Source organism: Psychrobacillus sp. FSL H8-0487 (genome assembly GCF_038008385.1).
Classification (GTDB): Bacteria; Bacillota; Bacilli; order Bacillales_A; family Planococcaceae; genus Psychrobacillus; species Psychrobacillus psychrotolerans.
Map to the genome: position 1 here is coordinate 519,044 of NZ_JBBOZA010000001.1, position 57,671 is coordinate 576,714.

Below are 57,671 nucleotides of genomic sequence, written 5' to 3' on the forward strand. Positions count from 1 at the left end.
AAAGTGAAAAGAGGGAATAAAATGAAATTAACTAACTTTATTAATGGCAATTGGCAAGACTCCGAGGGTGCAGATTATACACCAGTGGTAAATCCTGCAAATGGTGAACAGCTATCAGAGGTGAGGCTATCTACGGAAGAAGATGTAAATCTTGCGGTAGAAGCCGCAGTAAAAGCACAAAAAAAATGGGCACTCGTTCCTGCACCTAAACGTGCAGATTATTTATATGAAATTGGTAGGATAATGAAAGAAAAGAAAGAGCACCTTGCTCAAGTGTTAACAAAAGAAATGGGAAAAGTAATTGAAGAGGGACGCGGAGAAGTTCAGGAAGGCATTGATATGGCGTTTTACATGGCAGGAGAAGGGCGCCGATTATTTGGAGAAACAACCCCATCGGAATTGGCAGACAAGTTTGCGATGAGTGTCCGTTCACCTATTGGAGTAGTGGGGCTCATTACACCATGGAATTTTCCAGTGGCAATTGCTACGTGGAAATCCTTTCCCGCTATAGTGGCAGGAAATGCATTTATTTGGAAACCGGCAACGGAAACTCCGATGATGGCATATGAAATGGCTAAAATCTTTGAGGAAGCCGGACTTCCACATGGAGTGGCTAATGTCGTTTTTGGGTCAGGTTCTCAAGTTGGGACAGCTATGATCGAACATCCAGATGTAAAGGTTATCTCGTTTACTGGTTCTACAGAAACAGGGAGTAAGGTAGCCGAGCTTGGTGGTCGTCACTTAAAGAAAGTTTCTCTTGAAATGGGTGGAAAGAATGCAGTAATCGTCATGGAGGATGCAGACCTACCATTAGCAGTGGAAGGTATTTTATGGAGTGCCTTTGGAACAGCGGGACAAAGATGTACAGCATGTAGCCGAGTTATTGTGCATAAAGATGTAAAAGAAGACTTAGAAAAAATGCTCCTAGAACAAATGGAAAAACTAACGATTGGCGATGGACTAGATGAAACGGTGAAAATTGGTCCAGTTATTAATAAAAATGCTCTGAAAAAAATCCATTCCTATATAAAAATTGGACAAGATGAAGGGGCAACTCTCCTAACTGGAGGGGAAATATTAAGTGAGGGTATGCTGGCAAAAGGAAATTATTATGCCCCTACGTTATTTACAAACGTAAAGCCAAATATGCGAATAGCGCAGGAGGAGATCTTTGGTCCGGTTGTTTCCTTGATAGAAGTAGGTTCTCTAGAAGAAGCAATTGAAGTAAATAATGGAGTGAAATTTGGATTATCCAGCTCAATTTATTCGAATGATGTCAACAAAGTATTCCGTGCACAGCGTGATTTAGATACTGGAATTGTATATATTAACGCAGGTACAACAGGCGCAGAAATTCACCTGCCTTTTGGAGGAACAAAAGGGACTGGAAACGGACATCGCGATTCAGGGGTAGCAGCATTAGATGTGTATACAGAATGGAAGAGCATATATATCGACTACAGTGGGAAATTACAACGCGCACAAATAGACACAGAATAATAGGGGGAAAATTATATGATAGTTGCTGTATTAGGTGCAGGGTTAATGGGGAAAGAAGCAGCTCGTGATTTAGTGTTAAGCCCAAACGTGGATAAGGTTCTTTTATGTGATCTAGATGTAGGTCAAGCGAAGATGTTTAAGGAAAGATTGCAAAACTCCAAGATTGAAGTTTTAAGACTAGATGCTAACGAGGATGATAGCATACGCAAAATCATGAGAGAAGCGGATGTAATTATTAATGCATTATTTTATACATTTAACGAAAAAATAGCTCGGCTTGCTATAGAAGAGGGAATCCATTCTATTGATCTGGGAGGACATATTGGTGGAGCAACGGATCACGTATTAATGCTTCATGAAAAAGCTAAAACTAAGGGGATTACTCTAATTCCGGATTTAGGTGTTGCTCCTGGAATGATTAATATATTGGCTGGATACGGAGCTTCCAAACTTGATGAAGTGAATGCTATTCGTTTATATGTCGGTGGAATACCAGTTGAACCAGAGGGGATTTTTGGTTACAATATTGTTTTTTCATTGGAAGGGGTCTTTGATCATTACACAGATGCTTCACATGTCGTGAGAGAAGGGAAACTTCAGGAAATTCCTTCACTTTCAGAAGTAGAACCGATTACTTTTGAAGGATATCGTGAACTGGAGGCATTTCATACAGCAGGTGGGACTTCAACTCTACCTAAATCTTTTCCGAATGTGGATACACTTGAATACAAAACGATTCGATATAAAGGACATGCAGAAAAATTCAAACTGCTCGTAGACTTAGGGCTAACAAACAAAAATACAGTTGTTAATGTGAATGGCAATATGGTAAAGGCTCGAGATGTATTAAAGGAAGTCCTAACACCTCAGTTATTACTCGGGGATAAAGAGGATGCAGTATTGCTGCGGGTAATTGTAGAAGGTTTAAAAGATGGTATGCCTACAAGCTTCACTTACGAACTGGCGACCAAAAAAGACTCCCTTTCAGGTGAAACAGCAATGGCTAGAGCTACAGCAAATACGATTTCCATTGTTGCGCAAATGATTGGTAACAACGTCATCAAAAATCGTGGAGTATATCCACCTGAATTAATCGTTCCTGGCGAATTATATATAAGAGAGATGGCAGCAAGAGGCGTAGAAATAAAAGAATCTAGTACTAGAGGTGAGTAAAGATGAACTTTGACTTCTCAGAGGAACAAGTACTGTTGCGCAAAACAGTTCGGCAGTTTGTAGATCATGAAATAATTCCTCATATGGCAAAATGGGAATTAGACGGTGCATTTGATCCTGCCATTTGGAAAAGACTCGCAGACCTTGGATTGATGGGTGTTTGTATACCTGAAAAATATGGTGGCAGTGGAATGGATTATAATTCTCTTGCTATTGTTTGTGAGGAATTGGAGCGCGGAGATACGGCTTTTCGGACGGCAGTTTCAGTTCATACCGGTTTAAATTCCATGACCTTAATGCAATGGGCAACAGAAGAGCAGAAGATAAAATATTTGTTGCCACAAGCAAATGGTGAAAAAATTGGAGCGTTTGGTTTAACAGAACCAGGTGCAGGTTCAGATGTAGCTTCGATGTCTACAGTAGCAGTACTTGATGGTGACGACTATATATTAAATGGCCAAAAGACATGGATCTCCCTTTGTGATGTGGCTGATCATTTTATTGTTTTTGCTTATACCGATAAATCTAAAAAGCATCATGGTATTAGTGCGTTTATCGTGGAGCGTACACTGGACGGATTTTCATCTAAAGCGATTAAAGGTAAATATGGTATTAAGTCAGGAAATACAGGAGAGCTATTTTTTGATAATATGCGGGTGCCAAAAGAAAATCTTCTTGGGAAAGAGGGAGAAGGATTTAAGATTGCCATGTCAGCCCTAGATAATGGTCGATTCACAGTAGCAGCAGGAGCTGTTGGACTTTCAATAGCTTGTTTGGAAGCAAGTGTGAAGTATAGCAAAGAACGTCAAACGTTCGGAAAAGAGATTGGCAGACATCAGCTTGTTCAACAGATGATTGCTAAGATGGAGGCCGGACTTCAAATGAGTCGCCTTCTCGTATACCGTGTAGGCGAACTAAAAAACAAAGGTGTGCGCAACACAAGAGAAACATCTCTAGCAAAATGGCAGGCATGCGATTTTGCTAATAAGGCAGCAGATGATGCGGTGCAAATACATGGTGCATATGGATACTCCGATGAATATCCAGTAGCTCGATATTTGAGAAATTCTAAGGCTCCAGTTATTTATGAAGGAACGCGAGAGATTCATACAATTATGCAAGCAGAGTACGTCCTCGGTTACCGAGAAGACAAAACGCTAAGCAATATGCTGCCGAAGTGGCCATTTGACGAATAAAGCTTTAGTAGCAGCATGACCATAAACAAAAGCTCCCGAAGAATCTATTCGGCAGGAGTTTAACTTTAATATAACCCAGTACTTCTAACTAGCCCGCTAAGTGATAGGAGTTAATTTATTATATAATTTATAACACTAAGCGTGATTTTCGGGAGGAACAAGAATAATAATTGCCTCTATTTGCTACGGATGAATTTAAAAGTTATAATATGAATATATATTGATAAACTATATTAGAAAAATATTAAGTCTGAAAGTGGCTATTTTAGTCACTTTCTTTGTTTTTTTATAAAGTAAAGGTTTCATCAGTATTTGTTTTTTTATAGTTGGTTCTATAAGATTAGCTTAAATGGAAGAAAGAAGGTGTTCCTTATTGGATACAGATTATGAATTGGTAGTGGAGAGCTGTTTACTTGCAGGACGGTTAATGATGGAAAGTGGTGCTGAAACGTATCGAGCAGAAGATACGATGGACCGCATGGCTATTTCACAGGAACTTACGCAATCTCAAAGCTTTGTCACTCCAACAGGGATCATTTTTAGTGGGAATAAAAACCTTCCAACAAGATTAGTACGAATAAATGCTAGAACGACGGATTTAGGTAAAATCGCCTCCGTTAATAATGTATCTAGAAAATTAGCTTTTAGAGACATTACAATTGAAGAGGCATATAGTGAGCTTAAACAGATTGAAGATGAACATAAAACCTATCCATTTTGGATTCAAATAGTTGCAGCGGCAATTGCTTCAGGTGCATTTCTTTTATTATTTTCCGGAAAACTAATAGATGTACCTACTGCTTTACTTGCAGGAGGAATTGGTTATGCAATAGCAGATCGGTTAGAGATAAGGACGAGGGTTAAATTTTTTGCGGAATTTTTTGCGGCGTTTGTGGTTACTGTCATTGCAACCATTTCAGTTGCCACTGGTTTGGGGAGTGAAATAGATACCATCATTATTGGTTCTGTTATGCCCCTTGTTCCAGGTCTACTCATCACCAATGCAGTCCGCGATTTAATGGCTGGTAGTTTTGTGTCCGGTCTATCCAAGGGAGCAGAAGCTTTCCTCACAGCGTTTGCAATTGGAGCCGGAGTCGCGCTAGTACTATCACTGTAGGGAGGATTCAAATTGATATATGTAGTTCAAGGTATTTTAAGTTTTATCGCAGCTGCAGCGTTTGGAGTAGTATTTAACGCACCTAAGAAATCGCTGTTTTACTGTGGAGTAGTGGGCATGACCGGTTGGATTGTTTATATGTATGTGAACTCGTTAAATCAGGATCAGGTGAGTGCATCGTTTGCAGGAGCCTTTACCGTTGCATTCGTATCCCATATAATGTCCAAAAAATTTAAAATGCCGATGATTATTTTTAGTGTTGCAGGAATCATTCCATTAGTCCCTGGAGGCACGGCTTATAATGCCATGAGAAGTGTTGTGGAAAAAGATTATGCATTAGCTCTTGAATTTGCTTCTCTAGCTTTACTGATTTCAGGTTCGATTGCAATGGGCTTAGTATTTGCTGAAATTATTACACAGCTTTGGACGAAAGCAATTCTAAGATTAAAAACAAAACCGTGAGCAAAGAGACTTTGTCTTTGCCCGCGGTTTTTAAATTTTCAAGTCCGCGAGTATATCACCAATGAGCGCTGGTAATCGAAGAACGAAAGCGAGTAACCGAATGAATACAGCGAGTAAATGCTCAGCTACCGCAAGTAAGTTACCAAAAAAATAATGTAAAAAAGAGTCTGCCCTGGGGACAGACTCTTTAAATGTTTCCTATTTTATAGCATCTTTTCTACTTCTTCTGCGGAAATTGGCGGGCTAATGTAATAGCCTTGGACTGCGTCACAGCCGACTCGTTTAAGTAGAGCAAACTGTTCAGCACTTTCAACACCTTCCGCGACCACTTGAAGGTCTAATGATTGGCCAAATTGCACCAAACCTTGAACAAGCTTCTCGAGTTTTTCTTGTTTAGTTACAGAATTTATGAAAGATTTGTCAATCTTCAACTTCCCAATTGGTAACATTTGCAAGTATCGTAAAGAAGCATAGCCGGTCCCAAAGTCATCCAACACAAAGACGATTCCATCTTGCTGCAGCTTCTGTATTTGCTGAACAATTGCTTTTTCTGCCTCTGCTTCGAGTGCAAATTTTTCCGTAAACTCGATTTGGATAAGTTCTGGAGAACATTTGTACTTTTCAAGTACTTTTCGAATGGTCTTTACCATATTTTTATCTCTAAATTCGCGAATAGAAGAGTTAAAGCTCACTTTGATAGGCATTCCTTTTTGAGCCCAAATAGCAGCTTGCTCACAAGACTTTTCTAACATAAACTGACCAATCTCATTGATCAATCCTGTTTCCTCAGCGATAGGAATTAGTTCCTCTGGTGAGACCGTGCCCAATACACTATCTTCCCATCTAACTAATGCCTCTACAGAAGTTATTGCTCCAGTTTTGACATCTTGTTGAGGCAAGAACATGACATGTAAATCACGATGATTCAATGCTTCTAATAATCGTTTTTCAATTTGAACCTTACGAGAAAGTTTTGAATGGTCAGATTTGGAAAGAGTCGCAATCATACTGCCTCCCTCTAATTTAACCTTTTGAATTGTATTAGTAGTTGCTTTTAACAAATGGAGGTAAGATTGCTGATCTTCCGGATACCTTGTAATTGCTCCACTAACAGTAATCGGGATTATTTTGCTGTCTAAATAGATTGGATTTTGCTTTAAATAATTGGCAAATCCTTGTATATACCAGTCACTTAAAGGAGTAACTATTGCAAAATCATCTCTACCAGATCTTGCTATAATAGAATCTTCAAAGTAGATTTTTAATCGTTTAGTGAACTCATTCAACATTTTTGTTTCCGTTTGATCATTAAAAATTTCTTTTAACGTATAAAATTGATCAATGCCAATGAACACAAAAGAAAATGATTTTTTTTCATTAATATATTCATTTACTACTTCTTCTAGACGATGTCTGCTTAGCAAACCTGTTTCTGTATCTACATAAGCTATTTGTTCAAGTTTAGTCTGCATTAATTTTTTTTCTGTTATTTCATCTTCCAATAATAAAAAGTAAGGAGTATTATTTTGAGTATTGTGGACTGGAATAGCGAGTAAATTCACCCAAAAAGTAGTTCCGTCTTTTGTAATTTTCTCCACGGATCCTTGAAATACTTTTCCATCTCGAAGACGCGTAATTATTTGGTTCCCAATTGCCATATGTTCAGGGGTGTCCGGGAGTAACTGCCAAAATGATTTTCCGACAATTCGTTTAGGAGTCCAGGCACTCTTTTTCAAAAACTTATCATTCGCATGCATGATTAGTCCCTCGGGATCTATATAGACGATCATGTAGGAATTAGACAATCCTTTTTTTATGAGTTGAAGCTCATGAAAAGAAGATGCTTCCATGAGATCCTTTGTATCTGTTTTAATCTGAAATAATACATAGCGCGTGTCTTGCCATGAAAAAGACTTTGCTACGATGGAAGTTTTTATAGCTATTCTATCTTTTGAATATAGAACTACAGGACTAATCTCAAAGGGATCCTCTGTTTGTAAAATAGTTTCCCAATTTGCAGTTATGTGACCTTGTGTATAGTCTGTAAAAAATGGTACATCCATGTCTTGTAAATCATTAATAGAGTAACCTAATTGTTTTACTGCTTCTTGGCTACACCAGACGATCTTGCCTTTGTTGTCCGTCATAAAACTCGGTGTCGGCAAATGTTTAAAAAAGGTGTTGCCTAGGTCTAAAGATTCTTCCTTGAGAAACATATACAGGGCCTCCTTAAATAGTCTAATATTTTTTTTATTTCGTTTCTAAAAGTCATTAGTATAATACCATATATTCATTTATTTATAAACAGGTGGGTAAAAAGTACTTTCGAAAGTGGTGTGTTTAATTGATAAAAAATGATTTTACAAGGTCCAAAGGTATACTGCTTATAATTCTTGGGTCTATACTATGGGGCGCAACCGGACCCATGATGGAATGGATATTAAATAATACAAATCTGTCCGTTTCCTTTTTTTTGACGGTCCGCTTAATAACGGCTGGTTTATGCATACTATTTTTTCTCGCCATAACTGGTAAGAAAATATTTCTGATATGGACAGATATTAGTTGGCTTAAACAATTAGTTGTTTTCAGCGTGCTAGGAATGTTAGGTGTTCAATACACATTTGTTGCTGCAATTGAAGCAAGTAATGCATCAATCGCTACACTGCTTCAGTTTCTAGGACCTGTCTATATCATTTTATTTTTATCTTGGAAGAACAAAATATTTCCACCTAAATATCAGATTATAGGTATTATCGGCACGCTAATCGGTTTGTTTTTGTTGTTAACGAATGCAAATGTGAAGGTATTATTAATAAGTAAAGAAGCTTTACTTTGGGGCTTAGCTGTAGGTGTAGCTTTTTCCATTTATACCGTCTATCCCGCTCGATTAATGAAAGAGTGGGGAGTTCTTCTTATTGTAGGTTGGGGAATGTTAGTAGGAGGGGTAGTGCTAGCAGGAGTTACCCAAGTATGGAAATCAGATGAATGGACTCACCTTACTGTATTTCCTATAAACTTGATCGTCGTAATTATTATATTAATAGGAACCATTGCGTTTATCTTGTTTTTGTCGAGTATGAAATACATAACAGCAGTGGAAACAAGTATACTTTCTAGCATTGAGCCATTAACCGCGATGATTATATCGGTATTCTGGTTTGGACAAATACTTGGATCATGGCAATATATTGGAGTAATTATTATGCTTCTATTTGTCACCTGGCTCTCTATTGCAGGAGAAATTAAATGGATGCGTAAAAGTAAAGGATGACTTTCAAAATATTAAGTCATCTTTTTCTATGTCTTCAGAAGAGTTTATGGCATAATAGGTTTTACAAGAATTAATTCGAGTATCGAAGAATCTAGGGGTGTTTTAATTTTGAAGACAATTCTTTCTTATTTATCTCCATATAAAATATTGGTTATTGTCGCTTTAGTGTTGATGTTAGTAGAGCTTTCCGTAGAGCTTGTTCAACCATTGCTAATTGCTATTATTATTGATGATGGTATTTTGGCTGAGGACCAGCAAGCTATTATTCTTTGGGGAAGTATCATGCTCGGGATATCTTTTTTGGCATTCTTAGCAGGAATTATTAATACATATATCGCTTCTCATATTGTGCAAAGTTATGGGTTTGATATACGTCAGGCATTATTTAAAAAAGTGCAAGCCTTTACAATGGCTACTTTTTTAAAGTTTCCAACAGCTAGTTTAATCACACGTTTAACTACTGATGTGACAATTACACAAAATTTAATTTTTATGGGATTACGTATTATGCTTCGAGCGCCTTTACTAGTCGTGGGAAGTATTATTATGTCCTTTATAGTGAATCCATACTTGGCTATGTTCTTAGTAATAGGTGCTCCATTTTTAGTTGTATTCTTATACATAATGAGTAGGAATGGCTTGAAATTATTTAGTAAAGTTCAAAAAAGGGTAGACCAGGTCACAAGGAAAATACAAGAAAATTTACAGGCGGTACGTTTAATAAAAGCATATTTGCGTGGTAATTTTGAGTCAAGTCGTTTTGCATCTGTTGCAGATAACTTAAAAGTGGATAATGTTAAAGCATTCCGTATCATGGAGTTAATACTACCTGTATTGCTCTTTGTAATGAATGTCAGCTTATTGGCAGTATTATGGTTTGGAGCAAAAGAAATTCAAACGGGTGACGTGGAATTAGGGGAGCTAGTAGCTATTATTAACTATGCGATGCGTATGACAGGTGCCTTTTCTATGTTTGCTTTCATTATTATTTTCTTCTCTAGAGCAAAAGCATCATCGGAACGGATGGAGGAAGTGCTCAAGGTCGAGGAGGGCATTGAAATTATTAATGAAGACTCAGAAGGGACGCCTCCGGGAATAGGAGAAATTGAGTTTCAGCATGTGTCATTTCATTACCCAACGACAGATTTACCTGTATTAAAAGACGTCTCCTTTAAAGTGCAACCAGGATCCAAGCTTGCAATTATGGGAGCTACTGGTTCTGGAAAATCAACGCTTCTCAATTTAATCCCTAGGTTTTTCGATACAACAGAAGGAACTATATTAATAGACGGAATCGATGTTAAAGAATGGCCACTTAAAGAGTTAAGAAAGATAATTGGACTTGTTCCTCAACAATCTATTCTTTTTACGGGAAGTATAGAAGAAAATCTTGGTTGGGGAGATCAGGCGGCGACGGAAGAGTTGCTGAGAGAAGCAGCTAACCAAGCGCAAATTCATGAATCTATCGAACAATTCCCAGACCAATATAATACGAGAGTAGGGCAAAAGGGAGTCAATCTCTCTGGAGGTCAGAAACAGAGATTATCCATTGCACGTGCACTCGTAAGGAAACCAGAAATATTATTATTAGATGATAGTACAAGTGCATTAGATGTTTCAACAGAAAATGCGTTGTGGGAAGCTCTTGAAGAAGAAAATGCAACGATGCTTGTTATTACCCAGAAAATCCGAACTGCAAAGGGCGCAGATCATATTTTACTATTAGAAGAGGGCCAGGTATCTGCTTATGGAACTCATGATGAGTTGATGAAGGACTCCACTCTTTATAAAGCAATAGCGGAATCACAACAAGAGGGGGGCGAACATGATGAACTTCATTCGTAAACCTTTCGGCTATGAGCCTATTATTACTAAAGAAGATTTACAGAAAGACCATAAAAAGAAGGTGGATAAAGCTTCCGATTGGAAGGGTGTTTTAAAGGGGATTTGGAATTTAGTAGACGAACAACGTTTTCTATTAGTCATCGTTCTTCTGATGGTAGTTGTCAGCTCGGCATTAGCTTTAGTTGGACCATATCTAATCGGAGTAATTGTGGATGACCATATCTCCAAAAGTATATTTGTCGGTCTTTCCAAAATAATTGGAGTATTACTTTTCGTTTACTTGTTTTTCTCTATTGCTACTTATTTGCAAAGTTATTGGATGATCGGCATTTCTCAGCAAACAATATTTAGACTTCGTACAGGATTATTTGAACATTTACAGAAGCTCCCCGTGTCCTTTTTTGATAAACGCCAGCACGGCGAGTTAATGAGTCGTATGACAAATGATATTGAAAACGTTAGTCAAACTTTAAATTCGTCCTTTATCCAAGTATTTTCAAGTATTCTAACTTTGGTTGGGACAACAGTTGTCATGCTTTTATTGAGTCCGCTTATGACCTTAGTGACGCTTATCATTGTACCTTTTATGTATTTTGCAATGAGATGGATAACGAAGCGTACCTCAAAATTATTTAAGGAACAGCAAAAAGCAGTCGGTGAACTAAATGGAATGATTGAAGAAACAATTTCTGGTCAACGAATTGTAAAAGCCTTCTCACAAGAAGGAAGAATGCTCGAAGAGTTTGCTATTAAAAGTGAACGCTTAAAGAGAACTGGATTTTGGGCTTTAACTTACTCCGGTTTTATACCAAAAGTGATGAACTTATTGAATAATACAAGTTTTACACTAGTTGCTGCTGTAGGTGGGTTATTAGCCTATTATGGGCATGTGACAATAGGAGAGATTGTTATTTTTACGGAGTATTCAAGGCAGTTTACTCGTCCATTAAATGATTTAGCTAACCAATTCAATACGGTATTGTCTGCAATTGCAGGTGCGGAACGTGTTTTTGCTATTATGGATGAGCCAATTGAAGACGACGCTGCTCTAGACAATGCAGATTATGTATTGAAAGGAAATGTAACATTTGAAGATGTAACGTTTTATTACAACAAAGATGATGAGTCTCCGACTATTTCCAATGTATCTTTTCATGTGGATTCAGGGAAAACTGCCGCATTAGTTGGCGCAACAGGAGCTGGAAAAACGACCATTATGCAGCTGCTAGCGCGTTTTTATGAAGTAAATGGTGGACGCATATTAGTAGACGGGATTTCTATCGATGAGTTGCCTAGACATACTCTACGAAGTCAAACGGCATTTGTTTTACAGGATCCGTTTTTGTTCGAAATGACGGTAAGAGAAAATATTAGATATGGCAAATTAAATGCTACGGATGAAGAAGTGTTACACGCTGCTAAAGAAGCGAATGCACATGATTTCATCATGAAATTACCACATGGCTATGACACCATTTTATCAGCTGATGGTGGCGAAATTAGTCAAGGTCAAAAGCAGTTATTATCCATTGCACGAGCGCTAATTGCAGATCCAGCAATACTATTATTAGATGAAGCAACATCGAGTATAGATACTGTGACCGAGATGAAAATCCAAGAGGCACTTGAACGACTAATGGAGGGAAGAACGAGTTTTGTAATAGCCCATCGACTAAATACGATACGCCAAGCTGATTTAATATTCGTGATGGAAGCTGGAAAACTAATCGAGTCGGGTACACAAGATGAGTTGTTGCAAAAGAAAGGCAAATATTATAGTATGTTAACGAATTCAAAGACTTAAGGAGAAATAAATGAATATATCTATAATGACTGTGTCCTTTCCTTTAGACGAGGAGACAATGGAAGAAATAACGGAATTGTTAGTTGTGGCAGAAAACAATGATAAAGTGGATTATACCTCTCTACTAAATGTAGTAGAGCTATCCGACTTCTATATAAAGGGTTTTTGCATACTAGCCTATGAGGACGATAGCGATCGTTTGGTTGGCGTGTTAACGTCCATTGATCGAATAGCGACACTCGATTTTGAATGGAGTAGTGTTGTGCTACCTGGTGTTCGGAGATTAGGGATAGGCGAACGACTGGTAAGAGAATTGGGCAAAAATCTAGAAGTAAGAGCAGCTGTTTCAGATATCGCTTTAAATCCAGAAAGCTCGGAAGCAGGTAAGCAGCTACTGCATAAACTTGGATATGCTTTTGATTTTCAAGAGCGAACAATGGTAGCAGCTACGATGAGAAAAGTGGAAATAGAAAGTGAAGTCGAAGTATTAGAATACACCAAAGAAGAGTCAGAGGTCGTTGACGTATTAGTAAGTGCATTTGGCGACACGGAAGAAGAATCTAAAGTGTTAATTGCTTTTAATACTCAAACGCCAAATCGTCATTTGATGGTTGCTTACTTACAAGGTAAGGTAGTCGGAACAGTTACTGTAGTTGAGGAAGGCGAAAAGCTCTGGGTGACAGGGCTTGCTGTTCATGAAAATGCACGTAATAATGGTGTGGCAACATCCTTATTAAACTGGAGTAAAAACGAAGCTAATCGTATGGGGAAAACATCGGTCTATTTGGATGTAGAAACTGATAATACTCAGGCATTGTCTATTTATGAAAGAGCTGGATTTACGACAGTGAGTAATACTCATTTTTATACAAGAAGTTTGCTAAATTAGGCAATGTTAAAATAGGTTGATGATATAGAATAGAGAGGGCTTGGAGAACTGAACTGCCCCCTGTCAAATAGACAGTGGAAATAAATAAAAGACACTAGGCGGCTTTAGCTCTGTATTCTAAGGGACTAAGGCCGTTTAATCTTTTTTGTAATCTTTCCGTATTATAAAATTGAATATACTCATCAATAGCTTTCTTCAACTCTTCAAACGTACTGTACTTGTTTAAATGATACTTCTCACATTTCAGTGTTCCCCAAAATCCTTCCATTGGTCCATTATCAATGCACCGTCCTACTCTTGACATACTCTGTACTATTTCTGCTTTCTCTATTTTCCTTTTAAATGTAGAGGAAGTATATTGATATCCTCGGTCACTGTGAAGCAGTGGAGTTGCTCCTGCGCTAACTTCCAAAGCTAAATCAAGGGTTTTAAACACCAATGAATTATTATTGGAAGTACCTAGTACATAGCTCACAATAGATCCATCATATAAATCCAAAATCGCACTCAAATAAGCTTTCTGTGAGACTCCGTATTTCATTTCGGTCACATCAGTCAGCCATTTTTCATTTGGCTTCTCGGAGTTGAAATTCCTGTCCAACACGTTTTCAGCCACGTGCCGTGGTGTACTTGATTTATACTTCTTGCGCTTACATCGAATAACCGCCTGGATTCCGACAATCTTCATCAGTCGGTAAACACGCTTATGGTTAATAGACTTCGATAAGGTACGTCTCAGATTCATCGTTATGCGGCGATAACCATATATACCATCCACCTTATTATGTAGAAGTAATATCTCCTTAAGAATTTCCTCATTCAACTTCTCACTTTTCGAAGGGACGCGATCAAGCCACTTATAGTAGCCAGAACGTTGAATTTTCGAGATCTCACATAAAAGAACAATGGAAAATTTCTCTTTCTCATGAAGTTCTTGAATGGCTATATATTTATCGGTCAATCGAACTTGGCTTAAGGACGTCTCTTTCAACGCCTCCTTTCTAGTTCCTCTAACTTTTTTAAAAATGCAACTTCTGCACGAAGACGCTCATTTTCCTTCTCTAACTTCTTCATATCACGTTGGTACTTCTCATCGGGAGTTAATTCTAGCTCTGCCTTAGTCCGGCCGCGCCTGTCTTTAAGTCCGTCTTCTCCTTCTTTCTCAAACTTCTTTACCCATTGATACACCTGTTGATAGGAAACGTTGAACTGTTCCGACGCCTGATGATAATTTTTTCCATTCTGAAAACAGTACATAACTATTTCCAAACGTTCTTCAAGTGCAGTAGACCGACCTTTAATCATAGAGTTATTCATCCTTTTCATCTCTTTTAAACCTCTATGATCATTATAAATCTTTATCCACCTTCGTAACACTGAGCCACTGGAAATTTTGTACTTGCGTACAATCTCGGTTTGAGAATAGTTCCCGGAAAGACAGTCAAGCACCGCAGCCAGTTTCACTTCTTTAGAATACCTTTTCCATCCATTAGGATTATTAAGCCCGTCCATTCCATATGTTTGGAACTGGTAAATCCATTCTTTAATTGTTTCGTCAGAAACATTGTATTGACGACAGAAGTCTATACTTGAAGTTTTTCTATTCTCATAAGATACAATTACCTCATACTTTTGTTGTGCAGTAAAAGCACTTTTACCCATAAAAAAACCCCCAATAAAGGAAACAGATTTTTTATTATTTCATCTGTCTACCTTATTGGGAGCATATCAAACTTCCAAGCCCTTTTCTTGTGTTTACTAAGGCATGTCGTTAGAAATTATATTATTATTTTTGATACTAGGAGGAGAAAAACAAGTTTTTTCTTTTATTTTGGGAGATTTAGTTGCCATGAAACTCCGAAACGGTCATTTAGCCAACCAAACTTTTTACTAAAACCATAGTCACCTAAAGGCATGAGTGTTTGTCCACCTTCGTTGAGTGATTGATAAAGATCGTTCAGTTCCTCTTCCGTATCACATGTAACAAATATTGAAACTGAAGGAGTAAAAGAAAATTGATGTTTCACATGACTGTCAATACACATAAATTCTTGCTGTTTTAAAGTAAAGGTAGCCTGCATTACCGTTCCTTCTTTTCCAGATTCATTAGGTCCGTAACGAACAATACTTGTAATTTGAGAATCCTCGATAAGGCTTGTGTAATAATTCATCGCTTCTTCTGCATTGTCATCTTGAAACATTAAGAATGTCGCTAACTTTTCCATTTAATCTACTCCTTTTCATATCAATCCTCTAAAGTATAAATCAATTCTTATAAAAATATCCATAATCGATTAATTGACCTTTTTCTTAAACAGCGCCTTCAATTAAATGGAACAGAGAGGATAATCATTTCTTCAAGATAAGAGGTACAAATAGAGGAAAAGACTTTTGCTATATAGAATATACAAAATGAGGAGGGAAGATAATGTTCATCGTTAATGTTGAAGGGGCAATCTACCAAAATGATAAGTGGCTGTTAATAAGAAGGAGTGAAAAAGAAGAGCACGCAGGAGGGTTATTATCTCTTGTTGGAGGTAAGGTAGAGAAAGATGGGATATCTTCCAATATATTAGAAGAAACGCTAAAAAGAGAAATTTCAGAAGAAGTGGGTGTACAGGTTTCCAATCTTAGGTATGTTAATAGTACTTTATTTGTAACTGATACGGGTTTAACTGTCGTAGACATTGTTTTTCTTTGCGAGCATGAATCTGGCATACCTTATGCTAAATGCCTGGATGAGGTGAGTGAAGTTTATTGGGTATCGACACAGGAAATTTTAGATAATCCAGACTTGCCAGTTTATCTGAAAGCAAATATTAAATTGGCATATAAACTTCTCCATTCTTAGTGTATTAGCCAGGGAAGTACGTGGAGAGACTTAGACCTGGGTATGGAACCGTTCGAAGATAGAGGATATGAATTTATAAAAGAGTTAGCTAATACATATAGTAACAAACTAATAATGGATTGAGGTGAAAGGATGTTTTTAAGAAGAATTGAACTCCAAAGAGATAATATTTCATCTTATAATCAGTATCCATTTTCTATACCATCTATCAAAAACTTAGATCAACTAGATTTACACAACAAAGTTACTTTTTTCGTAGGAGAAAATGGATCGGGAAAATCTACTTTGTTAGAAGCTATAGCAGATAAATGTGAATTCAATACGGCTGGAGGAGGAAGAAATAACTTTTACGAGGTAGATGCATCAGAATCATCACTTGGAGATTATATAAGGCTCTCCTGGCTTCCGAAAGTTACCAATGGCTTTTTTCTTCGTGCGGAGTCATTTTATAATTTTGCCACTCATATAGATACACTGGGAACTGGTCCATACGGTGGAAAATCCTTACACCATCAATCTCATGGAGAGGCATTTTTCTCGCTTTTCTCTAATAGATTTAGAGGTAGAGGTATTTATTTGCTAGATGAGCCGGAAGCGGCTTTATCACCAGCACGTCAGCTAGCGTTTCTAAGAATTCTACATGACTTAGTACAAGAAGATGATAGCCAATTTATCATCGCCACACACTCACCTATTTTATTAGGTTACCCGGAAGCTGTTATTCTAAGTTTTGACAACGGGGAAATTACAGAAATAGAATATGAAGAAACGGACCATTTTCAACTGACGAAATACTTTTTACAAAATAGAGAAAAGTTTTTGAAAGACATTTTAGAAGAGGAATAAAAGCTGGTGATTTGTGCTTTCTTATACAAAAAACAAAGAGGTATAATAAAGTGAATATAGTACAAGGAGGTAGGCTCCATGAAAATTTATGCCCATCGAGGTTCTTCAGGTACGCATCCAGAAAACACAATCGCAGCTTTTAAAGCAGCTGCAAAACTACCAATACATGGTGTGGAGTTCGATGTTCATATGACGAAAGACCATGAATTGGTTGTAATACATGATGAAACCATCAATCGTACATCCAATGGAACAGGGTTTATCAAAGATATGACATTAGCTGAATTAAAGAAATTTGACTTTGGTTCTTGGTACTCCCACGAATTTAAAAAAGAAACAATCCCCACGCTAAGAGAAGTGCTATATGTATTTAAAGATACACATCATCATCTAAATATAGAGCTGAAATCTGACGTTTTTCCATATGAAGGTATGGAGCAGGCAGTGCTACAAATGTTAAAGGATTATCGATTAGAGGCTCGTGTCGTAATCTCCTCGTTCAACCATGAGATGGTTCGGAATGTTAAACAATTGGCTCCACCTATAGAAACGGCTGTACTCTTTATGGAAGTTATGATTGAACCGCACAAATATGCTGAAGTGGTAGGAGCAGATGCCTTACATGCATTTTTCCCGACAGTTCTTAGGGAAATGGGAGCAGAAGCCATTGCAAGTGGTAAAAAAGTTCGTGTTTTTACAGTCAATGATGAAAAATATGCAGATTTGTTAAAGCAAATTGGGGTAGATGCTATTTTCACGGACTACCCAGAGAAAATGTGGAAATACCTTCAATCATAAGAAAATGGACTACAAAAAATTGTAGTCCATTTTTTTGTGTAATTATTTACTTGCGCGACAGTATTGTATACTCGCGTTCATCTGCAGATTACTAGTGGACTGGGAAATGCATTTATTTATTAATCTGCACTGCTACGTTCTAAAAACTTCTGAGCAAATGAGTTCCAATTGTAAAAGAGTAAACTAAATAATTACTTTCTCATCAATAAATACATAAAGTAAGGAGCCCCTATTAAAGCAACGACTACTCCGGCTGGTATACCATTTGGTTCGATAACATTGCGACCGATAGTATCAGCAAATAGCAAGAGCCAACCGCCAATGAGGATAGAAATAGGGATGAATAATTGATGACGTGGTCCAACTAATGATTTGGCAATATGAGGGGCCATTAAGCCTACAAAAGCAATTCCTCCAGTTACAGACACTGCAGATGCTGCAAGAGCCACAGCGGCTAATAAAAGGGTAATACGCTCCTTCTCAATTGCAACACCTACGCCAATTGCTACAGGTTCATTTAAGTTGAGTAAGTTTAATTTATTTGCCTTATATAACGTAAACGGAATAAGTACGATTAGCCAAGGTAAAAGTGCCAAAATAAATGGCCAATCCGCACCCCAAATATTCCCTGCCATCCAATTAGCAATGAAGTCTACTTTTTGACGATCAGCTGAAGAGATAAAGACAATCATTAAGCCTGAAAGAGCCATAGAGAATCCAACACCAACTAAAATTAATCGAACTGGCTGTAGCCCTGTTCCTCGGTTATACGAAAGGATATATATAAAAATTGCAGTAATCAAAGCGCCAACAAATGCCACTAAAGGTAGTAAGTATACAAAAGAACCAGATTGAATCGGTATGAATAAGAAGAAAATTGAAACTGCCACTCCGGCTCCGGAGTTAATCCCAATAATACCGGGATCTGCTAAATCATTACGTGTAATGCTTTGTAAAATAGCACCAGATAGCGCTAAAGCCATTCCAGCAAGAATTGTAATGATAATTCTTGGTAAGCGAACAGAGAACAAAACAAATTCCTCTTTAAATGTGCCTTGCCCTAAAAAAGTTGGTAATAGACGATTAAAGGTTAGGGTAGAATAACCAATACCTGCACTTATAAAAGCAGTAATAACGATCAACGATAGTAAAACAATAAAAAGTATACGTTGTTTTTTAACTTGCTGACGATGAATCATTGAAAAATACGCCCTCCTTTACGAACGATCACTAAAAAGAAAGGTAATCCCATAATAGCTATAATGGCAGCGACTGGCGTCTCATACGGAATATTTATAGTTCGTCCAATTGTATCAGCAATAAGCATTAGGAATGCTCCTGCTATAACGGACATAGGAATAATTAGACGGTAGTCTGTTCCAACTATTGATCGAACAATATGAGGGACCATTAAACCAACAAAAGCCATATTTCCTACAAGTGCTACAGAGGCTCCGGCAAGTAGAATAACAACTATAAATAAAATTGTTTTCGTTTGAGTAGTTTTTTGCCCAAGTCCGACTGCTACTTCTTCATTTAAACTTAAAATAGTTAACTGTCTAGATAGTAAAAGTGCTACAACGATTCCCATAGCGATAAAGGGAGTAATCATCTGGAGCTGACTCCAGGAAGTTCCTATTAATCCACCCGCTGTCCACATAGAGACATCTTTCGAAATCTTAAAATAGATTCCCACTCCGTCGGCAACAGCATACAAAAACGCGGATACTGCTGCACCAGCTAGAACTATTCGGAGAGGGGAAAAGCCACCTTTTTTCGTTGCCCCAATACCAAATACCATCACTGCACCAACTGCAGCTCCTATAAAACATGCAATAGTGATACCAAAGTAATTTATCCCAGGAATTAGTGCAAGGCTAATAGCGAGGGCTGCGTTCGCACCCGATGTCAATCCTAATAATCCAGGATCGGCGAGGGGATTGCGCGTTATACCTTGCATAATAGCACCTGACACCGCTAAAGCAGCACCAACCAACATTGCTGCAACTTCTCTAGGTAGTCTTAGCTCTCTTAATATATTGATAGAATCGCTTTTGACACCAGTAAAAATTGATTGCCATACATCTTGTAAGGATGTCGAAGCTGCGCCAAAAACCATTGAAACACAGAACATTCCTACCAATAAAATAAGCCCAATAACAAACTTTAAACTAAAATGAATAGAGGTTTTCATCATGTTATCCTTTCTACAAAAATAGTGGAGGAATCCCAATAGAATTCCTCCACTATTATTACTTATTGTTTAAGAAACTTTCTTTAAAGAACTCCAATTGATAGTCTAATGATATAGGATCATTAAAGTAAAATTCTTCTGCATTTGCTTCAAATAGTTGGCCGTTTTTAACAGCAGGGATATTTTTAAAAACATCTGTTTCTTGGAACGAGTTATCTTGATCTGCGACTTTACTTAAAATCACATAGTCTCCCGAATATTCAGGGAGAACTTCTAAAGATAACGCATAATATCCAGCCTCTAAAGCCATTTCTTTTACTTTGTCAGGCATTTTTAGACCCATTGCTTGATAAAGAACTTCCGTTCCGCGACCCCAATTATCGCCGAAGACATATAATTGTTTGTCAAAGTTTTCGAAAACTGAAACAGTAGCATTTTCTCCAATTACTGCTTTAATTTCTTCTCCAGCTACTGCCGAACGTTCTTTGAAATCATCAATCCATGCTTGTGCTTCTTGTTCTTTATTCAGTAGTTTTCCTATTTCTAAATGCTGCGTCAAATAATCTACTTTTCCATAAGTGAATGTGACTGTCGGTGCAATTTCTTTAATTTTATCTAAGTTTTGAGTAGTAGAAAGACCAATTATTAAATCTGGATTTAATTCAATAATCTTTTCAAGATTTTCTTCCGATACTTCTTCCACATCTGCTAGGAACGAATCGTATCCTGGATTAGACTTTGACCAGGAATCTACTCCTACTAAATCTACATCTAGTGCAGCAACATTACCTGCAAAGGTAGAAAGAACAACAACTCGTTGTGGGTCTGCAGGTACTTCTACTGGACCTGTTTCCGATTCATATGTAATAGTAGTGGCTTCTTCTTTCTCACTACCTTTAGTATCTGTCGTTTCACTGTTGCAAGCACCGAGGATAAGTACTAATAAGATAGTAAATGGCAATAATAATTTATTCATTTGTCTATTCTCCCTTTAGTAAATCGTATGTAATACACATTGGTTTGTTTGTTCTTGGGTCTATTCCAATTTCGGCGTCTATATTAAAGACACCACGTAAAACTTCTTTTGTAATTACTTCTTCACATGGACCTGCTTTCACAATTTGTCCATCCTTTAAAGCAACGATATAGTCTGCGAAGCGGGCTGCTTGGTTTAGATCGTGTAATACCATTACAATAGTACGTTTTTCTTCTTTGTTTAGGCGTTGCAAAAGCTCAAGAACTTCCAATTGATGCGCCATATCTAGGTAAGTTGTAGGCTCATCAAGAAAAATAATCTCCGTCTCTTGTGCAAGAGCCATCGCTATCCATACGCGTTGACGTTGACCGCCAGAAAGAGAATCGACTGGTAAATACTTAAAAGTACTTGTGTTTGTAACTTTCATTGCCCAATCTATTACTTCATAATCCTTTTGAGAAAGCCGACCAAAACCTGTTTGATATGGGAAGCGTCCGTAAGAAACTAATTCACCTACTGTTAGACCGCTAGCACTTTCTGGAGTCTGAGGTAAAATTGCCATCTTTTTGGCAAGGACTTTCGTGTTTTCTTTGGATACATTTTTACCATCTAATACGACCGTACCAGACTGATGAGAAATGATACGTGTAATAGCTTTAAGCAGGGTGGACTTCCCGCATCCGTTAGGTCCAATTATTGTAGTTATTTTCTGATTTGGAATTTGTACAGATAAATCTTTTACGATCAGTTGCTCACCGTAGCCAATGGATAAATCGTCCGTATATAAACGAACCATTTTAAATACCTCCAAACTAATTCTTGCTAAATTTACTGATAACGATTATCATTATCATATTAGCAACTATATTTAATTATTCAACTTATGTCAACAAATAATTTTTAGGGGTAGGAGACTAAAAAAATGCATAATGTATTTGATGTGACGGTTATTGGTGGAGGTCCAGCGGGGTTGTATTCTGCTTTTTATAGTGGTTTAAGAGAAATGAAAGTGAAAATTATAGAGTTCCAACCTCAATTAGGTGGAAAGTTGCATGTGTATCCGGAGAAAATGATTTGGGACGTAGGTGGCCAGACTCCAATTTCCGGTGAACGATTAATCGAACAATTAGTTCAACAAGGACTAACGTTCGACCCAGAAGTTGTAGTGAATGAGAAAGTAGAGTCCATTACTCGCAGAGAAGACGGTATTTTTGTTTTGCACGCCGCTTCAGGAGTGGAACATTTTTCGAAAACTATCATTATTGCAGTAGGAAGTGGGATTTTGAAGCCTACCAAACTAGAAATTGAAGGGGCCGAGCGGTTCGAGGTCAGCAACTTAAACTACACAGTCAAATCAATTCAACGTTTTAAAGATAAGACAGTCATTATCTCAGGTGGAGGAAACGCAGCAATTGATTGGGCAAATGAATTAGAGCCTATTGCCAAAAAAGTATATGTGACTTATCGTAAAGATTCGTTAAATGGTCATGAAGCACAGGTAACTCAGTTGCTAGAAAGCTCTGTAACCTGCTTTTTCAATACGAAGATTACTAAGCTATTCGCTAATGCAAATCATGACATGATAGAACGAGTTGCAGTTCTTAACAATGAGACAGGCGAGGTTATTCAAGTAGAAGTCGATGAGGTTATTATTAATCATGGCTATGATCAGGATGCGGAACTTCTGAAAAAGAGTAAAATATCCATTGATATTGCAGATGATTTCTATGTGAAAGGTACTAGTAGAGGGGAATCATCTGTTGCTGGGATTTATGCAGCAGGGGATATCATCCAATATCCAGGCAAAGTAAATCTAATAGCCGGGACATTCCAAGATGCTGCCAATGCAGTGAATCAGGCAAAGCAATATATCCAACCAGATGCTAACAAATTTGCAATGGTCTCCTCACACAATGAAGTATTTAAAGAACGAAATAAAAAGTTAGTGAAGCAACTCGTATAACATGAGTGCATAAGGTTCTCCTACCTAAAAAAGTTGTCTCTAAGTAACCAATACTTACTTGAGACAACTTTTTTTATGCAGTAAACGTACAAGGGAAAACCTTACAATTCCAACTGAAATGCAAAAAAATCCAACTAGCAAAGGTGTACTAAAGGAAAAAGAGGATCGTGACATTAGTCGCGAACCTCTTTTTCTTGCCACTCACCATTTAGCTTGATGTTCTTCGATGCATCCGAGTAATTGTTTTACTTCAAGAGTTGGTCCATTTTCTAATTGAATTCTACCATTGAAATAACCCATCATTTGATTTACCTCAGAGTATATAAATTTCATATCCGTTTTAGCAATCCGGTGGAAAAAGGGAGTGAATGTAATATTCACATCTTCAGAGAATTTTGTATGGACTTTCCATGGTTTCATAAAGTCTTTTGTATCGTATGTAAAAAGTAAGTCTTCATGAATTTTGGTCATTTTCCCATCTATGAAAATCGCGTTTTCCGTCATACCTGTACCATCTGTCCATTTGCCTCCAAAATTTAAACCAATTCTTTTGGAGCCAACTCGTTGAGAAGCAAATCCCCAGTTCCAAATAGCAGCTCTTGGCCAAACTCCTCTACCATAGTCAAGAACAGCAAAATTGTCCTCTGGCTGGAATGTGAAGCGGGAATCTCCAATCTTTACAAAACCGGTCGTCGGTAGAGTATGGTGCTTCCCAGTAAATTGAAATTGTTGCCGATTCCAAGGAATAACAACATTTAACGAATCATCTTCAATTGGATGAGATATATGTAAATCTGCATGTAATAAGTCTCCATCAAAATCAGGAATTGTTACGGTCATATGCGTTTCGTTTTGTATATACATTAGTTGGATAGACATTTCTTTGGAATGAAGTTGAATACTTTCTAATATATTTGTTGGCATTTTTAGTTTATTTCCCAGGGGAATCGTAACTGTCTTTTCAACATAACGTTGTGTTTCATAATTAAGGAAATAGACAAAGCAAACTGCTGCGTAATCTAGGTGACTAATCGTCGCGGAAAAAAGAATATCGTCCCCAAAAACACACCAATAATTCCATTTCTTCTTGCGCATATAATGACCTTTTAAGTTGCTTTCAATTAGAGGCTTCTTTGCATATCCAATTGCCTTGGGGTTCAAATTACCTTTTTTATCGCAAAGTAGAGTGGGCTCTGAAATTTCTTTTTCTGCATGCTGTTTCACGGACCATCTTCCTTTCTAAAAGTAATTTGTCGAAAAAATTAATTAGTTCATTTATTCCATACTAGCATATATTTCCTGTTTAATCATATAAACAAAATAGAGGGAGGATGAAAATTGGCGACATACAATCGTGAGGCTGCAGTAGCCTATGCACAGAAATGGTGGAACAGTAATAATCCAAGGTTTCCAATGTTCGATGTGGACTGCACTAATTATATTTCACAATGCCTGTTTGCAGGAGGGGCTCCAATGAGAGGGCAACCCAACAGGGAGAGAGGGTGGTGGTTGAGCAGTGAAACATGGAGTTTGAGTTGGAGCACTCCGCATTCATTGCGTTGGTACTTAGCAGGCTCTACGAAGGGTTTGCAAGCAACACAAGTAAATTCGCCTGATCAGTTACTCCCAGGGGATCTTATTTTTTATGATTTCCAAGGCGATGGCAGATATGATCACTCGACCATAGTAACAAGTGTTCAAAATGGTGTTCCTTACGTTAATGCCCATACAAATAATAGCCGCAATAGATACTGGAGCTACGAGGATTCTTATGCCCATACACCGAGGACGAAGTATATATTTTTCCATATAAAAGATAAGTTTTAATGGGAAAACTTTCGGTAAAAATAATATAATAATTGTCAAAAGACTTCCGAAAAATAGATATTCGGAAGTCTTTTAATATGAGCTATATCTTGTTTAGTTCCTACAAATACCATAGTAACGCAACTGTATCCTCTCCAGCATGTACTGCTAGGGATGTACTAATCTCGCCAATTGTAAACTGTAAATGTGGTGCTTGTTGTAAGATGGCTTCTTTTAAATCATTTGCTTGCTGCTCGGCATTCGCGTGCATTATATATACATGTTGTAAACCATCATTTACCGAGGCTTCAACTGCCTTATTGATGAGATACTGGATTGCTTTTTTATGAGAACGTACCTTATCTAATTCCTTAAGCTCTCCTTGTGGAGTAATTTGAATAACAGGTTTTATTTTAAGGAGGCTTCCTAAATAGAATTGTACACTACTTAGCCTTCCACCTTTATATAGTTGAGTTAAATTTCCTATTAGAATATAGTTGCGAAACTTCGATACCATTCCTCTTAATGCTGCTGCAATTTCCTGGTATGATTGACCTGCTTCTTGTAATTGCAGACCTCTTTCAACTAATCCTGTAATCCCAGCAGATAAGGAAAGGGAGTCAATAAATTCAACTTGAACTTGTGCGATACCCGCTCCACTAATAGAGGAAGAAAGTGTTCCGCTAAGACTTTTAGAGACATGAATTGCTATGATAGAATTATATTCTTTCCCTAATTTTTCATACAACAGAGCAAATTCACCTGCGGAAGGTTGAGAAGTTTTAATAGACGCTGTTCCATTTCGTATACGATCGTATAGTTGTTCGTGTGTAAGATCTACACCATCTACAAACTGCTCTAATCCAAAATGAATGTTGATAGGGATTACGTATACATCGGGGTGGTCTTTTAGTGTGTTGCTCAAGTACGCACTACTATCGATTAACCACGCGATTTTATTCATAGTCATTTTGAACATCCTATCTTGTTTAGTATTTAAATAATAGTAATTATATCATACGAATACATATTTTATAATTGTATAATCAAGGAAAATACTATGGTAGTAATAGTATTATGCTTTCTTATTCCACCATCTTTCCTCCCAAGATTCTACAATGTCGAAGCGGTGACGAATGAGAATAATGATAATGGCAATAGAAACCGGCCAAAGAAAATAAAATGCAGGAATTATCCATATTAAAATAGCATATGCACTAAATGCAACAGTCATACTAAGGGTTGCACTTCTGAATAGCATTATTAAAGCGAGAAAACAAAGGACTAACATCCCAAACAATTGTGGTTGTATAATCATGGAGACACCGATGAACGTGGCAATCCCTTTACCCCCACGCCCTTTTAACCAAAAAGGGAATAGATGTCCTAAAATTACTGCTAGGCCGCCAGCGGCTATATATTCCAGTGGATACTGAAGATAAAAACCGATATAAATAACAAGGACACCTTTTAAAAAGTCACCCAAGAAGGTAAGAAGAAATGCAGATTTACCAAGCACAGCACCCGCATTTCTTGCGCCAAGATTTCCACTTCTTTGTTTACTTAAATCGACTTTTTTCCATTTGCCAATCCACCATGCTGAAAGAAAATTACCGACTATATAACTTAATAACCAATATAAGAGCATATTGTCACCTCAATATATATTCTATTTGTTAGTAAAGGGGGGAATACTTTTTGAAGCTTAAATTATATTTGTTATGTATTCCGTTATTATTTTTACTTGCATCTTGTACGAACTCCGAAAATAATTTACCTAAAGCAAAAGATGGAGTTCTAGTTTTATCTAACGATAATTTCTCAGCTAACAACAAAATACCTCTCAATGGAGAATGGGAGTTTTTTTGGGAAGAGTTACTGAATGAAAGCGAAATAAAAGAACGTACGAAAAAAATGAATCCACCTAACATAAATGTACCATCTTACTGGGAGGATTCGGTTTATACAGCACATGGTTATGGCACATATTATTTGAAAGTGATTTTACCAATAGACAAAGTAGGGAATACTTTAGCGATTACTACCGTCAATCAGGGAACCTCTTATACGCTCACTGTAGATGGAGAGCGAATAGCATCTAATGGGTATGTTGGAAATAGTAAAGAAACAAGTATTCCGGAATATTCCGATCGTTTAGTTTATTTTACACCAAGGGATAGGGAAATAAATATCGTATTACATGTTTCTAATTTTACACACAAATTTGGTGGAGCATTTAACCCAGTTTATATAGGGACACCTGAGAAAGTAATGTATACTCACAATATTCAACTTGCAACCTCCATGTTTATAATTGGAGGTATTCTAATAATGGGCGTTTATGAAATATTTATTTACTTGTTCAGAAGAAAGGAGAAGGTCTTCCTTTATTTCGGGTTGATTAATATTGTGATCGCCATATACTCGCTCTTTAAAATGCCATACTATTACAACAAGATATTTACAGAGGTTCCATGGATCTGGGGACATCGTATAGAGATAATTTCAATTTATTTATTGTTTTTACTTTACTTACTGTTAGGAAAGTCCATGTATCCAAAAGAAATGAAGAAGACGCCAGTACTAATTGGCGTAATTATTTCGTTAGTATGCATAGTTCTCACTTTAGTGTCGCAGCCAAGTTTTTATAGTTCTTTATTAGAATATGTTTTTATCATTTTGGGAATATATATGATTTATAATCTATATGTTGTTCTACTAGCCTATAGGAGGAAGCGACCAACTGCACTCGTTAATTTAATAGCAATCATGGTATTCTTTGCAGCAGTTGTAAATGATGTATTCGCATCATTGAACTTTATCGAATCTCTTCCGTTTGTGACTATTGGATTCTTTTTTTATGTATTAATACAGTCGATCAATTTAAGTCGTGAATTTGCGCTAAAATTAAATGAAGCGGAGGACCTTTCTTTTGATTTGAAAAAATTGAACTTATCATTAGATGAAAAGATAAAAGACAGAACGGAAGAGCTCTATCAAAAAAATGAAGAACTAGAGCGATTGACTTTACTAGATGGTTTGACTGGTATATATAATCGGAGGTACTTTGAAGAACATTTGACTATCTATTTCGAGGAAGCACGATTGTCTACCAAGCTATTAGCTGTTTTAATGATTGATGTGGATAACTTTAAATTGTATAACGATCAAAAAGGACATGTTGCAGGGGACCATTTGTTGATTAATCTTGCTCAACTTTTGAACGATCTCTGTATACCAAATAGTTTTGTTGCTAGATACGGAGGGGAGGAGTTTTCTATTGTTCTAATGGATTACTCTGTTCAAGAGATCATCCAGTTTGCAGAAAATGTTCGTCTGGCAGTGGAGGAACAAAAGTATGAGCAAAGTTCTAACTCGACTTATATCACAATTAGTATTGGGGTATCCTCTACAGAAAATCATTCGTTTGTTCATAAAGAAGAGCTTATAAAAAGAGCAGATCAGGCTTTATACGCTTCTAAGTCAAACGGAAAAAATCAAGTCACTTTCTTATAAATGATTAAATTGGTATGATGGAGAAAATAACTATTAGTGAAAAGGGAGAATGGAATAGTAAATGGTGCAATCACTGACAGTACGAGATGCGATAATTCAAAGAAGATCTATAAAATTATTTAATGGACAGCCTGTAGATAGAGAAATGTTGTTATCTATTTTAGATGATGCTGTTTGGGCGCCCAACCATCAATTGAGACAGCCATGGAGATTTATCGTGGCATGTGGGAAAGAATTAGAAGATTTATATACTGTACTTAAGGAATTTGCAATTCCAAAATGGAATGAGCTTTCTGAAGAAGACTTAGAAAAGCAAATGAAGAAATTTACTACTCCTGGAGGTTACGTCTTTGTTGTAGTTCCTGAGGATGCTCGTCAAAAAGAACGTTTAGAGGATTATGCAGCAGCAAGCATGCTTGTACAAAACATCCAATTACTAGCTTGGGATCAAGGTATTGGATCTTGTTGGAAAACGCCCGGATATTTAGATAATCCATTGTTCCGAAAAACACTTGGAATTCAACCTGGGGAACGTATTATTAGTATGCTACAAGTCGGATACTTTGATGAAATGCCAAAACCAAGAGATCGCAAGGGCGTGGAAGACCTAGTAACGATATTTGAAAAAAAAGAATAACTAAAAGTAAAGCGGGTGAGAGGCATAGGTCTCTCACTCGCTTTTTTTAGATATTTAGTGCATAAAAAAACACATGGATTAGAAAATCCATGTGTTCATAGTTATTTTTTTAAATCTTCTTTTGAAAGCTCAGCTAACTCGAAGTAATAATCACCAATTACACGAAGCCCTTGGTCGAAATTTTCTAAATGGAAATGCTCGTTAGGTGCATGGAAGTTTTCTGAAGATAATCCGAAGCCCATTAATACGACTGGAAGTCCAAGAATTTCATCAAATGCAGCTACAATTGGAATAGATCCTCCGCCACGAGTATATGCTGTAGGAACGTTATACACTTTTTCATAACTACGCCCAGCTGCTTGAATAGCAGGGTGGTCGAAAGGAGTGATGAACGGCTTACCTTTATCGAATTCTGTAAGGGTAACAGCAACTCCAACTGGCTTGTTTTTTTCAATATGTGCTCTTAATTTAGCAACAATTTCATCTGGATCTTGATCAGGCACTAGGCGGCAAGTTATTTTTGCCCCAGCTTCACTTGGAAGAACTGTTTTAATACCTTCACCCGAGAAACCTCCGAAGACACCGTTAATCTCTAAAGTAGGTCGTGCCCACACTCGTTCTAAATGAGTGAAGCCTTTTTCACCGAATAATTCATCGACACCAACTTCGGCCTTCAAATCATCTTCATTGAAGCCAAGGGAAGCATAAGCTTCTCTTTCTTCATCAGCTAAAGGACGAACATTGTCATAGAAACCTTCTACTTCAATCGTTCCTTCTGCATCACGGAAAGATTCCAAGATAGAAACTAGTGCGTGGATGGAGTTTTGAACACCGCCACCATAGAGACCAGAGTGAAGATCGCCTTTTGCACCTTTGACATCAATTTGAACGCCACATAACCCACGTAACCCGTAGCACACTGCTGGTTGACCAGGGCCTTGCATACCCGTATCAGATATGACAATAACGTCTGCTGAAAGTTTTGCTTTATTATTTTCAATATATTCTTCAAGATTAGGGCTACCAACCTCTTCTTCACCTTCTATTAAAAACTTAACATTTACTGGTAAGGATTTATTTGTTTGAAGAAGTGCTTCAATAGCTTTTACATGCATAAATACTTGTCCTTTATCATCACTTGACCCACGAGCATATAATTTATTGTCTCTCACTTGTGGTTCAAATGGTTCGCTATCCCATAAGTGAAGTGGATCTACTGGTTGAACATCATAATGTCCGTATATAAGCATAGTAGGTTTACCTTCTGCATGTAACCAATCAGCATAGACGACGGGATGGCCACTAGTTTTATCGACTACCACATTGTCTAAACCTGCTTTAGTTAGAGAATCCGCAAGCCACTCAGCACCTTTTTGCATATCAGCTTTATGTTCAGATAAAGAAGAAATACTTGGAATACGTAAAAATTGTTTCAGTTCTTCTAAATGTTCTTCTCTTTTCTCTGTGAAATAATGGTCTAATGTAGTTAGTTGACTCATTACAATCCCTCTTTTCAAAAAGTTTCGTGAATAGAAATAGTATAGCATAATTTATCATTATACTCGGTATAATTAGTCATGATCGATATTAGTTTTGTGACAACTAAAATCACAATATGATATAGTAGTAAGAAACATATGAACGTATTTAATACTCACAGGAGGCAACAATTTTGTACATAGAATTTGTACTTTTTGCTATTTCAATACTTGTATCGCTTTTTCTATCAGGTAGTGAAACGGCGTTAATGACAGTTAATAGGACGAAGGTCCAGCTAAGAGCAGAACAAGGAGACAAAGAATCGGAGAAACTACTTGCACTGCTATCAAAGCCGGACCGTATGATCATTACTATCTTAGTAGGGAATACAATAGCCAATATAAGTATGGCTGTCATTTTAATATTAATCGCAGAACACTTTGCATGGCATATTGGCTGGTCAATCGCGATATTAACCGTCTTTATTATTTTATTTTGTGAAGTACTTCCTAAAACAATTGCCGCAACATTTTCGGATCGGGTTGTATATGTGGTGTCACCACTGATACGTTTCCTTGTTATCCTTTTGCGTCCAATTACCGCGTTTATAGCTGAAATAACGAATCTATTTATTCGCATTGGTTCAAAAGGAGCAATAACAGAGACGACAATTACGAAAGAAGAGTTACTGTCGATGGTTGATCTTGCTTCAACCGACGGAACTTTTGAAGACGACGAATCAGAACGTATTAAAGGAATGCTGGATTTTCCAAATAAGGACGTTTCTGATGTTTTATCTACTCATAGAACAGAAGTAGTTGGTATTCCTATGGAAGCTACATATGAAGATGTTCGAGATACCATCTTGGAGCATCATTATACTAGGTATCCTGTTTATGACGATAGCTTAGATACTATTGTTGGTATGTTTTATTCGAAAAAGTTTATCGAATGGTCTATGGATACTTCTGTAGGGATTGATACATTTATCGATAAAGATCCATTATTTGTCGTACAAACTTTAAGTGTGGAGAAAGTATTTAAATTGATGCTGACTCGCAAAAAACATATGGCTGTTGTTTTAGATGAATATGGCGGAACACTTGGTATCGTCACGCATGAAGATTTAATAGAAGAAATGATAGGGCAAGAAATTGAAGATGAAACAGATAATGACGAAGAAATTCTTGTACATGAGATGACAGAAAGCCGTTTAGTCTGTGCAGGTAGAATGGAAATTGAAGAAGTCAATTCGCTATTCAACATTTCAATTGTGAATGAAAACGAAACGATAGGTGGCTTTGTCTTAGATCAGTTAGGCCATGTGCCAGAAGAGAATGAACAATTCGCCTATGAAAATCTAATGGTCGAGATCAATGAAATGGATCGTAGTCGCATAGTTAAATTGACTATTACAAAAAGAGAAGAAGTAACTGAACAGGAGACCGAAAAACAAGAGGATTAATCGCCTCTTGTTTTTTTGCCGTTATATGGCAAAGGTATTTTTTTTCTTGAAAAAGAGGACTTACCCTATTGAAAAGCGAATAGCTTTATTATATAGGGGGCGATAAGCATGAAATTAGGAGAAGCTCTAATAGTCCGATCAGATTATCAAAAGCGGATTGAACAGTTGAGAAATAGATTACTTCAAAATGCTAAAATACAAGAAGGGGAAACCCCGAACGAGGATCCTTATGAATTAACAAAAGAACTGAATCAAATATTTAGTAACTTAAAACAGCTTATAAAAAATATAAATCGGACCAATTTACTGACTACTTTTGGTGAGCAACAATCTCTTGCCGATGCCTTAACGGAACGAGACTTACTTGGTCAAGAAAGGAAGATATACAGTGCTTTACTGGATGTTGCTGCCATGCAACACGAAAGATACTCCAGAACAGAGATTAAATCTATCACAACAATTAATGTAAAAGATACGCAGAAATATGTGGATGAAATATCCCGAAAACATCGAATGTTGGATACTAAAATACAAGAAATTAATTGGCTTACTAATGTAATCGAATAGTCGAAAGTTGGTAGCGAAATGTTAAGGCGAGTACAAACCTTCCGACAGGTCAAGTCGGACTTACCGGCGGAGGTTTCGGGGTAACCTCGAGGTTCAACTCCTCATAATACAAGTTACACCCAGTACTGTCACACAAGTACAAGTTATCTAGAACAATTAACTACCGCGTACTGATTTTCATTTCGTGAGGGTGGATAAGGGGAACTTTTATAAGTTATGACTTTCATATGGCTCTTTGACTGCAGTTGAACTAGAGGAACTCTAGTTTTTCTACAGTCTTTTTCTGAGTTAACTAGTATTGGTTGAAGACGATTATATAAAAAGAGTGGAACAAAAGTAGAGTAGGGCCATGGATAGTTATTATCCTCCTAAATTTTGGCTTACACCTTTGTAATTCTTCTGAAAGAGAATACGATGGAGGGTAAGGTTAAAGTTTGGCATTATAGAGTTAACAAGAAAGAAAAGCCGAGCGGAGGAAATAACATGCAGGTTCAATTAGAAGAAATTTACGAGCAATATAACCGTTACATATATTATTTATCATTGAAATTAACAAAAAATCAAACAGAAGCAGAAGACTTAATGCAAGAAGTTTGGGTAAAAGTCGTAAGATACGAATCTTATATGAAAGAAGTAGATCATGTCAAAGCATGGTTAACTACCATTTGTATGAATACATTTCGTGATCGCTATCGCAAACAAGTTAGACGTAGTAAATACGTAGCCAATCAGCCAGAACAATTGGATATTTCATTGCTGGACTTAATAGCAGCGGATGTTCTATCCGTTGAAGAGCAATTAGAAAAAGAAGATGTTGGTGAAATGATTCGATCTAAAGTAAGCGAATTGGATAGCATCTATCAAAAAACAGTTATGTATTTCTATGTACATCAATTTTCATTAATCGAAATTGCTGAAGTAATGAAAGTGTCCATTGGCACAGTAAAATCTAGACTATTCCGTGCTAAACAGCGTTTAAAGGAACTAATCATGAATGATGAATTTGCAAAAGATTCATTAGTACTTGCGTAGAAAGTAAGAGCCTTCCACTTTGGAAGGCTTTTTTTAAACAATGTGCATAGGCTAAACATATTTTTTAGAGTGAATAATACTACTGATTTTCGTTTCAACGCCTTTCATGTTTCGAAGCTAGAGTAGCGATGCGGAATCAGGTGGAAGCCAGTATACTTTCTCTAGTTATCCAAAATTGCACTTACCTGTTTCTAAGGGTTGAAGAAGGCGTAGGAGAGACAGACGCCACAAAAATACTGAAAAAAGGATGCTGTTGGTTGTGATCGATGTCACAACCAACAGCATCCTAAAAAATGTACTCGGTAATAATATAGCAAAACGTTACTCTTTAATAACTTCTTTACCAGTAGAGAACCATTCTTCCACGTTCCATACTTTTGTAACAAGCCCCTCATAAAATTCAGGTTCATGGCTTACTAGCACAATTGTCCCTTTGAATTCTTTCATAGCTCGTTTTAACTCTTCTTTCGCATGAATATCCAGATGGTTGGTCGGCTCATCAAAGATTAACCAGTTTGTTTCTTCCATCATTAATTTACATAGACGAACTTTAGCTTGCTCGCCACCGCTTAAACTTGAAAGGGGACGAGAGATATGATCGCTTTTTAGTCCAGTACGAGCTAAAGCACCACGTACCTGTGCTTGTCCCATGCTTGGGTATGTTTCCCAAATAGCTTCAATCGGTGTGATATCTCCAGCTTTTACTTCCTGTTCGAAATAACAAGGGGTTAAAAAGTCGCCACGTGTTACTTTTCCGTTTAAAGGAGGTATTTTTCCGAGAATTGTTTTAAGCAAAGTCGATTTACCGACTCCGTTCATTCCGACTAAGGCAATTTTTTCGCCACGCTCAATGGAAAAAGTCAATGGAGGTAGTAAAGCCTTGTCGTAACCGATTTCCAAATGCTCTGCTTCAACAACATAGCGACTAGGGCTACGAGATTCCTTGAAACTAAACTCTGGTTTAGCTGCCGTTTCTGGGCGGTCAATTCGTTCTATTCGATCCAGTTGTTTCTGACGAGATTTTGCTCGTCCAGTCGTAGAGTATCGTGCTTTGTTCTTGGCGATAAAATCTTCTTGTTTTTTAATGAAATCCTGCTGCTTTTCATAAGCATCAATATGCTGTCTTTTGTTTAGTTCAGCAAGCTCTAAGAATTTCTCATAAGATGCGGTGTATCTTGTCAGTTTCGAAAATTCTAGCTGGAAGATAACGCCTACGATACCATTCATAAATTCAGTATCATGGGATATCAATAAAAATGCGTGTGGATAGTTTTTTAAATAATTGGAAAGCCAGTTTACATGCTCTTCATCTAAATAGTTGGTAGGCTCATCCAAAAGCAAAACTTTAGGTTTTTCTAATAATAGCTTTGCAAGTAAAACCTTTGTACGCTGACCACCAGAAAGTGCTTCAACTGGTCGATCCAAACCAACAGCATCTAACCCAAGACCTCTAGCAACCTCTTCTATCTTCATATCTAACGAATAAAAGTCACCAGCATCTAAAGCATCTTGAATGTCCGCCATTTGCTCTAATAACACTTCAAGCTCCTCGGGAGTAGCTTCTGCCATTTTTCCAATAATTTCGTTTAACTCTGCTTCTTTTTTATAAAGCGGTAAATAAGCATCGCGTAGTGTATCAAACATCGTACGTCCTGGTTGTAGACGAGTATGCTGATCTAAGTATCCGTAATGGGTACCTGGCAGCCATTCTACACGTCCTTCGTCATGAATGATTTCACCTGTTAATATATTCATTAATGTTGACTTTCCAACACCGTTGGCACCTACAAGTCCAACATGCTCACCCTCGACTAAGCGAAATGAAACATCCTTAAATAGGGTGCGATCTCCGAATGTATGTCCTAAATTTTCTACTAATAAGCTCATGTATCTATTTCCTCCAAAAAGAAAGCTCTGCGGATTATAATAATTCCGCGAGCTGTTTGTTTAGTTCTGCAAGTTTTTCTTCCATTGTTGCTAGTCTACGTTCAGCATTTTCAACTTGAGTAGGATGGCCATTTGACTCTAACTTTTCCATATCACCTTGCAAGTTAATATAGTCCAATTTTAGCTCAGCAATTTCTGATTGTAGCTGTGATTTTGTCATCATCGATCACCTTCAGTATTTTGCATTCATTGTAGCATAAAAAAGGACCTAGCGTACGATTTCTTGTTCCTCTTTCGAACTTGCAATGGTTTGTTCAATCAGTTTGACTAATTCTACTAAGTTATTACTAAAATCAAACCGTTTCTGCTTTTGTATAAAGGCGTTTCTTCTATTATCATGAAGGATAATTTCCATCACCGCATTTTGAAGGTAAGATTGTTTTATCTTTCTACCAAGTCCTAGGTTTGCGAAGCCATGTCCTTCCTGAGGGAATGCGTAGTTAACTTCATCTTCGTGTGCACAAAGAACGATGCAAGGAATTTGAAATTGGGCTACTAGGAATGGCATATATGTTCCGGAAGTTATTACTATATCACCGTTTGGAAGGAATGTTTCAGGTTCTGACGTAGAGACAATTTTTATCGATTTGCGTGTAAGTGCAAATCGTTTCAGTTCGAGTATATCATGCTTGTAATGTTCGTCCACTAATACGCTAATCTGAAGTGGAATATGAAGTTGTACAAGATGTCTTAAAGTTCGGTAAGTTAAATTTTCGGGATCTTCATGCGGAAAACTTACGATAATATGCGGGGGATCCTGTATCGTGTTATTATTTTTATAGACCGCTTTTTTGGTTGGAATATAGCCAAGCGGACCAAATACATATTGCTCTTTCGTTAAGTCCTTCGGATTTTCATACAATGATTGAATGACAAGATCAGCCAATGTCCCACCATCTCCATGGTCGTCCAAATGAATAAGCGTACTATTGAACATTTTTAAACGACGGATAAGATCCTTTTCCGAATTTCCACCATCATGCATAATACAAGTAGGATCAAAAACTTTCATTTCCTCGATTAGGTGTGAATTATTTCTATACAAAAGAGGTTGGATTTGCTGTTTTTTTAAATATTGAATGAGGCTTGTATTAGAGTTATGCACAAAAATTTCGAAGTTAGTTGGTTTTAATGAAGAAAGTAATGCTACTGCACGATCAGCAGGATAAAGTCCACGATGTGGCAGTGTATTTAATATATAAGCTAGTTTCATATTACATCTTCCTTTCCAATAGTTATCTTTTAAGTGTATGGAAATGGACAGGTGCTTATGACAAAAGGGGGGAAGTAAAATGGCTAAAAGAGTGGCTATAGTAGTAGGTGCTACTGGTTTTACTGGAAAATTCTTAGTAAAACAACTATGTGAAAGTGAAGAATATGCTGCAGTATCAGTAATAGTAAGAAGAGATTTTGCTTATAAGCATGCCAAACTTGATGTTCAGGTTAAGGATTTTGATAAATTAGAAGAAAACGATTTAGATATTGCAGACGATCTATTTTGCTGTCTAGGTACCACGATGAAAAAAGCTAAGTCAAAAGAAAATTTTGAACGAGTAGATTTAGAATATCCATTAAGAATTGCTTCCTTAGCCAAAAAACGTGGGATTCCAAATTTTCACGTTATCTCGGCAATCGGCTCCAGTAAAAAGTCACCTTTTTTCTATAGTCAAGTGAAGGGCAGATTGGAGGAGGGGTTATTAGCAATAGACCTACCGCATCTGTTCATTTATAGACCTTCGTTGCTTACTGGAAATCGAGGAGAATTTCGTTTAGGGGAGCGCCTATCAGAAGGTGTTTTCAAACTTTTAAATCCTATTTTAATAGGGCCGTTTAAAAGACTTCGCTCTATTCAAGGGGAACAGCTGGCTTTTGCTATGTACCATTATGCATTACATAATACAAAGAATAGTGTAAACGTCTATAAACCACTGGACATTTTAAATGCCAAGCCATTTGAGACAGTGGAAGTAGAGCCCATTTCACGGGAAGAGTTGTTTAATTGGGATAATCGAGAGGATATTTTTGTTGATAAAGATACTTCGAAAGATTAAGATTTCTGAAAAAATTAAAATGTTCAAAAGCGTCATAACCTCTCCGTCAAAAGGATGAACTTTGATAAATTGGTTCTCATTTTACAATTTTAGCGTCTTTTTTTGATACAATAAAGGACGAATAAGGAGGTTTTTGTAAGATGAAAATTCTACTCGTAGACGGAACGGTAATTGGTACGAAAACTGGTGTCATCTTAGAACAAGTGAAGGACTATATAGAAGAAGTCAATTCAGAGTACACTTTAGAAATTATTCACCTTTCAAATTATGAACATCAGTTTGTAGATGGACGTCCCTTTGAAAACTACAATGATGACATGAAACTATTGGTGAGTAAATTTGACCAAGCAGATGGTTTCATTATCGCATCACCTATTTTCCAAGGTTCTATACCAGGAGTACTGAAAAATACCTTTGATTTTCTTCACCCCAAATCCATGCGTTATAAACCAGTATCAATCGTTGCCAATGGTGGAACATACCAACATCATCTTGTCATAGAAAATCAACTCAAACCGATTTTAGATTATTTTAGATGCCTAGTAACACCTAATTATGTTTACACACATAAAAGTCACTTTGATGAAAACAATGTCATTATCGATAATGATGTACATGATCGTTTAAGAGAGCTTGCTCGTGTATTTGTTCAATACGCAGAAATGAGCAAAAACCTTTCTAAGGAACCGATGGATGTCCACTAAAAATGTAAGATGTCTCTGTAAATAGAGATGTCTTTTTTTATGGCCATTATTTATCCTTCAACAAAAATTATATTCAAATGAACTTTATTGGCTTTGTGATGTCTAATATATATAACAGACAAGGGGGTGACGCAGTGGAGACAATTGAAATAGCTAAGAAAGCCATTAAAGGGGATGAGGAGGCTTTCTTACAGATAATGCAATTATATAAAGATACATTATATCGAACAGCTTATGCATTTTTAAAGAATGAACATGATGCACTGGAAGCTATGCAGGAAGTAACCTTTCGAGCATATCAAAAAATACATACATTGAAAGAACCCACCTTTATGAAAACATGGTTAGTAAGAATTATGATGAACTATTGCCAGGATCAGTTGAAGAAAAAGAAAAGGGATAGTCCGAGTGAAATCCTACAGACGATAGGATATAAGGAAGATACTACCTACCTAGAAATGAACGAAGCAATTGCTTCCCTATCAACTGCTGACCAACAGTTAATATTCCTGAAATATTTTCAAAATACTAAAATTAAAGAAATTGCAAAACTAGAAAGAATCCCAGAGGGAACTGTTAAGTCGAGGCTTCATAAAGCACTTAAGTCACTTAGAAATTTCCTATCAGAGAAGGGAGATGCTGGCCATGTATGAAAAAGAAGAAGACATGTTAGACATAACAAAAAAGAAGCTAGAGCAAGTGGTTGTACCTGAGCAACTCGTAAATACTGCAATTCAACTAGGAATAATACAAGCGAAAGCTAAAAGAAGAAAACGCAATAAAACACTATGGGCTTTTTCTGTTGCAGCAATTCTGATACTAACCTTAGTGACATCCATTCGTGTATCACCAGCATTTGCTAGTGCAATTTCAACAATACCGGGAATGGAGAGTTTCGTGCATCTCCTTCATTTGGACAAAGGAATGAAAGCAATCGTCGAGAATGATTATTATGAGGTCATCGGTATTGCTCAAGTTAAAGATAATATAACTTTTACAGTAGATGGAATTATTATTGATGAAACAGGAGCGGAAGTTTTTTATACATTAGAAGCTCCGCACTCACTAGAGAATATAGATTATGAGAATATCAAGTTTTTAAATAATAGTCAGGAGCTATTAGCAGCGATCAGTTATGATCCACCAGACCAAGAAACTGGAAATAGAAAAGAAGGTACATTTAGTTTTGTTTTTAGTGATATAAAAAAATTATCAAGTATGAATTTTGAACTTCAATTGGAAGCAGAACAAGCTAATAAGACAACGGTTTTTAAGGTGCCATTTACACTAAAAAAAGAAATTAAGTCAGGGAAAATATATACATTAAATAAAACTGTTGAGATGGATGGTCAACGAATTGAAGTTAAGAAGATAAAGGTATACCCATTAAGAGTAGCCCTTGTTTTAGAATTTGATGAAGAAAATGATATGAAAATATTGCAGTTTGAGGATATGCGATTAGAGGATGAAAACGGAGAAGTATGGAGTTCCATTCAAAATGGTATAACTGACTTCGGTGAAAATGAAAATAAAGAAAATATGTATTTTTTAGAAAGTAACTATTTTAAGGAGCCAAAAGAGCTGTATTTAAAATTTGAAACGGTGCAAGCACTCCTTAAAGAGGAAAGCTATTTACTCGTAGACTTTGCAAAAAAGGAAATCATTGAACAGCCATCCGATAGAAAAATGGAAATATTAAATGTTGGTAGTAATACAATTGAACTGAAATATAGACCTATAAGAGAAAATCATATGTATTCTCTATTTTCTCAAGGGGAAAATGCTAAAGGTGAGATAATTGATATACCACGCGAAAGCAATTGGGGAGACCAAGATGAACAATTTACAGAAGTAACTATAGATGCAAAAGGCATTATTAACCCAGTTAAAATAGAGTTCGTTGCATATCCCAATTACTTAAATGGGTCTGTTTCGCTCCAAGTAAAATAGGTGGTTGGATATAGAGATTAGATAGGTAACAATAACAGGTGAAGAAAACATGCTTTTCTTCACCTGTTTATTAGTTATTTATTAAGTAAGTTTGTTCAAATTCGTCGAGAGAAACAGGCTTAGAGAAATAGTAACCTTGAAAATATGTAAGACCAAGGCTATTCAAGTAATCGACCTGCTCTTTTGTTTCTACACCCTCTGCAAGAACATCGCATTTTAATCCTTTGGCAAGATTCATAAATGTATGCAATATGAGCTCCGCATTAGTTTCTTTACCGATTTTATCCACAAAATACTTATCTATTTTCAATTTATCGATTGGAAAATCGACAAGATCTGCTAACTTAGAATACCCCGTTCCAAAATCGTCTAAGGATAAGCGGATTCCATATTTTCGACAAAAGGCAATATTACTTAATATATTTTGGTCGGTGTCTAAATTAGCATTCTCAGTAATTTCGATATCTACCATCTGTGGTGGAATATTATAAAACTGAATAAAGTGAATTAAATCATTAAAAAATTTCCTGTTTCCAAGTAGCTTCGGAGTAATATTAATAGCTACTGGCTTATTAAAACCATAGTCCTGGATCCATTTAGAAACTTTGGAAAACACCTCGCAGATCAAATACTTTGTGAGTTCCTCTATTCTTCCACTATTATCAGCAATTCCAATAAACTCTGGAGGAGTAATATACCCGTACTTCGGATGAATCCAACGAGTGAGCACCTCTACGCCGATTACTTCATTATTTGTAGAATTGAATTGAGGTTGCACAACAAAGTGAATCGCAGTATCTTTTAGATTCCCGTGTAACTCATTTTCAATATGGACCTTACGTTCTATCTCCTCAATCATCGAGTATTCAAAGAAACTGAAGTTATTAATACTTCGTTTTTTGGATGTATACATAGCAACATTAGCGTAACGAAATAGTAAATCGGTATTAGACGCATCCTGAGGATATCTAGAAATTCCAATGCTTAGACTTAACGGAATAGAAGGTACTGATTTGGATTCAGAAATTTCTTGGAAGTCTTGAACCAATTTATTTGCAATAATACTTAACTTTTCTTTATCTACTTCATCTGTGAAAATAACAAACTCATCGCCACCCACTCGGGAGACTACCTTGTCTACTTTGATGGTTTGGTTAAAAAAATTAGCCATTTCCACAAGAATTGCATCCCCGCGTGTATGCCCATACATATCATTTATCAATTTAAAGCCATCTAAATCTATATAAAAAAATGAAAAAGGCTCACCGTTTTTTATTTTACGCTGTAGCAGGTCATAGGTCATTCTACGATTAGGTAAATGTGTTAAAAAGTCAAAATAAGCTAAATTCCTTAAATCTTTTTCAATATTTTTTCTTTCGGCTATATGATGGAAAAAAACAGACAAACCACCTTCTTCTATTGGATAAGCTTTAACCTCGAACCATGTAGGTATTGATGGGATGAAAATTTCTTGTTGTCGAGTTTCCTGTTCTAACATTACTTGTTGAAGAAAAGGGAAAAATTCTGTCTCTAACAAAGAAGGGCTTTCGGAACTTTTATAGTTAAAGCTTGGAAGTACTTGGCTGAGTAAGGTTTTTCCATACTCATTTATGTATGTAATATTCCAACTTTTATCGACTGAAAAGAAAGCATCTGTCATACTTTCTAAAATATTCTTCATCTCTGAGACTACTTCTTGCTTATATGCTGAGTAAATAATAATTGCACCTACTCGATTGGAAGAGAGGGTCAATTTGTACGTACGAAATAAATAGTAATACTGCTTTTGTTCTATAGAAATTGTAAACTTCTTTTGAAATTCATCTGTATCTCCACGCAGTATTTGTTGAATAGAATCCAATTGCTCGTAATTCTGTGTTGACTCCAATAAGTCTGTGAAGTTTGAGTTCTTAAAAATTAGAGGAACAAATTCATTCAATGTTTCAATCTTTTTCCACGCACTATTCATGTTTATTATGTTTCCAGTATCGTCCAGTACAATGATTAAATCTTCTGAGGCATTTAATATTGTATTTTTTAAGGGGACAGCTATATCCAACTATTTCACCTCATAAGTTCAGTGTTATTATGTCAATAATATCACCTATCGGATAAAAAAGGGTGAGAAAATAGTAATGTAAATGTAAAAAAATGATGTAATTATGATTATATTGGAGTAATAGTTGAAAAGTATGTGGAAATAATAGATAGAAAAAACTATACATCAGATCCTAGTTAGGAAATGATGTATAGTTTTATATTATTTTAAATTTAATTTTTTTAATGCTTCTGCTAGTGCTGTATTTACAGGTTCTTCTTCTTGGTTTTGTTTCTTTAAATACTTTTGTACATCGCGTTTATCCACTTTACCACCTGAATTTTTTTTCCGGCGTTCGAAAGCAGATAATTTTTCTCGGAATCCACATTTACATGTGAAGATCTGACCATCACCCTCACCGCGCAATTCCAGTTTTTTCTTACATTGTGGACAACGGGCATTAGTAACTCTTGCGACGTTTTTGCGATGGCCGCATTCACGATCTTGACATACAAGCATTTTCCCTTTTTTTCCGTTCACTTCAAGCATAGGTTTGCCACAATCAGGACAGCTTTTTGTGGATATATTATCATGCTTGAATTTTTTATCACTATTTTTGATATTGCTAACAATTGTTTTTGTATAAGTTTTCATTTCATTAATAAATACGTTTTTACTCAATTTCCCTTTTGCAATTGCATCCAGTTTTTGTTCCCATTCAGCTGTAAGAGCAGGGGTTTTTAGATCTTCTGGAACTAATTCAAGTAATTGTTTCCCTTTAGAAGTTAAGTAAATATCCTTTCCTTTTTTCTCCATAAGGAATGAATTGAACAGTTTTTCAATAATATCTGCCCTTGTAGCAACTGTTCCTAATCCACCTGTTTTATCCAGTGTTTTAGCTAGTTCCTTATCCTGGGTACCCATATACTTTGCCGGATTTTCCATAGCTGTAAGTAAAGAACCTTCATTGAATCTTGCCGGTGCTTTCGTTTGTCCTGATGTTTCAGTAACTAATTTCACGGAAAGTTTATCGCCTTTGTTTATGCTAGGAAGTAGTTGTTCTTTCATGTCTTCCGTATTTTCTTCCTCATCAAAACGATTTTCATATACTTCCTTCCAACCTGACGAAAGAATCGTTTTTCCTTTTGCTACAAATAATTCATCGCCAATAGACGCTTTGACCGTAATTTGCTCATATTCAAAAGGAGGATAAAGTACTGCTATAAAACGTTTAATCACTAAATCATAAATTTTGCGTTCTTTATCTGTAAAGTTAGACTGTATTACTGTTTCTTCTGTTGGAATAATAGCGTGGTGATCTGAAACCTTACTATCATCCACAAATGCTTTGGTTGCTTTAATAGGCTTTTGTAATACTTTGCTAGCAAATGGTCTATATTGCCCAATGCCAGATGACTTTAGACGTTCTGGTAATGTCTCTACAATATCGGTAGAAATATATCTTGAATCCGTCCGAGGATACGTTAGCACTTTATGTCGCTCATACAAAGTTTGCATAATACCAAGTGTTTCTTTCGCTGAATATCCAAATATTTTGTTGGCATCTCGTTGGAGCTCAGTTAAGTCATATAGTTGAGGCGCAAAGCTTTTCTTATGTTTTTTATCGACCTCTACGATGGTTCCCTGTTTGTTGTCCACTTTAGAAACAATTTGTTCTACTTTTTCTTTAGTGAAAGTACGAGAGTCATTTGTTTGTTTGTCCACCCAAGTAAGCTTTAACTTTTGATCTGTATGTGCTTCCACACCGTAATATGTTTTCGGTTTAAAGTTTCTTATTTCGTTTTCTCTTTGAGCAATAATCGCGACAGTTGGAGTCTGCACACGTCCACATGAAAGTTGTGCATTGAATTTACTTGTAAGTGCGCGAGTTGCATTTAACCCGATATACCAATCTGCCTCAGACCTTGCAACAGCTGCGTGATATAAATTTTCATAAGCTTTACCTGGTTTTAAATTTTGAAAACCATCTTTAATAGCTTTATCCGTTACAGATGAAATCCAAAGTCGTTGAACAGGTTTTTTAACCTTAGCTTTTTCAATAATCCATCTCGCTACTAATTCACCTTCACGACCAGCATCGGTTGCAATGATAATATCACTGACATCCGTACGAACTAACTGACTTTTGACCGCATTATATTGTTTGCTTGTTTGTTTAATAACGACTAGCTTCAAATCATTTGGGAGCATTGGTAAATCATCCAAGTTCCACGTTTTATATTTAACATCATAAGTTTCAGGATCTGCTAATGTTACTAAATGTCCCAATGCCCAAGTAACGATATATTTGTCACCTTCTAAATAACCGTTTCCTTTTTTATGACACTTGAGGACATTTGCGATGTCTCTTGCTACAGAGGGCTTCTCTGCAATTACAATACTTTTCTTCATTTTATAACATCCCTTCGAACTACCATTAAAATTTAATATATCATATAGTAAGGGCTTTTGCAGTGGCGGACGCCCTTAGTCAACCTGGTAGTTAGCGACTTATATTCAATGTTCAGATTGCGAAAAAAAACAGTTTTGGCTCTTTTATGAATTTTATAAGACATTTTAAAAATTACGGATAAGTATAAAAGACCTATAAAATTAAAAATTTTTAAAAAAACTATTTGAGTCTTTATGCATGTGAAATTCATGACAATAGTAAGTTTGAATATTTTGTGAAAGTGGTAAAATGTTAAGAAGGAGAACTATATGGAAAGAGGTGGAAGAATAATGTTGGTGAGGGCGACAGGAAACGGTACTTTGAACTTAATTGCAGAAGCAGAACAACGTAAACAAGCTTTTCAGCGAAAAGATGTAGGACAAGCCTATCGTAAAAATGCTGAATATTATCAGCCTAAAAAGAATCCTACATTAGCAGACTTAGAGGATTTGTTACTTGGGAAGAAGGAAAAAGAAAGTGATTCCCCCGAAATAAGTGCGGCAGTTAAAGAGTTTCAGCAACTAGAAAAAAGCAAAAGTATGCTAGAAATAAAAGGACCAGCAGTTCCAGTGCAAATAGTAGGCGGTCCTACCCCTGAAAAGACGATAGAGCTATTAGAGAAAGTTAGAAGTTCTGCACTTGCTCCTGATCACCTGAGTTCCGAAGACTTACGACTAGCGGCCAATGCTACTGCAAAAATACAAACCGTTCAAACACAAATTACATTAAACGAAGAAGCAACTAGACAAATCGAGGTTGAAGCCAAAAGACAAAGAGAAGATGAGGCTGCGGTATCTAATCGCTCTGTTCAATATGATCTCCAATCCCCTGGGGTGCAACGGGAGGATTTACAGAAAAAAAGATATATAGAACAAGCAATTGCAAAATACTCATTTCAAGTGCAAATGAAAAAATATGGCTTTACTGACCAACAGCCAAGTTTCTTCCGCATAGCATAAGAAGGGGCTTCCAAATATGAGCAAAAAACAAAAGACGAATGCGGTGCGTAAACTTGAACAGCAGAACATTGCGTTCGATATAATAGAATATGAGCTAACTGGCGATCAAGTAGACGGGGTAACTGTAGCAGATAAAATAGGCTATCCCGTTTTTGTTGTCTATAAAACACTGCTTGTTACCGCTGGAGCAAATAAGCATTTTGTTTGTATTATTCCAGTACATAAAGAATTAGATTTAAAAGCAGTAGCAAAAGTGGTAGGTGAGAAGAAAGTTGAGTTGTTGCCGTTAAAGGAATTGCAACCAACTACTGGTTATATTAGAGGGGGATGCTCCCCAATTGGGATGAAGAAATTATTCCCAACATGGATAGATGCAAGTGCAGAGAGTCTTGATTTTATCCTCGTAAGTGGTGGGCGAATAGGTCTTCAACTAAAACTAAGTCTACAGGATTTACTTCAGCTAACGAATGGGCGAATTGCAACAATTATTAAAATGTAATCATTTGATAAAAACACCGTTATAATTGACCTACTATATACTGGAGACTTCTAGGCGGTTTTCAGAAACAGGAAGTAGGATTCGAATGAAGCAATTAGTTTGGCGTTGGATTTTTTTTGTTACGGGAGTCACTACTATGGCGTTGGGAATTTCGATGACCATTAAAGGACAGCAATTTGGAATTGGACCATGGGATGTATTTCATGTTGGTTTATATAATCATCTTGGTTTAACTATCGGGACTTGGGCAATTTTGACGGGTATCACGATTGTATTGGTCACGATGATTGGAACGAAGAAATTTCCGCAGCTTGGTACATGGCTAAATATTCTTTTTATAGGATCGTTTATTGATGTGTTTAACTGGCTATTACCTGATATCACAAGCTATATAGGGCAAATAATTATATTTGTTATTGGGGTTGTTATAACTGCAGTCGGTGTTGGGGTTTATGTTTCTCCAAATGTTGGAGCAGGTCCACGTGATTCTCTTATGCTGTTACTCATGGCTAAAACAGGTTGGAGTATTAAAAAAGTAAGAACCGGAATTGAAATAATTGTGGCACTTGCTGGCTGGGCACTTGGTGGACCGGTTGGACTAGGTACTATTATTATCGCGTTATTGCTTGGACAGATAGTTCATTATTCATTGCCTTTGTCTCAAAAACTACTATATACAATTTCCGGTTATACATTGCCGTATGTGAAAAAGAGTGTGGAAAATCAAACTTGATTTTCCACACTCTTTTTCATATTTTACTAGGACAGTGCATATAGTATTTCTTGAAGGAATGATAGGGAGGATGACGCTATGAACGGGGTAATTACTCATTATATGGGAAGGTCATATACGGGACAAGGTGTGAAAAACTTTTACAAGGAAATTATTCAAGAGGCGAACAAAGTATATTTCTTTAAGGGGCCGACCACCTATCGATTGACCGAGATATTCAAGGAAATAGGCTATAATGCAGTGCGTAGAGGTAAAAATATGGAGTGGTTTTATGACCCAATGCATGAGGATTTGCTGGAAGGCTTGTATATTAATGAAACAAAAACACTTTACTTACAAGCTGACACTGTAGACCCTATCTATTACGGGGCAGGACACGAATGGGTACCCTATTATGAAGCATATAATGACCGCAAACTTCATGATATTGGACCAATAGTAAAAGAAAAGCAGATTACTAATGATGTATGGCTATCAAAAGGGCTTCAAGCATTATCTCGAGCAAAAAAAATTCATGACGAATGGGAACTGCTTATACAAGGAGCCATAAATTGGGAAGGTATAAACACTTTGCTTGAAGAACGTACTAAGAAAAGTATTGGTAATATTCAACTTCAAAAGAATCCAAAGGTTACACATCGGTTAATGGGTTCTCTTACTCCACTTGGTGCAAAGGATACTTTGGAGTCTATTTCTAAAAACTTGAAAAATAGATTGTATATAAAAGGATTACCGGGTAGTGGAAAGTCTTCTTTTATGAAGAACTTTGGGGAAGAGGCAAAGCTACATGGATTAGATGTAAGGTATATTTGGTGTGGCTTGGATGCAAATAGTGTAGACGGGATAGTGATTCCAGAACTCCAATTATGTGTGGTCGATGCGACGAGTCCTCATGTTTATGAGCCAGAACGTAATGGAGATGAAATTATAGACTTCTTTCCACATATCAATCAAACCATGTTAAATGAAGATAAAATAGTAGAGGTAAGAAATGACTATGCAAGTGAGATGGAACTTGCTCAAGATTATTTATGCACATATTCGGGAGAATCGAAAATGATTAAGATGCTTTACGACTCAGCAATTGAAGAGGAAAAGTGGAGAGAATTACAGGAGAAAATGCTTGAAACGATAAGATGAAAGCATGGAATTAATCGGAGAATAGCAATAACAAGGCCCTACGGACAAATGTCTGTAGGGCTTTAAAATAGCAGCTTTATTTTCCTCAAACCTTTTCACATGGTAAGATAGAGTAGAATATGACCCGTGAAAGGATGAGTAACATGTCTCACATATTAAATAATTTTTTAACTGAAAACTTAAATGAATTGAAGAACCAAGGTTTATATAATGAAATCGACCCAGTAGAAGGTCCTAATGGCGCGAAAATAAGTGTGAAGGGCTCTGAGCTCATTAATCTCTCATCGAATAACTATTTAGGACTTGCAACAAATCCAGAGCTAAAACAAATTGCAAAAGATGCGGTGGACAAGTATGGAGTTGGAGCTGGAGCTGTCCGTACGATTAATGGAACACTAGATCTACATGTGAAGTTAGAACAAAAGCTAGCGGAATTCAAAGGAACGGAAGCGGCTATATCTTACCAATCAGGTTTCAACTGTAACATGGCAGCTATTTCTGCAGTGATGGACAAAAACGATGCCATTTTGTCAGACCAACTAAATCATGCGTCTATTATTGATGGATGCCGACTGTCTCGTGCGAAAATCATAGCATTTAACCACTCCGATATGGATGATTTACGTGCTAAAGCAAAAGCTGCAACAGAATCAGGTCAATATAACAAGGTGATGGTTATTACAGATGGCGTTTTCTCGATGGATGGAGATATTGCGAAGCTTCCAGAAATCGTGGAGATTGCGAAGGAGTTTGATCTAATAACTTATGTAGATGATGCACATGGTTCAGGTGTAACTGGTAAAGGGAAGGGAACTGTGAAGCATTTCGGTTTAGAAAAAGAAATCGATTTCCAAATTGGTACTCTTTCTAAAGCAATCGGTGTTGTAGGTGGATACGTTGCAGGTAAAAAGGATTTAATCGACTGGTTAAAGGTTCGTTCACGTCCATTTTTATTCTCCACAGCATTACCACCAGGTGATGTTGCAGCAATTACTGCAGCAGTTCAAATGATTATTGATTCCACTGAATTACACGACAAACTTTGGGATAATGGTGACTACTTAAAAGCAGGTTTATCGAAACTTGGATTTAACATCGGAGCATCCGAAACACCGATTACACCATGTATTATTGGCGATGAAAAATTAACGCAAGTCTTCTCCAAACGACTATTCGAGGAAGGCGTTTATGCCAAATCTATTGTCTTCCCAACCGTACCAAAAGGGACAGGACGCGTTCGTAATATGCCTACCGCAGCGCATACGAAAGAAATGCTAGATGAAGCCATCGCTGTCTATGAGAAAGTTGGTAAAGAGCTTGGTGTAATTAAATAGTTTAAAACAGCTACCAAGTTTAAAACTTGGTAGCCTTTTTTATGAGAACAAAGTTAAGTTTAATTTTTCATATTTGTTTCTATCCATTTAAATGAATAAAAAAATTATAATTTTGGACATCCTTTGACTAAACAAAATGCTATCCTCAGCTACTAATCGAAAAGTGCTCAAATCATCTTTTTCTTACTATAATTACATCTATTGCATAAGGCATAACTGTAAATAGACAAGCACCGTTAATGCAACTCCTAAAACAAATATAGAGATGTATGGAAGTAGTCTCATATGATCCTCCTGTACTTCACTATAAGAAACTCTTATAAAGTTGTATTGTGTTTATTGAGGGAACATTGTATAATTAATTTCACGAAAGACTAGTAATATCAATGGTTTTGGTGTCAGTTTTGTACTCCTCAAAAATACAAATGTTTTTGGAAGGAAGAATAATATGAAAAAAATTATGGTTACCGGAGCTCTAGGGCAAATCGGTTCAGAGTTAATAACCAAATTGCGAAAAAAGTATGGTTCAGACAATATATTAGCAACGGATATTAGAAATGTTGTTTCACCTGTATCAGAAAGTGGTCCTTTTGAAATTTTAGATGTGACCGATGGGGAAAAAATGCATCAACTTGCGAAGGATTTTAAAGCAGATACGATGATCCATATGGCAGCTCTTTTATCAGCAACTGCAGAAGCTAAACCATTACTTGCATGGAATTTAAATATGGGTGGGTTAGTAAATGCACTAGAAGCTTCTAGAGAACTAGGTTTGCAGTTCTTTACTCCAAGTTCTATTGGAGCATTTGGGCCTTCTACGCCTAAAAAGAATACTCCTCAGGATACATTACAGCGTCCAACAACGATGTATGGAGTGAACAAAGTCTCAGGTGAATTATTATGTGATTACTACTTTAATAAATTTGGGTTAGACACACGTGGATTGCGTTTCCCAGGGCTGATTTCCAATGAAACTTTACCTGGTGGTGGAACGACTGATTATGCAGTGGATATTTATTATAAAGCGATTAAAGAGGCTTCGTATACATCATATATTGCAGCTGGAACATATATGGATATGATGTATATGCCAGATGCTTTGCAGGCAATTGTGGACTTAATGGAGGCAGATGCTTCAAAATTGATCCATCGCAATGCGTTCAATGTAACGGCAATGAGCTTTGAACCAGAGCAAATCGCAGCATCTATCCGTAAGGAAATACCAACTTTCACTATGGACTTTGAAGTGGATCCGATTCGTCAAGCAATAGCAAATAGCTGGCCAGATTCTATAGATGCAGCTGCTGCAAAGGAAGAATGGGGCTTTTCATATAAATATGATCTAGATGCAATGACAAAAGATATGTTAACTAAACTAGCAGCAAAACAAACAGCGGACCTTCTATAAAGTCCGCTGTTTTTCTGTTGTATCATTAATTAAAAGGAATTTGGTGCTATAAAAATTGGATAGCATTTTTTCTCTAATTATCTAAAAACGACGATGGACAGTAAAAATCCATAAGATTACCGAGAAAAAAGAGGCTATTTGTGACATTAGTCACGAACAGCCTCCTTGAAAATCAAATGGTAATCATATAGCATAAAATCTGTCCAAAGTACTTTAACAATAGAAACAGGTTTAATCTACAAAGACCGGGTGTTTTTTATACCTGGTCTTTCTTATTTAAAACAATATATGTGCGACTACTGCAATGATTGGGAATGAAATAAGCGTACGTAATAAGAAAATAACGACTAAGTCTTTAATATTAACCGGAATTTTTGAACCTAATAACAAGCCACCAACTTCAGACATATAAATCAGCTGCGTTACAGACATTGTAGCGATAAAGAAGCGAGTCATTTCTGATTCAATAGATGCTCCAAGAATAGACGGAAGGAACATATCCGCAAAACCAACAACCATTGTTTGTGCTGCTGCCGCTGCTTCTGGAATACCAAATAACATTAATAGGGGCTCAAAAGGTTTACCTAAAATAGTAAATACCGAAGTATACTCTGCAAGCATTAATGCAATTGTACCGAATGCAAGTACTACAGGTGCAACTCCAATATACATATCAATCACATTTTTTATACCATCCGTAAAAAACTTGCCAATTGAACGATTTTTACTAGCCGTGTTCAATGCATTTTCTAAACCATGCGTAACGGCATTATAATTTTCAGGGTATTTCTCTGCTTCTAAATCAAGAGGACGTCCGTCAATATGTGTATCCTCTTTTCCAGCAAGTGGGTAAATTCTTGGCATGATAAACGCAAGTACAACACCACAAAGTAGAACGGTTAAATAATACGGTATAAAGTAATTGCCTAAACCAACTTGATCTAATACAACGATACAAAATGTTATAGAAACAACGGAGAAAGTAGAACCAATAATAGCTGCTTCTTTCTTCGTGTAATAACCTTCTTCATACTGTCTACTAGTAAGCAAAACTCCGATTGTCCCATCTCCAACCCATGAAGTAAGTGCGTCAACGGCAGAGCGACCGGGTAACTTGAATAGAGGACGCATGATTTTCACCATCATCGTACCAAAGAACTCCAATAGTCCGAAGTTTAGTAGTAGAGGTAACAACAATCCTGCGAATAAGAAAATGGTAAATAGGAAGGACACCAGTCCAGTAGGACTTAATAACATTCCACCTGTATTTTCACTCCAAATTGCCTCAGGACCAATCTGCCAGATGATCAAAATAGAAAAGACTGCACCGACAATACGTGTAACTGTCCAAAAAGGAGTTACTTTGAATAAGTTATTGATAAAAGTCTCTTCTTTTGGTCTGAACAGAAAAATAATCGAGCCAATGGCAGCGATTAAAAGTGTTACTAATGCAACCCATTGGACGACTGGTTCAAGTAAGGTAGAAAGAATACTAGCAAACCATGCAATAGGTATTTGAATTCCTTCGTCAATAGGTAGAGGAATCATAAAAAGAATAACACCTGCTATAGATGGTAGCAGGAATAATAGCCAAGTGGATAAAGAAAACTTTTTCATGCAAAAGACCAACTTTCTATATATATGAATATTTATACATCAACTAATACTGTTTATACATAATAATTCAATTGCATGAAGAAGTCTATAGCTTAAAGAAAGTTCCTTTATTCGAAATCTTTGGAGAAGTCATATGTGTAAAAACGTTCGAAGTTTAGCCAATTTTCTGCTTCAGTTTCTCCATCAGCTAGACGTTTATCCATTTCTTCTAACATCCATGCAGTCTGTGAAATATGCGCACGCATAGATCCCATTTTTTGTTCTGCAGCTTCTTTAATGTTATGAACAATATCTGGCTCTCCTAAGACTTCCTTAGAATCATTTGAAAACGCTAAAGCATAAATTGTTGGGCGTTGTTCCTCAGGCATACGTCTCACTGCGCGAATCATTGCACGTCCAGTCGCATCATGATCAGGATGAACTGCATAATTTGGATAAAACGTAATTACTAGGGAAGGGTTCGTATCAGAGATTAGGTTTTGCATCATCTCTACCATTTTTTCATCGTCCTCAAATTCTACCGTTTTATCACGTAAACCCATCATACGAAGGTCTGTCACTCCCATTGCTTTAGCAGATGCAAGTAGTTCATCTTTGCGAACTTGCGGCAATGTCTCACGAGTGGCGAAAGGAGGGTTTCCTAAGTTTCTTCCCATTTCCCCTAGTGTTAAGCAAGCGTATGTAACCGGAATTCCTTGCTTAATATAAGTTGCTATTGTACCTGATACCCCAAATGCTTCATCGTCAGGGTGAGGGAATACAACTAATACATGTCGTTCCATTGGTAATGTCATTTATGTGTCCTCCTTAGTAAGTAAATGGTGTTTTGCTAATTTGTAATGCAACGGCCAATTTCCCAGTTTGATCATGTCCAGCCATCAATAATCTTCCGTGCTCATCTAACTCGAAATGGGTAATCCCTTGTGCATATACCCAACCATGCGGGAGTTTTAACCCTATACGATGTGGAGATTCTCCTGCTATTTTCCCAAGTTCGTAACGTATGATAACGTTACGAATGAATGCACCCGCATTAAACACACTCTCATTAAAATGTGCCGCATAGGCTCCATTTGTTGTTTCTAAATGTATATATACATCTTCGTTTGCAAAATTATTCAAAAGCTCCTGCAAGCGTTCTACTTGAACAAGTTCCATTCATATTGCCTCCTAGTATACTGTCTGCTATTAGTATAATGAAAAAAACTTAATGATGCGAATGATTGAATTAGACACAAAAAAACTCGTAAGTCATCGATGACTCTACGAGTTTTTAAATACTTATTAAACAGTTGTAGTAGTTACTTCTGGAGCGCCGAATTTACCTTTAGCACCGTGAAGAACTGGTCCAACGTATTGATTTAATTTCCAACCGTGTGCGATAGCGGCTGAAACGAATTCTTTCGCCTCAAAAACTGAATCGGCAACAGAAAAGCCATTAGCTAAATTTGCCGTTATTGCTGCAGCAAACGTACATCCAGCACCATGATTAAACGTAGTTTCTGTTTTTTCTGTTTCTAAAAGTGTATGTGTTTGTCCATCGTAAAATAAGTCTACAGCTTTTTCGTGCTTTAACTGCTTACCACCTTTGATGACTACATTTTTCGCACCAAGAGCATGAATTTTTTCTGCGGCTGCTTTCATATCCTCAATTGTGTGCAATGCACCAAGGCCGGAAAGTTGTCCAGCTTCAAACAGGTTAGGGGTAACGACTAATGCGCGTGGAAGTAAAAACTCGATCATTGCATCCACTGTCCCCGGATTTAGGACTTCATCCTCGCCTTTACATACCATAACAGGGTCAATTACTACACTTTTAACTCCAGCTTCTTCTATAATATTACCGGCTGTCTCTATAATTTCTTCCGTACTTAACATACCAGTTTTGATAGCATCCACATTTGTAGATAATGCCGTTTTTGCTTGGCGTTTAATCTCTTCTACTGGCAATGAGAATACACCGTGGCTCCAACCGTTATCAGGATCCATAGTAGCAATAACTGTTAAAATATTCATGCCATATGTACCGTGTTCTTGGAAAGTCTTTAAATCTGCTTGAATTCCAGCTCCACCAGAAGTATCGGAACCAGCTATTGTAAGTGTTTTTTTGATAGACATTGGACTTTTCTCCTTTTTCTATGCTGCGTATAATTATTTTATTGTAGCAGATTTTTTCGGATATTTACATTAAGGAATCTTAGGAGCTGTCCAGAACTTATATAAAACAAATAAACAAACAACAACAAGTATACCTGTTACAAGGGAGCCAACTATAATTTCGTTTACCCATAGTGAAACAGATAAGAAAATAAGGAATGCAATAAGTAAAACAAATACAAAAATAAAGCACCCCAATCCAATGTTTTTAGCTCCTTCTGGAACCATATTGGTACTAGCTGCTTTTTCAATCTGTTTTAATTTTTCTCGATAGTGAAAATCTGCCATTTGAAAAAACTCCTTTTTTTTATCGTACCATGGTAGATTAGTTGTTAATAGCGAAACTTTTAGCTAATGTAAACGTAATAGATTTAGAGGAAAGAGGGATGATATGCGAAAAGAGGACAAGATTCGTGAAATGGAAAAGCTCTTGGAAGAATTAAAAGCTCAAGATGAGTCGGCTGCTACTATTGCAGAAAGCCCTTCACGTAAAGGATTTAATGCTTGGAAGATGCCACGAACTTTATACAGGTTTGGTACAAAGTCCTTCCTACTTATTGGACTACTCATTCTCTTATTAATAGCAGCCCTTCCATTTGCAGCTTTTTGGGCTATTAAAGGAAGTACGTTCACTGAAAGTAAAGGCTCATTCGTGGAACAAGTACAAGCGTTAAATGAGTTGTCAACTGCCCAGGCTTATACGAAAGTAATTATTGAAAGACAAGATAATGCAGTATTTGGAAAAGAGATTGGCATTGATTTACCTGGCACTAAGCGACAACTTCTAGTGGTTATACCTGGTTCCGTCAAAGCAGGTGTCGATTTTTCGCAGGTGGTCGAGTCAGATATAGATGTAGATGAAGAAAATAGGACGGCTAAGTTAATATTGCCAAAGCCTGAATTTCTAGGTGGACCAGAGATTTTATTTGAACAGGTAGAAGTATTTTCATATGAAGGACTATTCCGTGAGAAAGCAGATATTAAAGAGGGATATGAACTTGCAGAGACTGCAAAAGAAATGATGATTGAAGAAACAACTGGACAAGGTATTTTAGAGCTAGCAGAAGAAAATGCGGCTAAGTCAGTGAAAGAAATGTTCCAGTTAGTGAATTATGATGTAGAAGTGGAGTTTAAGGAGTGACAAGTACATGCCTAGTTGGAAAGATGTGTTAAGAGAGGAACAGGAGAAGCCTTATTTTAAAAAGTTACAATTATTTTTAGATGAGGAATATGCATCTCAAACAATTTTTCCCAAACGTACCGAAATCGACAGTGCGTTTAAGATGACCACCTATGATAATGTCAGGGTAGTAATTTTGGGACAAGACCCTTATCACGGAGAAGGGCAAGCCCATGGGATGAGCTTCTCTGTGAAGCCAGGTGTTCGTATACCTCCAAGCTTACGGAATATGTTGAAGGAATTAGAAGATGATTTAGGTTGTCCTCTTCCAACGAGTGGATATTTAGAAAAGTGGGCGAAACAAGGGGTCCTTTTACTAAATACAGTTTTAACTGTACGAGCAGGAGAAGCTAACTCTCATAAAGGAATGGGTTGGGAAACTTTTACGGATACAGTAATCCAAAAGCTCTCCAACCGAGACAAACCTATTATATTTGTTTTATGGGGTAAGCCAGCGCAGTCTAAAATAACACTAATTGACACAGAAAAACATACGATTCTTCAAGCACCTCATCCAAGCCCATTAAGTGCACATCGAGGATTTTTAGGAAGTAAGCCGTATTCTAAAATCAATGCGAGTTTAGCTGCATGGGGGGAGGAACCAATCGATTTTTGCCTATAATTATGCTACGATAGGCAATGGAAAGTAGGGGAGGACATTGGCTGTAAATTGTTTCAAATGTCGACATTTCTTTACGACATGGGATGCGAGAAATCCTCGTGGTTGTAAAGCTTACGGATTTAAAACAAAGGAACTTCCCTCCGTAGTAGTACTGCGTTCCTCAGGAATGGAATGCATGAAATTTGAACCAAAGCAAGTGGAGGGACTAAGACGATGATTTCTAATGAGCAACTATTAATGCAAATAGATAAACATCTAAAATATGCAAAAACTAGTGGCAATGAGCAATCTTTCAGAGAATCATTAGTTGCGATTAAAGCATTGTGTGATGTTGGTTTAGAAGTGCAAATTCCATTACAAGTTCCAACTACTAGAAGTGTACAAACGACTTCAACAATTTTACCTACACAACCAGTTGCTATAAAAGAAGAAGATGCAAATGGTGATTCCCTATTCGATTTTTAAGAGAAAGAAGGAGAGTTTCGTGAAGTTTTTTATTATAGCAGGTGCTATTAACGGTTTTCTATCCGTAGCACTTGGAGCCTTTGGAGCGCATCTTTTGGAAGGTAAAGTGGCTGACAAATACTTGGCAACATGGGAAACAGCGGTACAATACCAGATGTTCCATGCATTAGCTTTAGTTGCTATTGGTATATTGATGAGTAGCAAGGTACTCGGTCCAATTTCTACCTTGAATACTGCAGGATACTTTATACTTGCAGGAATTATTATCTTCTCAGGTAGTTTATATGTATTGAGCTTAACAGGTATTAGCATTTTAGGAGCAGTAACACCAATCGGTGGAGTAGCATTTTTAGTTGGATGGATTATGCTTATAGTAGCCGCGGTAAAATACGCAAACTAATCGGGAAGTCGAACCTATCAAGGGTTCGGCTTTTTTGTTTCTTAATTTTTTATCCGTACACCAGAAAGTATTATATATAAATACAGGAGGATGAACATTGGATTTAATGAATTTTTAAGAATGAATAATACTACTGATTGAACAAAGGCTAAGAGCGCACCTCGTGTGGCAACGCAGATAATAAGAGTAGCCTAAGGTTATATAGGGATAAAACCGTCTGTTGAATTAGACTACTATTCTGTAACGAAGAATGTAGAAAGTTGATTTCTTTTAACTAAGGTCCTTTTATCCTTACTCATCAAAAGGTCGCCAATTGCTTGATCTTGTTCCAGAAGAGTTAAAATCGCCTACCCTTACCGGTGAGTGGGAGTAAAAACTAGAAGCAATCGCGAATGGCAAATTGAAAAAGTATACAAAAGAAATTGTTGCAGAAATAAAATGCAGTGATAAGAAGTACAAAAGTTTGACGATTAACTTTCGCTATTCAAAAAACACCTGCCTCATCTCATTGGATGAAGCAGGTGTTTTTCATGTTATAGGTTATTTGCTTTTTTAACACTATTGTAGAACAGAATTCCGCTAGCTAGTAAAAGTACACCAAATATAAAAGTTATCAAGTCTGCAG

56 protein-coding genes (1 of these 56 cut by a window edge) are annotated in these 57,671 nt (G+C 36.8%); 34 read left to right on the forward strand and 22 right to left on the reverse strand.

The window, feature by feature from the left end; translation table 11 throughout:
* The first annotated feature begins 21 nt into the window (after positions 1–21).
* From MHI47_RS02580 to MHI47_RS02600, 5 genes are all read left to right on the forward strand, one after another.
* The gene (locus tag MHI47_RS02580; RefSeq protein WP_340829359.1) at positions 22–1,500 is read left to right on the forward strand and encodes an aldehyde dehydrogenase family protein; all 1,479 of its coding nucleotides are present in this window, start codon (positions 22–24) and stop codon (positions 1,498–1,500) included.
* A gap of 15 nt (positions 1,501–1,515) precedes the next feature.
* Positions 1,516–2,673, forward strand: coding sequence for a saccharopine dehydrogenase family protein (locus MHI47_RS02585; protein ID WP_340761399.1), 1,158 nt, complete (start codon positions 1,516–1,518; stop codon positions 2,671–2,673).
* A 2-nt stretch (positions 2,674–2,675) separates the two neighbouring features.
* Complete coding sequence (locus MHI47_RS02590; RefSeq protein ID WP_340829361.1) at positions 2,676–3,869, forward strand: acyl-CoA dehydrogenase family protein; 1,194 nt, start codon at positions 2,676–2,678, stop codon at positions 3,867–3,869.
* 349 nt (positions 3,870–4,218) lie between these two features.
* On the forward strand, positions 4,219–4,986 hold the full coding sequence (locus MHI47_RS02595) for a threonine/serine exporter family protein (protein ID WP_093535941.1): 768 nt from the start codon (positions 4,219–4,221) through the stop codon (positions 4,984–4,986).
* Between the two features lie 12 nt (positions 4,987–4,998).
* Complete coding sequence (locus tag MHI47_RS02600; protein ID WP_093535939.1) at positions 4,999–5,448, forward strand: threonine/serine exporter family protein; 450 nt, start codon at positions 4,999–5,001, stop codon at positions 5,446–5,448.
* A 203-nt stretch (positions 5,449–5,651) separates the two neighbouring features.
* Here MHI47_RS02600 and MHI47_RS02605 read toward each other — a convergent pair whose 3' ends face one another.
* Positions 5,652–7,664, reverse strand: a complete 2,013-nt coding sequence (locus MHI47_RS02605) for an EAL domain-containing protein (RefSeq protein ID WP_093535937.1) — start codon at positions 7,662–7,664, stop codon at positions 5,652–5,654.
* A gap of 131 nt (positions 7,665–7,795) precedes the next feature.
* Here MHI47_RS02605 and MHI47_RS02610 point away from each other — a divergent pair, with 131 nt between their 5' ends.
* From MHI47_RS02610 to MHI47_RS02625, 4 genes are all read left to right on the forward strand, one after another.
* Positions 7,796–8,722, forward strand: a complete 927-nt coding sequence (locus MHI47_RS02610) for a DMT family transporter (protein WP_340831991.1) — start codon at positions 7,796–7,798, stop codon at positions 8,720–8,722.
* A gap of 108 nt (positions 8,723–8,830) precedes the next feature.
* Positions 8,831–10,567 (forward strand): ABC transporter ATP-binding protein, encoded by a 1,737-nt coding sequence (locus MHI47_RS02615; RefSeq protein WP_340829363.1) that lies wholly within the window; start codon positions 8,831–8,833, stop codon positions 10,565–10,567.
* Positions 10,551–12,371, forward strand: a complete 1,821-nt coding sequence (locus MHI47_RS02620; RefSeq protein ID WP_139219906.1) for an ABC transporter ATP-binding protein — start codon at positions 10,551–10,553, stop codon at positions 12,369–12,371. The genes MHI47_RS02615 and MHI47_RS02620 overlap by 17 nt, the downstream gene beginning before the upstream one ends.
* Before the next feature lie 10 nt (positions 12,372–12,381).
* A complete protein-coding gene (locus tag MHI47_RS02625) occupies positions 12,382–13,260 on the forward strand; it encodes a GNAT family N-acetyltransferase (protein ID WP_340829367.1) in 879 nt (292 codons plus the stop codon).
* 94 nt (positions 13,261–13,354) lie between these two features.
* On the opposite strand, the gene MHI47_RS02630 is transcribed toward MHI47_RS02625, so the two are convergent.
* A protein-coding gene (locus MHI47_RS02630) for an IS3 family transposase (RefSeq protein WP_340829369.1) occupies positions 13,355–14,922 on the reverse strand; the annotation gives its coding sequence in 2 pieces (ribosomal slippage) (positions 13,355–14,283 and positions 14,283–14,922; 1,569 coding nt in all).
* 164 nt (positions 14,923–15,086) lie between these two features.
* On the reverse strand, positions 15,087–15,485 hold the full coding sequence (locus tag MHI47_RS02635; protein WP_340768168.1) for a VOC family protein: 399 nt from the start codon (positions 15,483–15,485) through the stop codon (positions 15,087–15,089).
* A 203-nt stretch (positions 15,486–15,688) separates the two neighbouring features.
* Between MHI47_RS02635 and MHI47_RS02640 the strand changes: the two genes are divergently transcribed.
* The 3 genes from MHI47_RS02640 to MHI47_RS02650 all read left to right on the forward strand — a co-directional run bounded on the left by MHI47_RS02640 (position 15,689) and on the right by MHI47_RS02650 (position 17,755).
* A complete protein-coding gene (locus MHI47_RS02640) occupies positions 15,689–16,111 on the forward strand; it encodes an NUDIX hydrolase (protein ID WP_093535927.1) in 423 nt (140 codons plus the stop codon).
* A gap of 132 nt (positions 16,112–16,243) precedes the next feature.
* Positions 16,244–16,957 (forward strand): AAA family ATPase, encoded by a 714-nt coding sequence (locus tag MHI47_RS02645; protein WP_093535925.1) that lies wholly within the window; start codon positions 16,244–16,246, stop codon positions 16,955–16,957.
* A gap of 78 nt (positions 16,958–17,035) precedes the next feature.
* Positions 17,036–17,755, forward strand: coding sequence for a glycerophosphodiester phosphodiesterase (locus tag MHI47_RS02650; protein ID WP_340829372.1), 720 nt, complete (start codon positions 17,036–17,038; stop codon positions 17,753–17,755).
* A 191-nt stretch (positions 17,756–17,946) separates the two neighbouring features.
* Here the strand turns inward: MHI47_RS02650 and MHI47_RS02655 are convergent, their stop codons facing one another.
* Genes MHI47_RS02655 through MHI47_RS02670 form a run of 4 tightly spaced genes read right to left on the reverse strand, consistent with a single transcriptional unit; the run spans position 17,947 to position 21,721 of the window.
* Positions 17,947–18,954, reverse strand: coding sequence for a FecCD family ABC transporter permease (locus MHI47_RS02655; RefSeq protein ID WP_093535921.1), 1,008 nt, complete (start codon positions 18,952–18,954; stop codon positions 17,947–17,949).
* Positions 18,951–19,952, reverse strand: coding sequence for a FecCD family ABC transporter permease (locus MHI47_RS02660; RefSeq protein WP_340761408.1), 1,002 nt, complete (start codon positions 19,950–19,952; stop codon positions 18,951–18,953). Before MHI47_RS02660 ends, MHI47_RS02655 begins: the two co-directional genes overlap by 4 nt.
* 55 nt (positions 19,953–20,007) lie before the next feature.
* Complete coding sequence (locus MHI47_RS02665; protein ID WP_340829374.1) at positions 20,008–20,925, reverse strand: iron-hydroxamate ABC transporter substrate-binding protein; 918 nt, start codon at positions 20,923–20,925, stop codon at positions 20,008–20,010.
* A gap of 4 nt (positions 20,926–20,929) precedes the next feature.
* Positions 20,930–21,721 carry an ABC transporter ATP-binding protein gene (locus MHI47_RS02670; protein ID WP_093535917.1) on the reverse strand — a complete coding sequence of 264 codons (792 nt, stop codon included), beginning with the start codon at positions 21,719–21,721 and terminating at the stop codon, positions 20,930–20,932.
* Positions 21,722–21,847: 126 nt separating this feature from the next.
* Here MHI47_RS02670 and MHI47_RS02675 point away from each other — a divergent pair, with 126 nt between their 5' ends.
* Positions 21,848–22,888 carry an NAD(P)/FAD-dependent oxidoreductase gene (locus MHI47_RS02675; RefSeq protein WP_093535915.1) on the forward strand — a complete coding sequence of 347 codons (1,041 nt, stop codon included), beginning with the start codon at positions 21,848–21,850 and terminating at the stop codon, positions 22,886–22,888.
* A 201-nt stretch (positions 22,889–23,089) separates the two neighbouring features.
* On the opposite strand, the gene MHI47_RS02680 is transcribed toward MHI47_RS02675, so the two are convergent.
* Positions 23,090–24,112 carry a DUF2804 domain-containing protein gene (locus tag MHI47_RS02680; protein WP_340768177.1) on the reverse strand — a complete coding sequence of 341 codons (1,023 nt, stop codon included), beginning with the start codon at positions 24,110–24,112 and terminating at the stop codon, positions 23,090–23,092.
* A gap of 114 nt (positions 24,113–24,226) precedes the next feature.
* On the opposite strand from MHI47_RS02680, the gene MHI47_RS02685 reads away from it, so the two are divergent.
* Positions 24,227–24,715 carry an amidase domain-containing protein gene (locus tag MHI47_RS02685; RefSeq protein ID WP_340761412.1) on the forward strand — a complete coding sequence of 163 codons (489 nt, stop codon included), beginning with the start codon at positions 24,227–24,229 and terminating at the stop codon, positions 24,713–24,715.
* 100 nt (positions 24,716–24,815) lie between these two features.
* On the opposite strand, the gene MHI47_RS02690 is transcribed toward MHI47_RS02685, so the two are convergent.
* Both MHI47_RS02690 and MHI47_RS02695 read right to left on the reverse strand, forming a co-directional pair.
* Complete coding sequence (locus MHI47_RS02690; protein ID WP_175496209.1) at positions 24,816–25,664, reverse strand: DegV family protein; 849 nt, start codon at positions 25,662–25,664, stop codon at positions 24,816–24,818.
* Positions 25,665–25,769: 105 nt separating this feature from the next.
* On the reverse strand, positions 25,770–26,342 hold the full coding sequence (locus MHI47_RS02695) for a glycerol-3-phosphate acyltransferase (protein ID WP_340829375.1): 573 nt from the start codon (positions 26,340–26,342) through the stop codon (positions 25,770–25,772).
* A gap of 50 nt (positions 26,343–26,392) precedes the next feature.
* Between MHI47_RS02695 and MHI47_RS02700 the strand changes: the two genes are divergently transcribed.
* Entirely contained in the window at positions 26,393–28,210 is a 1,818-nt protein-coding gene (locus tag MHI47_RS02700; protein ID WP_340768179.1) for a sensor domain-containing diguanylate cyclase, read from the forward strand.
* Positions 28,211–28,271: 61 nt separating this feature from the next.
* Positions 28,272–28,847 carry a nitroreductase family protein gene (locus MHI47_RS02705; protein ID WP_340761415.1) on the forward strand — a complete coding sequence of 192 codons (576 nt, stop codon included), beginning with the start codon at positions 28,272–28,274 and terminating at the stop codon, positions 28,845–28,847.
* Between the two features lie 101 nt (positions 28,848–28,948).
* Here the strand turns inward: MHI47_RS02705 and MHI47_RS02710 are convergent, their stop codons facing one another.
* Positions 28,949–30,346 (reverse strand): dipeptidase, encoded by a 1,398-nt coding sequence (locus MHI47_RS02710; protein WP_340761416.1) that lies wholly within the window; start codon positions 30,344–30,346, stop codon positions 28,949–28,951.
* A 173-nt stretch (positions 30,347–30,519) separates the two neighbouring features.
* Here MHI47_RS02710 and MHI47_RS02715 point away from each other — a divergent pair, with 173 nt between their 5' ends.
* The 3 genes from MHI47_RS02715 (at position 30,520) to MHI47_RS02725 (ending at position 33,390) form a co-directional block, all read left to right on the forward strand.
* Complete coding sequence (locus tag MHI47_RS02715) at positions 30,520–31,791, forward strand: hemolysin family protein (protein ID WP_340829377.1); 1,272 nt, start codon at positions 30,520–30,522, stop codon at positions 31,789–31,791.
* Between the two features lie 108 nt (positions 31,792–31,899).
* Positions 31,900–32,358: a DIP1984 family protein gene (locus MHI47_RS02720; protein ID WP_340829379.1), complete on the forward strand. Its 459-nt coding sequence runs from the start codon at positions 31,900–31,902 to the stop codon at positions 32,356–32,358.
* 483 nt (positions 32,359–32,841) lie between these two features.
* Complete coding sequence (locus tag MHI47_RS02725; RefSeq protein WP_093535899.1) at positions 32,842–33,390, forward strand: RNA polymerase sigma factor; 549 nt, start codon at positions 32,842–32,844, stop codon at positions 33,388–33,390.
* A gap of 321 nt (positions 33,391–33,711) precedes the next feature.
* Here MHI47_RS02725 and MHI47_RS02730 read toward each other — a convergent pair whose 3' ends face one another.
* Genes MHI47_RS02730 through MHI47_RS02740 form a run of 3 tightly spaced genes read right to left on the reverse strand, consistent with a single transcriptional unit; the run spans position 33,712 to position 36,550 of the window.
* A complete protein-coding gene (locus MHI47_RS02730; protein ID WP_093535897.1) occupies positions 33,712–35,277 on the reverse strand; it encodes an ABC-F family ATP-binding cassette domain-containing protein in 1,566 nt (521 codons plus the stop codon).
* Between the two features lie 34 nt (positions 35,278–35,311).
* Positions 35,312–35,500 (reverse strand): SE1832 family protein, encoded by a 189-nt coding sequence (locus MHI47_RS02735; RefSeq protein WP_175496208.1) that lies wholly within the window; start codon positions 35,498–35,500, stop codon positions 35,312–35,314.
* A gap of 45 nt (positions 35,501–35,545) precedes the next feature.
* A complete protein-coding gene (locus MHI47_RS02740) occupies positions 35,546–36,550 on the reverse strand; it encodes a hypothetical protein (RefSeq protein ID WP_340829381.1) in 1,005 nt (334 codons plus the stop codon).
* Positions 36,551–36,629: 79 nt separating this feature from the next.
* On the opposite strand from MHI47_RS02740, the gene MHI47_RS02745 reads away from it, so the two are divergent.
* The 4 genes from MHI47_RS02745 to MHI47_RS02760 all read left to right on the forward strand — a co-directional run bounded on the left by MHI47_RS02745 (position 36,630) and on the right by MHI47_RS02760 (position 40,042).
* Positions 36,630–37,388, forward strand: coding sequence for an NAD-dependent epimerase/dehydratase family protein (locus MHI47_RS02745; RefSeq protein WP_340829383.1), 759 nt, complete (start codon positions 36,630–36,632; stop codon positions 37,386–37,388).
* Positions 37,389–37,528: 140 nt separating this feature from the next.
* Positions 37,529–38,092 carry an NADPH-dependent FMN reductase gene (locus MHI47_RS02750; RefSeq protein WP_340761420.1) on the forward strand — a complete coding sequence of 188 codons (564 nt, stop codon included), beginning with the start codon at positions 37,529–37,531 and terminating at the stop codon, positions 38,090–38,092.
* Between the two features lie 134 nt (positions 38,093–38,226).
* Positions 38,227–38,745 carry a sigma-70 family RNA polymerase sigma factor gene (locus tag MHI47_RS02755; protein ID WP_340761421.1) on the forward strand — a complete coding sequence of 173 codons (519 nt, stop codon included), beginning with the start codon at positions 38,227–38,229 and terminating at the stop codon, positions 38,743–38,745.
* Entirely contained in the window at positions 38,738–40,042 is a 1,305-nt protein-coding gene (locus MHI47_RS02760; protein WP_340829385.1) for a DUF4179 domain-containing protein, read from the forward strand. The genes MHI47_RS02755 and MHI47_RS02760 overlap by 8 nt, the downstream gene beginning before the upstream one ends.
* A 70-nt stretch (positions 40,043–40,112) precedes the next feature.
* Here MHI47_RS02760 and MHI47_RS02765 read toward each other — a convergent pair whose 3' ends face one another.
* Positions 40,113–42,101, reverse strand: a complete 1,989-nt coding sequence (locus tag MHI47_RS02765; RefSeq protein ID WP_340829387.1) for a bifunctional diguanylate cyclase/phosphodiesterase — start codon at positions 42,099–42,101, stop codon at positions 40,113–40,115.
* A 201-nt stretch (positions 42,102–42,302) separates the two neighbouring features.
* Positions 42,303–44,492: a DNA topoisomerase III gene (locus MHI47_RS02770; RefSeq protein ID WP_340829389.1), complete on the reverse strand. Its 2,190-nt coding sequence runs from the start codon at positions 44,490–44,492 to the stop codon at positions 42,303–42,305.
* Positions 44,493–44,801: 309 nt separating this feature from the next.
* Here MHI47_RS02770 and MHI47_RS02775 point away from each other — a divergent pair, with 309 nt between their 5' ends.
* From MHI47_RS02775 to MHI47_RS02800, 6 genes are all read left to right on the forward strand, one after another.
* Positions 44,802–45,491: a hypothetical protein gene (locus tag MHI47_RS02775; protein ID WP_340829390.1), complete on the forward strand. Its 690-nt coding sequence runs from the start codon at positions 44,802–44,804 to the stop codon at positions 45,489–45,491.
* Between the two features lie 16 nt (positions 45,492–45,507).
* Positions 45,508–45,990, forward strand: coding sequence for a Cys-tRNA(Pro) deacylase (gene ybaK, locus MHI47_RS02780; protein ID WP_340761426.1), 483 nt, complete (start codon positions 45,508–45,510; stop codon positions 45,988–45,990).
* Between the two features lie 85 nt (positions 45,991–46,075).
* Positions 46,076–46,723 carry a YczE/YyaS/YitT family protein gene (locus MHI47_RS02785; RefSeq protein WP_340761427.1) on the forward strand — a complete coding sequence of 216 codons (648 nt, stop codon included), beginning with the start codon at positions 46,076–46,078 and terminating at the stop codon, positions 46,721–46,723.
* 78 nt (positions 46,724–46,801) lie between these two features.
* On the forward strand, positions 46,802–47,863 hold the full coding sequence (locus tag MHI47_RS02790; protein WP_340768195.1) for a hypothetical protein: 1,062 nt from the start codon (positions 46,802–46,804) through the stop codon (positions 47,861–47,863).
* 143 nt (positions 47,864–48,006) lie between these two features.
* The gene (locus tag MHI47_RS02795) at positions 48,007–49,197 is read left to right on the forward strand and encodes a glycine C-acetyltransferase (protein WP_093535875.1); all 1,191 of its coding nucleotides are present in this window, start codon (positions 48,007–48,009) and stop codon (positions 49,195–49,197) included.
* 448 nt (positions 49,198–49,645) lie between these two features.
* On the forward strand, positions 49,646–50,605 hold the full coding sequence (locus MHI47_RS02800; protein WP_340829392.1) for an L-threonine 3-dehydrogenase: 960 nt from the start codon (positions 49,646–49,648) through the stop codon (positions 50,603–50,605).
* A gap of 276 nt (positions 50,606–50,881) precedes the next feature.
* Here MHI47_RS02800 and MHI47_RS02805 read toward each other — a convergent pair whose 3' ends face one another.
* From MHI47_RS02805 to MHI47_RS02825, 5 genes are all read right to left on the reverse strand, one after another.
* Positions 50,882–52,222, reverse strand: coding sequence for a YjiH family protein (locus MHI47_RS02805; RefSeq protein ID WP_093535871.1), 1,341 nt, complete (start codon positions 52,220–52,222; stop codon positions 50,882–50,884).
* Positions 52,223–52,329: 107 nt separating this feature from the next.
* The gene (bshB2, locus tag MHI47_RS02810; RefSeq protein WP_093535869.1) at positions 52,330–53,016 is read right to left on the reverse strand and encodes a bacillithiol biosynthesis deacetylase BshB2; all 687 of its coding nucleotides are present in this window, start codon (positions 53,014–53,016) and stop codon (positions 52,330–52,332) included.
* A gap of 13 nt (positions 53,017–53,029) precedes the next feature.
* Positions 53,030–53,380: a YojF family protein gene (locus tag MHI47_RS02815; protein ID WP_093535867.1), complete on the reverse strand. Its 351-nt coding sequence runs from the start codon at positions 53,378–53,380 to the stop codon at positions 53,030–53,032.
* A 126-nt stretch (positions 53,381–53,506) separates the two neighbouring features.
* On the reverse strand, positions 53,507–54,340 hold the full coding sequence (gene thiD, locus MHI47_RS02820; protein ID WP_093535865.1) for a bifunctional hydroxymethylpyrimidine kinase/phosphomethylpyrimidine kinase: 834 nt from the start codon (positions 54,338–54,340) through the stop codon (positions 53,507–53,509).
* 69 nt (positions 54,341–54,409) lie between these two features.
* Positions 54,410–54,667, reverse strand: coding sequence for a hypothetical protein (locus MHI47_RS02825; RefSeq protein ID WP_093535863.1), 258 nt, complete (start codon positions 54,665–54,667; stop codon positions 54,410–54,412).
* 103 nt (positions 54,668–54,770) lie between these two features.
* Between MHI47_RS02825 and MHI47_RS02830 the strand changes: the two genes are divergently transcribed.
* From MHI47_RS02830 to MHI47_RS02850, 5 genes are read left to right on the forward strand one after another with little or no spacing between them, the layout of a single operon-like run.
* Positions 54,771–55,520, forward strand: coding sequence for a DUF4230 domain-containing protein (locus tag MHI47_RS02830; protein WP_093535861.1), 750 nt, complete (start codon positions 54,771–54,773; stop codon positions 55,518–55,520).
* 7 nt (positions 55,521–55,527) lie between these two features.
* Complete coding sequence (locus MHI47_RS02835; RefSeq protein WP_340761431.1) at positions 55,528–56,181, forward strand: uracil-DNA glycosylase; 654 nt, start codon at positions 55,528–55,530, stop codon at positions 56,179–56,181.
* Between the two features lie 37 nt (positions 56,182–56,218).
* The gene (locus tag MHI47_RS02840; protein ID WP_093535857.1) at positions 56,219–56,398 is read left to right on the forward strand and encodes a uracil-DNA glycosylase; all 180 of its coding nucleotides are present in this window, start codon (positions 56,219–56,221) and stop codon (positions 56,396–56,398) included.
* A complete protein-coding gene (locus tag MHI47_RS02845) occupies positions 56,395–56,646 on the forward strand; it encodes a YwdI family protein (RefSeq protein ID WP_093535855.1) in 252 nt (83 codons plus the stop codon). Before MHI47_RS02840 ends, MHI47_RS02845 begins: the two co-directional genes overlap by 4 nt.
* A gap of 19 nt (positions 56,647–56,665) precedes the next feature.
* Positions 56,666–57,046: a DUF423 domain-containing protein gene (locus MHI47_RS02850; protein WP_093535853.1), complete on the forward strand. Its 381-nt coding sequence runs from the start codon at positions 56,666–56,668 to the stop codon at positions 57,044–57,046.
* A 533-nt stretch (positions 57,047–57,579) separates the two neighbouring features.
* Here MHI47_RS02850 and MHI47_RS02855 read toward each other — a convergent pair.
* Positions 57,580–57,671 carry the end of an amino acid permease gene (locus MHI47_RS02855; protein WP_340829394.1) on the reverse strand. The gene runs 1,306 nt beyond the window's last position, so the window shows 92 of its 1,398 coding nt (coding positions 1,307–1,398); its start codon lies beyond the right edge, outside the window; its stop codon occupies positions 57,580–57,582.

Coding starts and splice junctions, on each gene's coding strand:
- MHI47_RS02580 (WP_340829359.1), top strand. CDS start 22: ATGAAATTAACTAACTTTATTAATGGCAATTGGCAAGACTCCGAGGGT.
- MHI47_RS02585 (WP_340761399.1), top strand. CDS start 1,516: ATGATAGTTGCTGTATTAGGTGCAGGGTTAATGGGGAAAGAAGCAGCT.
- MHI47_RS02590 (WP_340829361.1), top strand. CDS start 2,676: ATGAACTTTGACTTCTCAGAGGAACAAGTACTGTTGCGCAAAACAGTT.
- MHI47_RS02595 (WP_093535941.1), top strand. CDS start 4,219: ATGGAAGAAAGAAGGTGTTCCTTATTGGATACAGATTATGAATTGGTA.
- MHI47_RS02605 (WP_093535937.1), bottom strand. CDS start 7,664: ATGTTTCTCAAGGAAGAATCTTTAGACCTAGGCAACACCTTTTTTAAA.
- MHI47_RS02620 (WP_139219906.1), top strand. CDS start 10,551: ATGAACTTCATTCGTAAACCTTTCGGCTATGAGCCTATTATTACTAAA.
- MHI47_RS02625 (WP_340829367.1), top strand. CDS start 12,382: ATGAATATATCTATAATGACTGTGTCCTTTCCTTTAGACGAGGAGACA.
- MHI47_RS02635 (WP_340768168.1), bottom strand. CDS start 15,485: ATGGAAAAGTTAGCGACATTCTTAATGTTTCAAGATGACAATGCAGAA.
- MHI47_RS02640 (WP_093535927.1), top strand. CDS start 15,689: ATGTTCATCGTTAATGTTGAAGGGGCAATCTACCAAAATGATAAGTGG.
- MHI47_RS02645 (WP_093535925.1), top strand. CDS start 16,244: ATGTTTTTAAGAAGAATTGAACTCCAAAGAGATAATATTTCATCTTAT.
- MHI47_RS02650 (WP_340829372.1), top strand. CDS start 17,036: ATGAAAATTTATGCCCATCGAGGTTCTTCAGGTACGCATCCAGAAAAC.
- MHI47_RS02655 (WP_093535921.1), bottom strand. CDS start 18,954: ATGATTCATCGTCAGCAAGTTAAAAAACAACGTATACTTTTTATTGTT.
- MHI47_RS02660 (WP_340761408.1), bottom strand. CDS start 19,952: ATGATGAAAACCTCTATTCATTTTAGTTTAAAGTTTGTTATTGGGCTT.
- MHI47_RS02665 (WP_340829374.1), bottom strand. CDS start 20,925: ATGAATAAATTATTATTGCCATTTACTATCTTATTAGTACTTATCCTC.
- MHI47_RS02670 (WP_093535917.1), bottom strand. CDS start 21,721: ATGGTTCGTTTATATACGGACGATTTATCCATTGGCTACGGTGAGCAA.
- MHI47_RS02675 (WP_093535915.1), top strand. CDS start 21,848: ATGCATAATGTATTTGATGTGACGGTTATTGGTGGAGGTCCAGCGGGG.
- MHI47_RS02690 (WP_175496209.1), bottom strand. CDS start 25,664: ATGACTATGAATAAAATCGCGTGGTTAATCGATAGTAGTGCGTACTTG.
- MHI47_RS02695 (WP_340829375.1), bottom strand. CDS start 26,342: ATGCTCTTATATTGGTTATTAAGTTATATAGTCGGTAATTTTCTTTCA.
- MHI47_RS02705 (WP_340761415.1), top strand. CDS start 28,272: ATGGTGCAATCACTGACAGTACGAGATGCGATAATTCAAAGAAGATCT.
- MHI47_RS02710 (WP_340761416.1), bottom strand. CDS start 30,346: ATGAGTCAACTAACTACATTAGACCATTATTTCACAGAGAAAAGAGAA.
- MHI47_RS02720 (WP_340829379.1), top strand. CDS start 31,900: ATGAAATTAGGAGAAGCTCTAATAGTCCGATCAGATTATCAAAAGCGG.
- MHI47_RS02725 (WP_093535899.1), top strand. CDS start 32,842: ATGCAGGTTCAATTAGAAGAAATTTACGAGCAATATAACCGTTACATA.
- MHI47_RS02730 (WP_093535897.1), bottom strand. CDS start 35,277: ATGAGCTTATTAGTAGAAAATTTAGGACATACATTCGGAGATCGCACC.
- MHI47_RS02735 (WP_175496208.1), bottom strand. CDS start 35,500: ATGATGACAAAATCACAGCTACAATCAGAAATTGCTGAGCTAAAATTG.
- MHI47_RS02740 (WP_340829381.1), bottom strand. CDS start 36,550: ATGAAACTAGCTTATATATTAAATACACTGCCACATCGTGGACTTTAT.
- MHI47_RS02745 (WP_340829383.1), top strand. CDS start 36,630: ATGGCTAAAAGAGTGGCTATAGTAGTAGGTGCTACTGGTTTTACTGGA.
- MHI47_RS02750 (WP_340761420.1), top strand. CDS start 37,529: ATGAAAATTCTACTCGTAGACGGAACGGTAATTGGTACGAAAACTGGT.
- MHI47_RS02760 (WP_340829385.1), top strand. CDS start 38,738: ATGTATGAAAAAGAAGAAGACATGTTAGACATAACAAAAAAGAAGCTA.
- MHI47_RS02770 (WP_340829389.1), bottom strand. CDS start 44,492: ATGAAGAAAAGTATTGTAATTGCAGAGAAGCCCTCTGTAGCAAGAGAC.
- MHI47_RS02775 (WP_340829390.1), top strand. CDS start 44,802: ATGGAAAGAGGTGGAAGAATAATGTTGGTGAGGGCGACAGGAAACGGT.
- ybaK (WP_340761426.1), top strand. CDS start 45,508: ATGAGCAAAAAACAAAAGACGAATGCGGTGCGTAAACTTGAACAGCAG.
- MHI47_RS02785 (WP_340761427.1), top strand. CDS start 46,076: ATGAAGCAATTAGTTTGGCGTTGGATTTTTTTTGTTACGGGAGTCACT.
- MHI47_RS02790 (WP_340768195.1), top strand. CDS start 46,802: ATGAACGGGGTAATTACTCATTATATGGGAAGGTCATATACGGGACAA.
- MHI47_RS02795 (WP_093535875.1), top strand. CDS start 48,007: ATGTCTCACATATTAAATAATTTTTTAACTGAAAACTTAAATGAATTG.
- MHI47_RS02800 (WP_340829392.1), top strand. CDS start 49,646: ATGAAAAAAATTATGGTTACCGGAGCTCTAGGGCAAATCGGTTCAGAG.
- MHI47_RS02805 (WP_093535871.1), bottom strand. CDS start 52,222: ATGAAAAAGTTTTCTTTATCCACTTGGCTATTATTCCTGCTACCATCT.
- bshB2 (WP_093535869.1), bottom strand. CDS start 53,016: ATGACATTACCAATGGAACGACATGTATTAGTTGTATTCCCTCACCCT.
- MHI47_RS02815 (WP_093535867.1), bottom strand. CDS start 53,380: ATGGAACTTGTTCAAGTAGAACGCTTGCAGGAGCTTTTGAATAATTTT.
- thiD (WP_093535865.1), bottom strand. CDS start 54,340: ATGTCTATCAAAAAAACACTTACAATAGCTGGTTCCGATACTTCTGGT.
- MHI47_RS02825 (WP_093535863.1), bottom strand. CDS start 54,667: ATGGCAGATTTTCACTATCGAGAAAAATTAAAACAGATTGAAAAAGCA.
- MHI47_RS02830 (WP_093535861.1), top strand. CDS start 54,771: ATGCGAAAAGAGGACAAGATTCGTGAAATGGAAAAGCTCTTGGAAGAA.
- MHI47_RS02835 (WP_340761431.1), top strand. CDS start 55,528: ATGCCTAGTTGGAAAGATGTGTTAAGAGAGGAACAGGAGAAGCCTTAT.
- MHI47_RS02845 (WP_093535855.1), top strand. CDS start 56,395: ATGATTTCTAATGAGCAACTATTAATGCAAATAGATAAACATCTAAAA.